Raw genomic sequence first — 55,914 nt, forward strand, 5'->3', positions numbered from 1 at the left:
GATTGGCATACGGTTACGGTACCAGATGATGTATTTAGTAAGGTATCTCCATCTTTAAATGATATGAGGATTTACGGAATATCTACAGCGCTAGATACTATCGAGGTTCCTTATATTTTAAAGATTAATAAGGAAAAGACTATTTCTCAAAAACATCCTTTTGAGATTATAAATACTTCAAAAACTGATAAAGGCTATTACTTTACCTTTAAGTTAGACGCACCGACTAGCATTAATAACATACAGTTGTCATTTAAGGATACAAATTTTGACTGGAAAGTAGACCTAGAAGGTAGCCAGCACTTAAAACAATGGTTTACGATTCTAGAAGATTATAGAATACTAGACATTCACAACACGACCTCTGTGTATTCATTTACAGAATTGGTTTTACCAGAATCTAGTTATCGATATTTCCGTGTGCTAGTAAGAAGTGATCAACAGCCTGTGTTGGAATCTGCTTTAATATCTATGGATAAGCTTATAGATGGTGAGGTAGTAAAGCATCGTGTTAAAACTATGAAACTCAAGGAAGATAAGAGTTCAAAGTCGAGTGTATTTGAATTTGAGTTAGAAAATAAAGTTCCTGTAAGTCGTATTAAAGTTCTTGTAGATGCAAATTATGATTACTTCAGAACGATCAATATATCATACCTATCTGATAGTATTCATACAGAAAAAGGGTGGAAATATAACTACCGCAACATACGCACAGAGACTCTTAATTCATTAGAATCTAATGAGTTTAAGATTGAAAAGACGATTGCTCAAAAATTTAGAATATCTGTTTTAAATGACGATAATCAAGCACTAGACATTACATCAGTTGCAGTAGAAGGTTATAAACATGAATTAATAGCTAGATTCACCCAGCCAGCAGATTATGTACTTGCTTATGGAAACGCATCAGCTTACCGACCTAATTATGATATACAGAAATTTAAAAACACCATTCCTGCTCAGTTAACGAGTTTAGGATTAGGTAAAGAAGTGGCTATTGATAAAATCAAGCCCACTCAAGTATCACCTTTATTTGAAAACGAATGGTGGCTTTGGGTGGTTATGGGAATTGTTATTACTTTATTAGCTGGTTTTACATTTAAGATGTTGAGTAATACTAACAATAAGATAGAAAAGTAGAGTAGTGTTTGTATAAATTCCGCTTTCGCGAAAGCGGAACTAAAATTAATCTTCTTTAGGGTTTTTTATAGAGCAATACTACTTTCTACCACATCTTCTATGGTAAGTTGAAGATGTTTAGGAAGTAAATTATCTTTAGGTAATACAGCTAGATGTCTATCTTCATTAGAATCAAAGACCTGCTTTAATAAAGGAGTAGGAGTGCCCAGTCGCTCACAAATATCACTTACTAAATCTATATGGTGGATAAGATTGCGGCTACCTAAATGAAAAATACCACGACGTCTTCTATTAATAATATAATGGAGTTGTTGTACTAGTTTTTTAATATGTGTCGCGTTAATAACCACATTAGGAAAGACCTCGATAGCTTCATTTCTCTTAAGTTGATCTTTGATCTCATTAAGGCGTGGTGAGCCGGTACCGTAAATCATAGGTATTCTACAAATCACGTACTTAGAAACTGGTTTTCTAAGCAATTCATTTTCAATTCTTATTTTAAAACGGCCATAAATACTTTCTGATAGTGTTTTATCATACTCATAACTTGGGTAGTTAGTAAAACGGTCAAAAACGTTTGCACTAGATAGAAAAATCACCTTGCAATCTCGATTATCTATGTAGTTAGAAATCTCAAAATGCATTCTTAAAAGACTATTCACATTACCTCTTACGGCGGTTACTATAAATTTAGGTTTTAAATTATCTAGTAGTATGTCTAGACTTTCTAATTCATAATCAAATTGATGAAAATGCTTATTTTTTTCAAAGACTTTACTATCTGTTTTATAGGTAGCATGTACATCAAAAAAAGGCGCAAGCTCTTTATAAAGGGCATTCCCTATAAAGCCGCTTCCGCCTAGTATTAAGATTCTATTCAAAAATGTAAGATTTACTTTTTATAAAAAGGTAGTTTTACTACTGTGGCAGGTACTAACTTTTTTCTAATTTGTATGTGTATTTTACTACCAGGAGTGGCAAAAATAGGTGGTACATAACCCATTCCTATTCCTATTCCCATAGATGGAGACATGGTACCGCTGGTAACTATTCCTAGATCTTGCTGGCTGCTATCTTTAATTTCATAACCACCACGAGGTATAGCACGCTCGTCCATTTCAAAGGCGATTAATTTTCTGTCTACACCTTTTTCTTTGTGTTCTAATAACTGCTCGTGGTTTACAAAATCTTTAGTGAATTTTGTAACCCATCCTAGTCCAGCTTCATATGGAGAAGTGGTGTCGTCTATATCATTACCATAAAGACAGTAACCCATTTCTAATCTCAAGGTATCACGTGCAGCAAGACCTATAGGTTTGATACCATAATCTGCCCCAGCTTCAAAAACCTTATTCCAGATTTGTTCTACCTCAGTGTTTTTACAATAGATCTCAAAACCACCAGAACCTGTATAACCAGTTGCACTAATGATTACGTTTTCTATACCTGCAAAGTCAGATACTTCAAAGTGATAAAATTTAATAGCACTTAAATCTACAGAAGTAAGTGATTGCATTGCTTCTACAGCTTTAGGTCCTTGAATAGCAAGAAGTGAATAATCTTCAGAAAGATTTTTCATGTCTGCATTCATGGTATTATGAGAGGTAATGTGATCCCAATCTTTATCAATATTAGAAGCATTTACTACTAGTAAATATTGCTCTTCTTTGATTTTATAAACAATCATGTCATCTACTATACCGCCAGTAGCGTTAGGTAGGTAACTATATTGAGCTCTTCCTACTGTAAGTTTAGACGCGTCATTAGAAGATACTTTTTGAACTAGATTTAAAGCCTCAGGTCCAGAAATTAAAAATTCTCCCATGTGAGAAACGTCAAAAACACCCACGTTATCTCTAACAGTCTGGTGTTCTATATTAACACCTTCATATTGAACAGGCATATTATATCCAGCAAAAGGAACCATTTTTGCTCCTAATGATTCATGTATAGCGGTAAGCGCGGTATTTTTCATATTCTAATTTTTACGAGTTCAAATGTAGAGATTTCTCCTTTAAATAGCACACCTTTTTAGATTCTGAAAAAGCTAACTAATTCACAATTCTAATTAAATAGCTTTACACTCGATTTCCTTAACTTGCAGATTCATAAAATTGACACTTTGAAAATTCTAAGCGCACAACAACTGGCAGAAGCTGATCTGTCCACAATTAATAAACAACAAATTTCTAGTAACGACTTAATGGAGCGTGTGGCAACACTCGTTTTTGAAAGACTCCATCAACGATTAAATGGTTCACCAGTGCCTGTAAAAATCTTTTGTGGGATAGGAAATAACGGTGGTGATGGTCTTGCGATAGCTAGACACATGATACAACATGGTTACCATGTAAAAGTTTATGTCACTAATTGTAGTAAAAAAAGGTCTCCAGACTTTTTAGTAAACTATGACCGTATAAAAGATGTGACTAACGAGTGGCCGGTGTTATTGAGCTGTAAAGAAGATTTTCCAGAAATCACACCTCAGGACTTTATTATAGATGCCATCTTTGGTACAGGTATTAATAGACCTGTAGATGGCTGGATGGCAGATTTAATAGTCTATTTAAATAGTGTGAAAGCATTTAAAGTTGCTATCGATATGCCTAGTGGCCTGTATGCAAATACAGCACATAAAACTGATGATGCCATCTTACAAGCAGACCATACCTTTACTTTTCAAACGCCTAAACTATCTTTTTTCCTTCCAGAAACCGGTCAGTACACCGGTACTTTTGAGGTGATTAATATAGGGTTAGATCCTGAGTATTTAATGGCAGCAGCGCCAATAGCTCAATTGATTACTAGAGAGGCTGCTCAAAATATGTATCAACCTCGAGAGAAATTTTCTTATAAAGGAGATTATGGTCACGTGTTAACATTTGCTGGTAGTAAAGGTAAGATGGGTGCCGCTGTACTTTGTGCAGGAGCAGCCATAAATGCAGGAGCAGGTAAAGTGACGGCCTATATCCCAGAAGACGGTAATTTTATAATGCAATCTTCTTTACCAGAGGTAATGACGGTAGAAAGTGAAGGAGAAGAATACATAACAGATTTTAAAAACCCTATTGAGAATGCTGTTTTATGCATAGGTCCTGGAATAGGTGTGAAGAAGTATACGTGTTCCGCTTTCGCGAAAGCGGTAAAAGAACAATCTACTCCTATAGTTATTGATGCTGACGGAATTCAAATTCTAGCAAAGCATCCAGAATTAATAAAAGATATACCTAAAGATTCTATTTTAACTCCTCACGATGGCGAGCTTAAAAAGTTGATAGGTGAGTGGGATAATAGTTATACAAGGTTAGAAAAAGCACAAGAGTTTTCTAAGAAAAACAATGTAATTCTTGTATTAAAAGGAGCACATACCATTACTGTCGCAGGTTCTGGTCAGTATGTTAACAGTACAGGAAATCCTGGAATGGCAACTGCAGGTAGTGGCGATGTGTTGAGTGGTATTATAGCTTCATTCCTTGCACAAGGATATGACCCACTTACGGCAGCTGCATTCTCTGTGTATTTACATGGAGCCAGTGGCGATCTAGCATCACAAACATATGCACATGAGGGTCTTAAGGCTTCCATAATATCTAATTTTATAGGTTCTAGTATACTCCAGCTATTTAGAAATCCGGCGCAAGAGCAACAAGCGCAACCACAGAGTTAAACTTTTTGTTTAATATTGCCGCAGTCTAAACAGCCCATCATGACACACGAAATTTCTTCAAAACGTTTAAGTTTAAAAGATTTACAGCACATAGTAAATAATGTTACAGCTCTAAAATTATCAGATAACGCTGCACAAGCCGTAAAGGAGTGTAGAGATTATTTAGATAAAAACTTTGGCGATACAAATAGCAAACCTACTTATGGTATCAATACAGGATTTGGTTCTTTGTGTAATACCCAGATAGAGAGTGATCAACTAACGCAGTTGCAACATAATCTAATTATGTCACATGCATGTGGGGCAGGAGAAGAGGTTCCAGAAAAGATAGTGAGATTGATGCTTTTTCTTAAAGTTCAAAGTTTAAGCTATGGACATAGTGGAATAAGTATAGCTGTAATACAGCGATTAATTGATTTTTACAATGCAGGAGTGCATCCAGTAGTTTATCAACAAGGTTCTTTAGGAGCATCTGGAGATCTTGCACCACTAGCACATCTTGCTTTACCCTTAATAGGATTAGGAGAGGTTTCTTACCTAGGAAAACGATATACTGGTGCTGAAATCAATGATCTTATGGGATGGGATTCTCTCCAATTACAGTCTAAGGAAGGTCTAGCTCTTATTAATGGTACGCAATTCATGCTAGCTTATGGAGTTTATTTAAGTCTAGAATCTCAAAAACTATGGTACTGGTCACATGTGACTACCGCTATATCTTTAGATGGTTTTTCTTGTAATATGTCACCCTTTGACGAGCGAATTCACTTGATAAGACCACACAAAGGACAGCTTAAGAGTGCTTCCATTATCCGCGATTTATTAGAAGACAGTCAGATAGCGTCTGGTAAAAAAGAGAATGTACAAGATCCTTATAGTTTTAGATGCACACCACAAGTTCATGGTGCTACAAAGGACACACTAGATCATGTTATTAAAACAATAGTGACAGAATGTAACTCAGTTACCGATAATCCTAATGTATTTCCAGAATCTGACACCATTATATCTGGTGGTAATTTTCATGGACAACCACTAGCTCTAGCTCTAGATTTTCTTTCTATAGCAATGAGTGAAATAGCCAGCATTAGTGAGCGTAGGATATTTCAATTAATGAGCGGTACTCGTGGTTTACCACCTTTCTTATGTAATAATGCCGGTTTAAATAGTGGTTTAATGATTATTCAATATACCGCAGCAAGTATAGTAAGTCAGAATAGACATCTTGCAAATCCAGCTTCTACAGATAGTATCGTTAGTTCTAACGGGCAAGAAGATCATGTAAGTATGGGGGCAAATGCTGCAACTAAGGCTTATAAAATAATTGATAATATAAAAACAGTACTTGCCATAGAACTTATAAGTGGTACACAAGCATTAGAATTTCAAGGCAAGAAAACATCTGACTTTTTAGAATCTATAGTTATGCTACTGCGCAGTTCTGTACCTTTTTACGACACGGATAGAGTCATGTATGGAGATATTCAACTAGCTAGAGAGTTAATGGATTCCACAGCTTTGGACCTAGAAATAATAAATTAAGAAAAGAGGTGAACGTTACTATAGTTCACCTCTTTTTTTTTAATTGAGTAATTGAGAGTTGGTCCAGTTGATGGCATGTTCTTTATTGAAAAAAGATTGTAGCTTTCCAGGTTTAAAGAACTTACTCTCTAGATCTACAGAGCTTATAATTTGAGAATTGCTCTCCACTATACTTATACTTCTTAAATTTTGATGTTTTGTATTATATAAATGCACCATAGGATCTATGCTGTAACTATTCTCGCGCATACTTATATATCCTAATTTTTGCTCGGTACCATAATGAGCAATAATCTCATCGTTAAGTATGGAGTTAAGAGCCATATTAAAGTGTATACCTTCATTAATTATACCTATAATTATATCTTTATGTAATTCAAATTTTCCGAACCCTAATTCTAAAATATTCATAATTCAATTCTTAAATCGAGGTGCAAATATAAGTGCTTTTTACTATGCGTGCATAATAAAAAATGTAACCAAAGATTAATCGATCAACTACTTAATTGATAGTTTTAAGACCAAAAAAGAGTATGAATATGTCTTTTTCGCCTCATTTTCACTAAAGGATTACTTATATGTTTTTTCATATTTCATGATAAAAATAACATAAAACAACAGGTCATAAAAAAAACGAGTCTTAAGAAATACATCTTAAGACTCGTTTTAAAGAAATTATTTTGAAAATTACTCTGCAGAATGTTCTTCAGATTCTTTTTCAATTTTTATCACTAGTTTATCTTCTTCTTTATCAAAATTCATAAAAATAGAATCACCTTCACTAAGCTGACTGTTTACTATTTCTTCAGCAAGAGCGTCTTCTATATGTTTTTGAATAGCTCTTTTAAGTGGACGTGCACCGTACTCTTTGTCAAAACCTTTTTCTACAATGTAGTCTTTTGCCTCATCACTAAGAGAAAGATTGTACCCTAGACCTTTGATTCTAGTAAATAACTTAGCTAGTTCAATATCTATAATTTTATGAATATCATCTTTTTCTAAAGAGTTGAATACGATTACATCATCTATTCTGTTTAAGAATTCTGGTGCAAAGGTTTTCTTTAATGCTGCTTGTATAACTCCACGAGCGTTGTCGTCTTCGGCCATTTTGCGAGCTGCAGTACCGAATCCTACACCAGACGCACCAAAGTCTTTCAGTTTTCTAGCACCTACGTTAGAAGTCATTATGATGATAGTATTTCTAAAATCAATTTTTCTTCCTAAACTGTCTGTTAAGAAACCGTCATCAAGAACCTGCAGTAACATATTAAACACATCAGGATGCGCTTTTTCTATCTCATCTAGAAGTATAACCGCATACGGTTTACGTCTTACTTTTTCAGTAAGCTGTCCACCTTCTTCATAACCTACATATCCTGGAGGTGCTCCTACTAGTCTAGAAATAGCAAATTTCTCCATGTATTCACTCATATCAATACGTATAAGTGAATTCTCAGAATCAAATAATTCGTTTGCTAGAACCTTTGCAAGTTGTGTCTTACCTACACCAGTCTGTCCTAAGAATATGAAAGAACCTATTGGTTTATTAGGGTCTTTTAATCCAGCTCTATTACGTTGTATGGCTTTTACAACTTGTTTCACCGCTTTATCTTGACCTATAACTAGATCTGCAATAGTGCTATTAAGATTACTTAATTTCTTTAACTCTTTAGTAGCGATACGATTAACAGGTATTCCAGTCATCATGCTCACTACTTCGGCAACATTTTCTTCAGTTACCGTGTCTTTATGAAGTTTAGAAGCTTCTTCCCACGCATTTTGCGCTTCTTCCAGCTGTTGTTCTAACTTCTTCTCATCGTCTCTTAATTTTGCAGCTTGTTCATATTTCTGCTTTTTAACGACGTTATTCTTTTCTTTCTTAACATCTTCTAGTTGTTTTTCTATTTCAACTATTTGTTCAGGTACCTCTATATTAGTAATGTGAATACGAGATCCTGCTTCATCAAGCGCATCAATAGCCTTGTCTGGTAGAAAACGATCTGTCATATAGCGATTAGTTAACTTCACACAAGCTTCAATAGCCTCTGGAGTATAAATCACATTATGATGGTCTTCATATTTTGCCTTAATATTATTAAGAATAGTAATAGTTTCTTCAACCGAAGTAGGCTCTACCATTACTTTTTGAAAACGTCTTTCTAGAGCGCCATCCTTTTCAATACTATTTCTATATTCATCTAGAGTAGTGGCTCCTATACATTGCAACTCACCACGAGCAAGTGCAGGTTTAAACATGTTAGATGCGTCTAGAGACCCAGCTGCACCACCAGCGCCTACTATGGTATGAATTTCGTCTATGAAAAGAATGATATCATCATTTTTCTCTAATTCATTCATAACCGCTTTCATGCGCTCTTCAAACTGCCCTCTGTATTTAGTACCAGCAACTAGGCTAGCAAGATCTAGAGTAATAACACGTTTATCATAGAGAATACGAGATACCTTTTTTTGTACGATACGTAAGGCTAGACCTTCGGCTATGGCACTTTTACCTACACCAGGTTCTCCTATTAATAAAGGGTTGTTTTTCTTACGACGACTCAAAATTTGTGAAACACGCTGTATTTCTTCTGTACGACCTACTACAGGATCTAGTTTATCATCCTCGGCCATTCTAGTAAGATCACGACCAAAGTTATCTAGAACCGGAGTTTTAGACTTCTTATTTGTTTTCTTATCGCCAGATGGTGAGAATAAATTCTCTTTACCGCCATCGTGCATTTCTTCTCCTGCGTCATCGTCACTAAATGATTGTGCGCTTACGTCTTCTATATAACCATCTTCTTGTGATAGAATCATTTTAAATTCATCCTTCACATTATCATAGTCTACACTCAGCTTATTTAAAAGTTTTGTAGTAGGGTCATTCTCATTACGTAAAATACATAATAATAGATGAGCCGTATTAATAGATGTACTTTGAAAAAGTTTTGCTTCTAAAAATGTAGTTTTCAGTGCACGCTCTGCCTGTCGAGTAAGATGCAAATTCTTCTTCTCGTTTACTGCAGCTGTTATATTAGGGTTTGCTGGACTTAATATCTCAACTTTACGGCGCAGGTTATCAAGATCTACCGATAGATTATTTAAAATCTCAATCGCTTTTCCATCTCCATCTCGCAGTAATCCTAACATTAAATGTTCTGTACCTATAAAATCGTGACCTAATCGCAACGCCTCTTCTTTGCTATAGGCGATCACGTCCTTAACTCTTGGTGAAAAATTATCGTCCATATTGCTTCTTTCGTTTAAAAGTATTGAATTTATTCTTTCAAAAAGCATTCCGTAATATAAAAAAGGGTTAATACTTTGTTCGCTTTCGCGAAAGCGTAACATTTACAGTGCTTTACCTTAATATATAGACTGATAAAACTTATTCACAGAGAAGGCTTAAAAGTGTTAATAAAAACAGAGCTAAAACCGTATCAACACCTTATTATTACTAGCGATTTCCTTAAATTGCTAGTTGTTAAAATAACTAATTTAATATAATCTGATTTACATGGCAGATGGAGAAAAGTTAATCCCGATTAATATCGAGGATGAAATGAAGTCAGCATACATCGATTACTCGATGTCAGTCATAGTGTCACGTGCACTGCCAGATGTGCGAGATGGACTAAAACCAGTACACAGAAGGGTTCTTTACGGTATGTATGAACTGGGTGTACTTTCTAATAGAGGTTACAAAAAAAGTGCAAGAATAGTAGGTGAGGTACTAGGTAAGTATCACCCACATGGTGATACATCTGTTTACGATACTATGGTGCGTATGGCTCAAGAATGGTCATTGCGTTATATGATGGTAGATGGTCAGGGTAACTTTGGTAGTGTAGATGGTGACCCACCAGCTGCAATGCGTTATACTGAAGCAAAAATGCGCAAGATATCTGAAGAGATGCTTGCTGATATCGATAAAGAAACAGTTGATACACAACTGAATTTTGATGATACCTTATCAGAGCCTACAGTTTTACCTACAAAAATCCCTAATCTTCTTGTTAATGGTGCTAGTGGTATAGCCGTAGGTATGGCGACTAATATGCCTCCTCACAACTTAACTGAAGTGGTGGATGGTACAATTGCCTATATCGAAAATAATGATATTGAGATAGAAGAGTTGATAACGCACATCAAAGCACCAGACTTTCCTACTGGTGGTATCATTTATGGTTATGATGGTGTTAAAGACGCATTTCATACCGGTCGTGGACGTATTAAAATACGTGGTCGTGTAAGAATAGAAGAAGTAAAAGGTCGTGAATGTATAATCGTTGATGAATTACCATACCAGGTAAACAAGGCAGATATGATTAAGAAAACTGCCGACCTTATTAATGATAAAAAGCTAGAAGGTATTGCCTCTATTAGAGATGAGTCTGATAGAAAAGGTATGCGTATCGTTTATGTATTAAAGCGCGATGCTATACCTAATATTGTTATTAATAAACTTTATAAGCATACTGCGCTTCAGTCTAGTTTTAGTGTAAATAATATTGCTCTTGTTAATGGTCGTCCTCAATTACTTAATGTAAAAGAGATGATTCATTACTTTGTAGAACATAGGCATGAAGTAGTAACACGTAGAACAGAATATGAACTGCGCAAGGCTGAAGAAAGAGCTCATATTTTAGAAGGATTAATTATTGCTAGTGATAACATCGATGAGGTTATTGCTTTAATAAGATCTAGTAAAAATGGTGAAGAGGCTCGTGGGAAGTTAATCGAGAGATTTGAACTTTCAGAAATTCAGGCACGTGCTATTGTTGAAATGCGTCTTAGACAATTAACTGGTCTAGAACAGGATAAGTTGCGTAACGAGTACAGTGAGTTAATGGAAACTATTGCTGACTTAAAAGATATTCTTGCAAAGAAAGAACGTCGTATGCAAATTATCAAAGATGAACTTATTGAAGTTCAAGAGAAATTTGGTGATGAGCGTCGTTCAAAAATTGAATATGCTGGAGGTGATCTAAGTATAGAAGACATGATCCCAGATGAGCAGGTAGTTATAACTATATCTCATGCTGGTTACATTAAAAGAACAAGCCTTACAGAATATAAAACACAAAACCGTGGTGGAGTAGGTCAAAAAGCAAGTACTACTAGAGATGAAGATTTCTTAGTAGATCTATTTGTGGGGACTAATCACCAGTACATGTTATTCTTTACAGAAAAAGGTAAGTGTTTCTGGATGCGAGTTTATGAAATTCCTGAAGGTAGTAAAACCTCTAAAGGTCGTGCTATTCAAAACCTTATTAATATTGAACAAGATGATAATGTTAAGGCAGTAATTTGTACTCAGGATATTAAAGATAAAGAATACATTAATAGTCATTTTGTGATTATGTGTACAAAGAAAGGTGTGGTTAAGAAAACATCTTTAGAACAATATTCTAGACCTAGATCAAACGGTATTAATGCCATTACCGTTAGAGATGGAGATACACTTTTAGAAGCAAAACTAACCACTGGAGACAGTCATGTTATGTTAGGTTTAAAGAGTGGTAAAGCTATACGTTTTGACGAGTCTAAAACAAGACCTATGGGTAGAAATGCCAGTGGTGTAAGAGGTATTAGATTATCTGACGACGAGGACGAGGTAATAGGAATGGTTGCTGTAAACGATATGGATTCTAATATTCTTGTTGTTTCAGAAAAAGGATATGGAAAACGTTCTAGCCTAGATGATTATCGTGAGACTAATCGTGGTGGTAAAGGTGTTAAAACGATATCGGTTACTGAAAAAACTGGTGGTCTAGTAGCGCTTAAAAATGTGAATGATAAAGATGGTCTTATGATTATCAATAAATCAGGAGTAGCTATACGTATGAATGTCGCAGATTTAAGAGTAATGGGACGTGCGACACAAGGTGTCCGTCTTATTAATCTTAAAGGAAATGATTCTATTGCGGCCGTTGCAAAGGTGGTAAAGGATGAAGATGAAGAAGAGATAGAGTCTGATGAAAGCGTAATTGCCGCTCAAGAAGATGGAACAGATCTTGAAGTAGATGATAGCGAAGAATAAATTCAAAATATTATTATGAAATTTAAATTAACAATAACTTTTCTAGCAATAGCCTCTATGGCTGTTGCTCAGAAAAAAGAGATTAAGAAAATTACTAAGGCAGTAGAAAAAGGAGAATTCAGCAAAGCACAGGAATTATTTAATTCTATAGATGAGAATTCTGTAGAAGTAGAATACGCAGGAGCTTATCAATTTTTCAAAGGTGCAAATTATATGGACCTTTCAGGTGGGCAGCCTGTAAGTCTTGATAATTTACGTAAAGCAGAGTCTGCTATCGCAAAGTCTAGAGAATTGGGTTATTCAAACTTGAAGTTTGAGCCAATGTTGGAAAACTTGATTTTTAATCGCAAACTTCAAATTGCAAATGATAAAGTAGCGAGTGGAGATACAGATATGGCGTTGAAACTGGTAGATGAATTGTATGAAAGTAATCCGGAAAATTTAGATATGCTTTATAATGCAGGTAATCTTGCTTATAGTAGTTCTAAATTTGATGTGGCTTTAGAAAAATATTCATCACTTTTAGAAAAAGGTTATACAGGAGTAAAAACTACTTATGTAGCGACTAACTTAAATGGTGTAGTGGAGCAGTTTGCTAGTGCTCAGGTAAGAGATTATTCTGTAAAAGCAAAAACTCATACAAATCCTGCTTCAGAAAAAAGCAATTCTAATTTAGGAGATATTGTTCTTAAGACGGTATGGTTACATGTGAATAAAGAGGATAAGGTTAAGGCAAAAGAGGTTTATGAAACAGCTCTTAATACTTATCCAAATGATCAGTCTCTTAAGTTAGTTAAGCCAGATGTATTATTAACTTTAGGAATGATGGAGGAGTACAAAGAAGCTATAGAGAATATGGACTCTGATATAACTGATCCTAAGGTTTTTGATAATCTAGGAGCTGCAGCAATAGAGAAAAAGAATTATGAAAGTGCAATACGTTACTTTAAATCTAGCCTTAAGTTAGAGTCTAAAAACTATTATGCTTTAGTAAATTTATCGAATGCTTATCTAGAAACAGGTAATTTAGAGACGACAACTGCTGCAGAGCAAAAGGAGTTTTATACTCAAGCGGTTTCTTATTTAGAAAAGGCACATGATTTAAAGCCAGAGGATAAAGGTGTGATGGCAACCTTAGTTAGTCTGTATGACTTTTTAGGTATGACAGATAAGTCTGCACAAATTAAATCTAAGATGTAAGTATTTATAACGCTTTCGCGAAAGCGGAATAGAAAAAAAAGCTCTTGATTTATTCAAGAGCTTTTTTATTTATATTATTTTCTTAATAACTCTCAACTTGTGAGTATGAATGTTTTCTTCAACATTAAAAATACCACTCTGGTCTAAGCGATCTATTCTTACTTTACCATGAGCATGTATGATATAATTATCACTCATTATTATTCCAACGTGTGTAATTTTACCTTCATTATTATCAAAAAAAGCAAGGTCGCCTGGTTCAGCTTCTTCTATAAAGCTCAACACTTCACCTTGTGTAGCTTGCTGGCTAGCATCTCTTAATAGGTCAAAACCACTTAGTCTATATATTAATTGAGTAAAACCACTACAGTCTATGCCTAGTGGTGTCCTGCCGCCCCATAAATAAGGAGTGTTAAGAAATAATAAAGCGTTATTGATAAGGTTAGAACTACCAAGTATAACTGTGTTTATGTCGTTTTGAAAAGTGTCTTTTAATAAGGATGTGGAGCTTACTTGAGCACCTATGGTTAGTGTGCTCAATGTTTTGTCCTCATGTGTTAAATGAGATATTAAATCTTTAGAATAAAATTTTGAGTGCTTTACAAAGTGTTGGTATTGTTCAGATTCAATTTCTTTGAACTGTTTGTTATCAATCCAGCCTTCATAATTATCATGAGCAAGTCTAATTTTAGACCATTTCTTTCTTTTTTCTAATACCTTAAATAATTCTCCATAGAGAACTTGTGATACCATCTCGCTGGCATCACTAGTTTCTAACCTTAAAGGAGCAATAGAAATCGGACAGACACCGTATCTCATAGATTCTTAACTTACGATTGTATCACGATTGCACTTGCGCCACCGCCACCATTACAGATAGCTGCAGCACCTATCTTTCCTTTCTCTTGTCTTAAGACACTCATGAGTGTCGTTACTATTCGAGCGCCACTACAACCTAGAGGATGTCCTAAAGAAACAGCACCACCGTATACATTTACATTACTGTCATTAAGACCTAATATTTTCATGTTAGCTAAGCCTACTACAGCAAATGCTTCATTAAATTCAAAGTAATCTACGTCACTTATAGCTACACCTGCTTTATTAAGAGCTTTAGGAAGCGCTTTGGCAGGAGCTGTTGTAAAATATTTAGGCTCTTGTGCAGCATCAGCATAACCTATTATAGTTGCTAGTGCAGTTAATCCTAATTCATTTGCTTTTTCTTCACTCATTAAAACTAGTGCTGCGGCACCATCGTTAATAGTAGAGGCGTTTGCTGCAGTTACAGTACCGTCTTTAGAAAAAGCAGGTCGCAATGCAGGTATTTTTTCCATTTTCACATTAGAAAACTCCTCGTCTGTATCGACTATTACATCGTCTCCTCTTCTTTGTGGAACAGCTACTGGTACAACTTCGTCGTTAAACTTACCAGATTCCCATGCAGCTTTAGAACGTTCATAAGATTGTACGGCAAATTCATCTTGGTCTTCACGAGTAAAACTGTGGTCTGTTGCGCATAGATCTGCACAAGTTCCCATAGCTTCTTGACTGTATGCGTCAACTAGTCCGTCTTTTTGCATACCGTCTACTAGAGTAGTTGGTCCAAATTTTTGACCATTTCTCATATGTACATAATGTGGTATCATGCTCATATTTTCCATTCCTCCGGCAATAACGATATCGTTATCTCCTAAGGCAATAGATTGAGCAGCCATCATAATAGTCTTCATTCCACTTGCACAAACCTTATTGATAGTAGATGCTGGTGTGTCTATAGATATTCCTGCTCCTAATGCAGCCTGTCTAGCTGGAGCTTGTCCAGTACCTGCTTGCACTACGTTACCCATTAATACCTCGTCTACAAGGTTGGGTTCCAAAGAAATTTTATCTAGGGCACCTTTAATAGCTACAGATCCTAGTTTTGTGGCTGGAACTGATGATAATTTCCCCATAAAACTTCCTATAGGAGTTCTTGCATAAGATACTATAACTACTTTTTTCATGTCTTGATTTTTATACTGCAAAAATAATGAATTTAATAAGTAATTTAGGTCTAACTGGTCTACCAAACACTCATTTGTGTGACTATATTAATGGTTTATTAAAACTATAGTCGTTAATTTGTCTTCTTTGCATCACGTAATGAATAGATTGTACAATTATCAAAGTCTTGTTTATAAAATCATTTTACTATGTTTTTGTACAGCATTGACTGTTTATGTGTTTCCTAATAATAATCGTTTTAAATATGATTATAACCAGGGTGAACCATGGGATTATGAAACTCTATACGCTCCCTTTTCCTTTCCTATAGAAAAAGGAGAACAAGCTTTATTGTTAGAACAACAAGCAGTTTCTGCTAAGACGCCACGTTATTTTAAAGTAGACAATAATATTAAAGATAAGGTTTATAATAAGTGGTTATCAAAATATAATCCTAGTACCGATTCTTTAAATAGCGATGAGTATAAGCTTCTTTTAAAGGATGTGAAATCTATATTAAATAGGTTGTACAAAGTCGGTTATCTTGAAGTTCCATTAGATCTTGATGATAATCAGCCTGTTGTTTTAACTGCAAATAATGAAGTAATATCTTCCAGTTATGGTAATATTTATTTACCAAACGAACTAAGTGGCTTAATAAGTAAAAACAATGTTCTTCCTAATAATTCTAATCTAAATAAAACAGTTTTATTATCTAGCCTACTTAGTTCTATTGAGTCTAATGTTGTTTTTGATAAAGAATTAACTGATATAGCTATAAAGGAAGAATTAAGCAAGATTTTAACTACCAGAGGCTTAGTTAGTCAAGGTGCTCGTATTATCGCTCAGGGCGAAATAGTAGAAGGGCAAAAGCTGTTAATATTAAATACATTAAATAATACCTATAAATCACAAACTTGGACAGATTCCCAGTATAATTGGAAGCTTACCGGTTATATTATTTTAGTAGGTATGGCATATGCAATGCTATTATTGTTCTTATGGAGGTATCGTCAAGATATTTTTTCCAATTTCAGGAAGTTGTTTTTTATATTTTTTAATGTTGGATTAATTGTAGTATTAACAGCGACAGTAGTCAATATTAATGTAGAGTACATATATGTAGTTCCTGTGTGTATTCTTCCTCTAGTACTTAAAGCTTTTTTTGATGCTAGATTAGGTTTGTTTACTCATGTGGTAACTATTTTTATCTTAAGTTTTATAGTACCTAATAGTGATGAGTATCTTTTTCTTCAAATGATGTCAGGTATAGTGACAATTCTCTCAGGTAAGGAAATATATAAAAGAGCAAATCTATTTCTGACTGTTGCACAGATAATTGGAGTGTATTTTGTATCTTATTTTGCTTTTTATGCAATAAATCAAGGAGGTATTGTAGGATGGGAATGGGGGCGTTTAGGTTACTTTGTTCTGTGTGGTTTGGCAATGCTGTTTGTTTGGCCTCTTATTTACATATTTGAGAAAATATTTGGATTGGTAAGTGATGTTTCTTTGTTAGAGCTTAGTGATACTAATTCACGACTTCTTAAAGAACTATCTAATAAAGCTCCTGGAACTTTTCACCATTCTTTAAATGTGGCAAATATTGCCGAAACCATAGCTAATGAAATAGGAGCAAATGCAATGCTAGTTAGGGTAGGAGCGCTTTATCACGATATAGGTAAAATGAAGAATCCAACCTATTTCACCGAAAATCAAGGAAGCGGTATTAATCCACACAATGATTTAGATCCAGAAGATAGCGCTAGAATTATTATAGATCATACCATTAATGGTATAGAAATCGCTCGTAAATACAACTTGCCAGATAGAATTATAGATTTTATTAGAACACACCACGGAGATAGTTTGGTGTATTATTTCTATTCCAAAGCAAAAGAGGATAATCCCGACGTAGATAAAGATAGCTTTAGATATCCAGGTCCTAGACCATTTAGTCAAGAAACTGCTATACTTATGATTTCAGATAGTGTAGAGGCAGCTTCAAAAAGTTTAAAGAATCCTACTTCTATTAAGATAGACAATTTAGTAGATAAGATTATAGAGGGACAAGTGGATAGCGGTCAGTTCTTAAATGCAAATATTACTTTTAAACAGATTGAATTGATTAAAGCAGTGATTAAAAAGAAGTTAGCTAGTATTTATCATGTTAGAATAGAATATCCAGAATAATTTTTGAAAAAAAAGTTCTTTTTATTTGTGAGAAACAGAAAGTAGACTTAAATTTGCAACCGCTTACGGAAACGAAGCGAGTTCATTAACATATTAGGAGAGGTGCCAGAGTGGTAATGGAGCAGATTGCTAATCTGTCGACGGGCAACCGTCGCCAGGGTTCGAGTCCCTGTCTCTCCGCAAAATTAACCTCTTTAATATTTGAATTTAGGTATTAATATACAAGGTTAGTACATCAGAACCGAAACTGATATAAATAAAAATCGGGGTGTAGCGTAGCCCGGTCATCGCGCCTCGTTTGGGACGAGGAGGTCGCAGGTTCGAATCCTGCCACCCCGACTAAAAGTCGTAAGGCTTTTGTAATTACCGTTTTCATCTTACGATGAAAACGGTTTTTTTTGTTTTATAGGGTAGGACTTCTCTTTTTATCTTAGATAATTTACACTTTTATCGATGCTTTTTTTCTTCCAGTTTATTTAATTTTCATCATTCTAGTTTGTTTTAAATAAGTTGGTTCTACGGAATTCTTATTTAATTAGGAACATCTTTTTTTTTACATATGTATCGTGAGCCTTACTTGATGCTTTAGGTGCATCTGTATTTGTGGTGATTGTATTGAAGAATTTATTAAATTAATAATGATATTTAATAATTGTTTCATATTACAAAAGTTGCAATTAATGTAAATTGCATAAAACAATAAATTACATGCAAAGAGACCTTCAAAACCTGCGTAAATCATACGACAAAGATGCTTTGCTAGAGACTATACTGCCTGCTAGCCCTTATGAATTATTTGACTCTTGGTTTCAAGATGCAAAAGATAATATTCAAGTGGATGAAGCAAATGCAATGAGTCTTTGTACATTAGGTGTAGACGGCTTTCCTAAATCTCGTATTGTTCTGCTTAAAGAAATAGTCGATAAGAAGTTCCTTTTTTATTCTAACTATTCTTCAGAAAAAGGAATGGCAATGGATGCTTATAATAAAGTTAGTTTACATTTCTTCTGGCCTTCATTAGAAAGACAAATTGTAATAAAAGCAAAGGTTACAAAAGTTTCTAGAGAAAAATCGTTGTCTTATTTTAGATCTAGACCTAGAGGAAGCCAGATAGGAGCATGGGCAAGCAGTCAAAGTAATTCAATTTCATCTAGAGAAGAGTTAGAAAAACAATTATTGCATTTTGAACAAAAATTTGATGGAGTTGATGTTCCATTGCCAGATTTTTGGGGTGGCTATTCTTGTGACGCTTTAACTTTTGAGTTTTGGCAAGGAAGACCCAATAGACTTCATGACCGTATTTTATATGAAAAGTTAGAAGAGAAATGGTCGTTTAAAAGATTACAGCCTTAATGAAAAAACTAATTGTAATACGTCATGGCAAGTCCTCATGGGAGCTGCAAGTAAGAGATCACGATAGGGTACTCACTCAACGTGGTATAGAAGATGCACACCTTATAGGTAAAGCGTTGAAAACAGCTCAAATAAATCCAGATGTGGTCTGGACCAGCACAGCGGCTAGAGCTTTGCAAACGGCTACATTAGTTACTGAGTATATAGATTATCAATTAAGTACTCTTAAATTGAAACGAGATTTGTATACTTTTAATGCGCAAGAATTGTTAGAAGTAATATCCACTTGTGACGATAGTGTAGAGACTTTAGTTATATTTAGTCATAATAATGGAATAACTGATTTAGTAAATTTACTGGGTACTACTAGATTTGATAATGTTCCTACCGCTGGAGTAGTTGCTATAGATTTTGAGACTAATTCATGGAAATCTTTAGAAAAAGGAAGTACTAAGTTTCACATATTCCCGAAATTAATAAGATGAACCAATACTATAATAGAGAATTAAGCTGGCTGCGATTTAATGCTAGAGTTTTACAAGAGGCTAGTGATAAAAAAGTACCACTTATTGAACGTTTAAGGTTCTTAGGTATATTCTCAAATAATCTAGATGAATTCTTTAAGGTGCGTTATGCGACTATACAGCGCATTCAAAGAGCAGGTAAAAATGCTACAAAATCACTAGGTGGGATTACAGCTGAAGAGTTATTACAGAAGATTAACGAGATGGTTATTGTTGACCAGGCACGTAGTTTTAATGTCCTTGCAGAGCTTGAAGAAGAACTAAAACATGAGAGTATTATTATAGTGGATGAAACTGAGGTGCTTACCGAGCACGAGAGTTTTATTAGGAATTATTTTAATGATAAAATTAGTCCGGCTATAAGTACGATAATGATTAACGATCATGTAGATTTCCCTCATTTAAGAGATGGATTCGGATATCTCGCTGTGCGTATGGTTATGACAGATGAAAGTATAAGGTATGCCCTAATAGAAAAGCCTAAGTACCTAAATAGATTTGTCGTACTACCTCAAATAGAAGGTGATGATAAGCAATATATCATATTAATTGATGACTTGATAAGGCATCGTATGCATTACATCTTTAATATTTTTGATTATAAAGAGATAGAAGCTCATATGATTAAGGTAACACTAGATGCAGAGTTAGATATGGAGTTAGACCTTAAAAAGAGTCTATTAGAAAAAATACGTCGCAGTGTTCACGATCGTAAAGACGGTGATCCTGTGCGCTTTGTATATGATAGGAATATACATGAAGATACACTGACTCTTATCAAAGATAAATTACAAATTGATAATAATGATAGCATTATACCAGGCGGTCGTTATCACAATAGAAGAGATTATCTTAAATTTCCAAGTCTAGGAAGAACAGATTTACTCTATGAGAAATTGCCGGCATTGCCTATTAAAGATGTTAAGATTCGAGGTTCTTTATTAGAAAGAATTGCTCAAAAAGATATTCTTCAATATACGCCTTACCATACATTTTCAAATACAACTAAATTTTTAAGAGAAGCAGCGCTAGATCCTAAAGTGAGAACCATAAAGATAACGATCTATAGACTGGCTGAAGTTTCTCAAATTGCTGGTTCACTTATCAACGCTGTTAAAAACGGTAAAAAAGTAACCGTTTCTATTGAGCTACAAGCCAGGTTTGATGAGCAAGCAAATATTAATTATGCAGAGTTGATGCAGGAAGAAGGTGTGCGTATGATATTCGGTGTACCTGGTTTAAAAGTACACTGTAAAGCATGTTGTATAACGAGAGAAGAAGAAGGTAAAATTTCTAGATATGGATTCATTTCCACAGGTAATTTTAATGAATCTACAGCAGGAATTTATACCGATTACACTTTGTTTACTGCAAATCGTAAGATTTTAAAAGAAGTAGAACGTGTTTTTGATTTCTTTGAAGTTAATTATAAACAACATAGGTATAAACATCTACTAGTTTCTCCTAACTATCTTAGAAATGGAATTGAACGTTTAGTACGTCGTGAGATCGCTTTCGCGAAAGCGGGAAAAGCAGCAAAAATACGTGCCAAAGTAAATTCTTTCTCAGATTTAAAAATGATAGACTTGTTCTATGAAGCTTCTAATGCAGGAGTGAAAATAGAATTAATAATACGCGGTATATGTTGTTTAATTCCTGGTGTTAAAGGAATGAGCGAAAATATTAAAGTAATCAGTGTTGTGGATAGGTTCTTAGAACACCCACGTGTTTATAGATTTTATAATCAAGGCGAAAACGACCTATATATCTCTAGTGCAGATTTTATGGCGCGTAATTTAGATAGTAGGGTAGAGATAGCTTGCCCTATTTATGACGAAGATATCAAGAAGGAGATTATAGAAACCATGGATATATGCTGGAGTGATAATGTAAAAGCGAGAGAGATTTGTGCTGACCAGCTTAATAATTATGTCACTAACGACGATAAGCCTGTTCGATCACAATATGCAACATATCAATATTATAAAAATCAAATTACAGATTAATGGCGTTTGAAATTAAAAAATATGGAGCGATAGATATAGGTTCTAATGCAATAAGGTTATTAATAGCTACAGTAACTCTCTATAATGACGAGCCGCCTGTATTCAAGAAAACGAGTCTAGTTAGGGTACCTATAAGATTGGGACAAGATGTTTTTGTTAACGGAAAGATATCTCAAGAGAACATTGATAGAATGGTAGATTCTATGAAGTCATATCAATTATTAATGGGTGTCCACAAGGTAAAAACGTATAAAGCATATGCCACTAGTGCAATGAGGGAAGCGCTAAATGGTACAGATGTCGTTGCAAAAATTAAGGCAGAATCAGGTATCAATATAGAGATTATAGATGGCTCTCATGAGGCTGCAATTATAGCTATGACCGATTTACATGCTGTTATTGATCAAGAAAAGGTGTATTTATATGTAGATGTGGGTGGAGGTAGTACAGAATTTACTCTATTTGCCTATGGTAAAGAGATTGTTTCAAAATCTTTTAAAATAGGTACGGTCAGATTGATTAATGATATGGTAAGTAAATCTTTGTGGGACGAGGCAGAGGCCTGGATTAAAAAAATTACTAATGCATATGATCATATAGATCTTATAGGGTCTGGTGGGAACATAAATAATATATTTAAAAGTAGTGGTAAAAGAGTGGGCAAGCCTATTTCTTATTTTTATCTAGTAAATTATTATGAGCAATTGCAAAATTATAATTATGAAGAGCGCGTTTATCATCTTAATTTAAATCATGATAGAGCTGATGTAATAATACCTGCCTGTCGCATATATTTACGTGCTATGAAGTGGAGTAAGGCAAAAAATATTTATGTTCCTAAAATAGGATTAACAGATGGTATTATTAAATCGATTTTTAATGCAGATAAGCGATAATCTCAAACGTTTACATGTTTAATTTATTACTTTAGAATATAGTTAGATTAACTTTGACAATTAAATATTTAAAAATGAAAAAATTTTTACTATTAGTTAGCATTATTTTTTGTGGAGCTACGGCTACTGCTCAAAGATCTCAAGACGTTTTTTATGGATTTCGTTTAGGTGCAAATTATTCAACCCTTTCAGGAGGTAATGAAAAGTGGGATGATATAGATAGTAGAGTAGGGCTTCATGCAAGTTTTTTTGCACAAGTAGCTTTAAGTGATAGCTTTTCTTTACAACCAGAATTAGGTGTGTCTGCCTTGGGTGTAAATGAAAAAGAGTTAAGACTTGAAAATGGAGATAATGTACAGTTAAAAACAAACTGGTTACAAGTGTCGGTTCTAGCTAGATTAGACTTAGGACGTCGTTTATTCATTTTGTTAGGACCTCAAGCAGGTGTTAATGTAACAGAAAGAGATAATAACGATTATTATAACTATGACTTTGCTGCAGTAGGTGGTATAGGTTATAAGATGGATGAAAACTGGGCAGTAGATGTACGTTATGGTTATGGGCTTTCTAATATCTTTGATAGAGAATTTGCAGAATTAGAAGATGCAAACAACAGATGGTTTCAACTAGGGGTTTCTTATAAATTATAAGTTACACTTCTGTAGATATACTATATAAAAAAAAGCCTCTTAATTTTTAAGAGGCTTTTTTTTGTGCGTAAAATTTTAATTTTAAAAATCTAGGTCAAATGTTCTTCTCAATAGGTCTACTGCAGGGTTTTTCTCTACTAGTTTAGAAAATTTATCTTGGTCTGTATAAACGTATTTTTTAGTAACGCTTTTATCGACGGCTATTTTAAAATCTATAAGGTAATTATTGAGTTCTCGTTTTAAATATTCTAATATCTGACCTTGTGACTTTTCAAGATCTTCTTTCATAGATTGATTAGGGAATCTTAGTTTTATAGTAGTACCTTCTAAAACAGGTCTGTCAGCATTTATTATACTGGCTAGAATAAGCTGCCCTCTTTCTGTTAAATGCTCTACATATTTTATCCAGACATTGGTTAATTGTTCTTGAGTAAAATCTTCTTCTGGTAGTTTATCATGAACGACTTGCTTACCTTGAATACTTGCAATGTGAACCTTTTTAGCCTCTATTCCTTGTATGGATAGGCCGCTCACCTTTTTCTTGCTCTTGGCAAACAAAGCTTTTCTTGCTTCTTCTAGTGATCCAGACACTGCAGGTGATGGTGCGCTAGTAATAGTGGTGTTAGTTGATTTTTCTACAGGAGGTTCATTAACTACAGCAGTTTGCTGTGTTGTAGATTGGGTCTGTTTATAATTTCCTGAATTCTCAGTAGGTGGAGAATTAGGAGAGGTTACTTCTGGTGTATTGTGGCTCTCTTTGCTAGATACAGTTTTTGCTGTACTAGTCTGTTGAATTGCTGTATCATTAAAGTGTGTTGCAGGAATGATGTAGTTTACATCATTTTTTTTTTTGCTTCATCAGAGGTGATGGAGGCAAGCTGCATGAGAGTTAATTCAACTAAAAGGCGCTGGTTGCGACTGGCTCGATAATTAAAATCGGCCTGGTTTGCTATTTCTATTGCCTTCCTTAAAAAGTTAAGATCAACGTTTCTAGCTTGTTCTAAGTATTTATTTTTAGTTTGATCTCCTACTTCTAACAATTCGATAGTACGCTCATCTTTGCAGACCATTAAGTCTCTGAAATGTGAGGCAAGACCACTTACAAAATGCTGTCCATCAAAACCCTTAGTCATGATAACATCATAATCTACCAGTAATTGCGGGATGTTGTTTTCTAGTAATAAATCTGTGACTTTAAAGTAAGTCTCTCTATCGAGTACGTTTAGATTTTCAGTAACTGCCTTAACGGTAAGTTCTTTACCAGAAAAGCTAACTACGCGATCAAATATAGAAAGGGAATCTCTTAGCGCTCCATCTGCTTTTTGAGCTATAATTTGTAGCGCATCTTCTTCGGCAGTGATACCTTCTTTAATAGAAATACGCTTTAAATGTTCACGCATGGCGCTTACAGTAATGCGTTTAAAATCAAAAATTTGACATCTAGATAAAATCGTAGGTATGATCTTATGCTTCTCTGTAGTTGCTAGAATGAAGATAGCGTGTGCTGGCGGCTCTTCTAGTGTTTTAAGAAACGCATTAAAAGCTGCATTTGATAACATGTGTACCTCATCAATAATATAGATTTTGTACTTACCTACTTGTGGTGGTATACGTACTTGATCTACTATACTTCTTATCTGGTCTACACCATTGTTAGAGGCAGCATCCAGTTCAAATATGTTAAAGGCAAAATCTTCATCGGGATCATATTCTCCACTTTCATGGTTGATCTTTTTTGCTAGAATACGTGCGCAGGTAGTTTTTCCTACACCTCTAGGACCAGTAAATAACAATGCTTGTGCTAGGTGATTGCTTTTAATTGCATTCTCTAGTGTCTGTGTAATAGCGCCTTGACCTACGACATCTTCAAATGTCTCAGGGCGGTATTTTCTAGCTGATACTATAAATGGTTCCATAGGTCAAAGATACTTTGCTATGATCGTATAGCCTTACTTTCTAAGAGTATAATTTCTGTAAATTATCAACATTTATTAACTAGTTTTGCAGCATAGCAGGTCGCCTTATCGATCTTGTGTAAACAAGGTAGGAAAGTCCGGACACCGTAGGATAACATAGCGGCTAACGGCCGTCGTTTTGTTTTCACTTTTGTGTAAACGAGATAGGACAAGTGCAACAGAAAGTATGTACAGGTAATGCTGTAGTGAAACCAGGTAAACTCTATGTGGTGAAATGTCGCGTAAATCAGAGCTCGAGCGCTATCCGCGCGATTCTGAAGGGTAGGCAGTTTGAGATAATAAGTAATTGTTATTCTAGATAAATGATGAGGTATTCAAGCAATTGAAGAACAGAATCCGGCTTATAGACCTGCTATTTTTATATTTTAGAATTACGTTCTTTAATTCCAGCTATGATATCACTTACTTGATCCATAGTAAAATCACCACTTATTTGAAGTCGCCCTCCAGAAATAGGGCCACTATTTACCATCGGTGCGCTTACTACTTTACCGTTAACTATAACGAATAAAGGGCTTTTATTTTGAAATGCTTTTTTTGTAGCTTCATACCATTTATCGTGAGCACTTTCGTGTAACTCTACAGTAATTACAGGATCACCTATTGGACTTACTTCTCTTGATAGGTGTTTAAAGTCTCTTGCAACTATAACAGGTGTATAGTTTATAAAGTAAAAATTTTCAGGAGAATATTCTAAAGTATGCGATAAACTAGTCTCATTAACGCTTTCTGTATATATTCCATCTACAAATTTTCCTGTGGTTTTATTTATATTTTCAGCTTGTTCAACAGTATGCCCGTTAAGGTGCAGCTCTTTTTTGTTGAAAATACTGCAGCCGTTTAATGTTATAAATAGCAAAATTAAAAAAGTAGACTTTATCATATGAGGGTATTTAAAACTTTTACTGTATTATCTATCCCAACCATGTATTAGGTATTCTTTTTCAATGATTTTTACAGCTGGAAGTATTTCATTGTTAGATTGAAACCATAATTCAAATCTTGCAGGATAAAACTTATCAAATGTACCTTCGTGAATGGCTGTTTCTTCAGAACGCAATTGATATAAATTATTAGTTGCGTCTATAATTATAGAAGTTCGATCCTTAAGTAATTCAGGCATTAATTCTATGTTACGTTCTGTTTCATAGCCTTTTATAAATAGGGTTCCTTTAGAACTAGGTTGGTACCAACTATAAAACGTGTAGCCATTATAACCATCACCTATAACTAATAGGTCGTTACTTTCTTTATGAATATGGTGTAATGAATCTTTCTGTGCATAATTTAAATAGGGTATTGGTTTCTTTAAATACTCATATTTTTCAGGGATTTCATAAGTTCCAAATCGGTGGTCCTGATAAGTATAATAGAAAAATATGCCAATGAAAATCAAGAATATTATAATTATCAAGCCTACTAAAGAGCCTATTATAATTAAAAATACTTTCAATATTTCACTACTCTTCTTCCTCACTACTAGGTCCATTAAAGAAACTGAAAACGGTACCGCCATAACGGCGCTCGTTATCAAAATGCTCGCTACTAGATAGAGAGGTATGCTTAGAATGCTCAATAATTAGTATGCCATCTTCTGCGAGAAGTTCATTTTTAAATACATATTCTGGTAATTTAAGAAAGTCTTCTTCTTCTAGCGCATAAGGAGGATCGGCAAAGATGATGTCGTACTTTCCTTTATGTTTTTCTATAAACTTAAAAACATCTGCCTTGATAGTGTCTATCGGGAAATCTAGTTCTTCGGCAGTTTTTTTAATAAATGCAATACATGGATAGTGTTGATCTACTGCTAGAACGCTACCAGCGCCGCGACTACAAAATTCATAAGCCATATTACCACTACCAGCAAATAGCTCTAACATTTTTATATCATGAATATGAATCTTATGACGCAATATATTAAATAAAGCCTCCTTTGACATATCTGTAGTAGGTCTTACAGGTAAATTTTTAGGTGCCGATATACGACGTCCTTTATGTGTTCCAGATATTATACGCATATGATTTGTTCTAGGTAATTTGGGTAATTTTCTTCTTGAGTTACGTATCGCACATAGGTGTATAATAGCTCTAAGAGTGCCTCGTTTTTCTCTTCATTACATACCACCATTTTCATGGTCTCTGGATCGAGGTCATTGTGGTGTGTGGTAAACATAGTGTAGTATAAAATGTCTTCTATCGCATCATGAGGGAAAAGATTATGTGCGACTAGTTTTCCTTTGTTAAAAATAGAAAGGTAAAAATGACTGTCTTTTATATCTAGATAAACTTGTGGTTGTAATTCTATGGTAGATTTACTTCTTGCCTCTAGAATACGAGAACTGTAATGATAGTACTCATAACTTCCATAACGTTCAAAGAAGTAATTATTTATGTTAGAATAAGCTATGTAAACGGTATTTACACCTGTTTCACCCAGGTTTTCATCTACACTTAATACATCTGTCTCAAGAATTCTAGCATTGTATTTAAGATAATCTGCTGCATGGTCTTCATTGTATAAAAGTGCAGGGACGCTTGTAAAAATGTTGTGGTGGTAGAGTAGGGTAGCTTTCGCGAAAGCGGAATCCAAAAAAGACTCTTCTCTAAAACAAGTCTCAATAATTTGTAAAATCTCAATAGGATTTGCACTGTGCTTAAATTCTTTATGTAAAGAATCTATAATTCCTGTTGAGTTATAGGTATAAAAAGAAAGTCCATCCTGATGAATCAGGACGGACAGTTTCTTTATGGTGTCGTTAGGACTAGTTGTTGTTAGGTGCATACTGTCTCGGCCAGTTACCACTAGTAGTAATCTCATCTAGGCTACCTACAAAAATAGTAGGACCATCGATCGCTTCTACACTCTTAATCTCTAATTCGTCTTTTACTAGTCTTTCTGGTTGATCAAAAAGAATGTCTTTCTTATCTGCTACCGCACGGAAAACAGGAACTCTATTCTCTTTGTCTATTACTACATCAGTTTTAAGCTCTATAGAACCAGGTGTTCCAGCTACTTGATACTTTAATAATTGAGAAACATCTACATCTCTGAAAAGAGAATCTTTTACAGATGTAAATCCTAATGTGTCTGTTATTGTAATTTCTTTCTTATAACCATTAGGGTCATTTGCACGTAGTCTAAATTTAAGGTTACGCTCTTCATCAATTACAGTACTATCACGTTTTTGAGTAAGTGCAAATTTTGCGGTGTCTACAAAACGAGCTAGTTTGTTAATGTCATTTGAATACGTACCAGTAATTGATTTGTGAGCATTTTGTGCTTCACGTAATTTTACTAGTTGACTAACTATTTGCATGTAGCGTTCTTCTTTTGCTTCGGCAAATTTTACTGGCTCTTCGATAGATTTGTAAAGTTTGTACCCAAAGAATCCACTTACCGCTAATAAGGCGATGATAATGATAGGGTGAAACTTTTTAGGAATCTTGTTTATGAATACGGCTAGTAGGATTAGTACTATTAGACCTAAAACAACTGATATAATTAAATTGAACATACTATTAATGGTTTAATGCTATTTTTCAAAGCAAACAAATCTACAATTTTTTTTCACTCATCCTAGCTTGAGATATGAAATTTGAGTTAAGTTTATACTCAGTTTTCCACAATTTGCAATGACACCACAAGAATTTTACAAAGTATTACTATTAGATTTTCCGTTTAAACCTACAAATGAGCAAGATAGAGCGCTAGAGTATCTGGCCGATTTTATTTTAGATAAAAATAAAGATCGGTTATTTATGTTGCGTGGTTATGCCGGTACAGGTAAAACTACCTTAACAAGTACGATTGTTAAGAGTATTTGGAAGCTCAAAATGAATTGTGTTCTTCTAGCACCGACTGGTAGAGCTGCAAAAGTGATAAGTAATTATGCAAATAAACAAGCAGCAACCATTCACAGAGAAATTTACTATCCTAAGGGACAAGGAAGCGGTGGAGTACAGTTTACTTTAAAACAAAATAAGCATCGCAACGCATTATTTGTTGTTGATGAAGCATCGATGATTCCTGATGTTGCTGCAGAGAATAAAATGTTCGGTGGTAATGGTTCTTTATTAGACGACCTTATAGAATATGTATATAGTGGTGTGAACTGTAAATTAATGATTATAGGAGATACGGCTCAATTACCGCCTGTTAAACTAGATGTCTCTCCTGCGCTAGACAGCCAGCTTATAGAACAGCGTTATTTAAAAGAAGTCACAGAAATAGAATTAGACGAGGTAAAACGACAAAGTGAGAACTCTGGTATTTTACTCAATGCGACTACTATACGTAATCATATTCTAGAGGAGAACTTTGACTTTAAATTTGACGTAGAAAGATTTACAGACATTAACAGGCTTATAGATGGTCATGAAATTATGGATGCTATCAATAGTGCTTATGATTTTCATGGACATGAAGAGACGGCTATAATCGTACGTTCTAATAAAAGAGCAAATCTTTATAATGAACAAATAAGGTCTCGCATTCTATTTAATGAAAACGAGCTATCGCCTGGGGACTATTTAATGGTAGTAAAGAATAACTATCACTGGTTGCAACCATCTAGCGATGCCGGTTTTATTGCAAATGGTGATATTGTAGAGGTTTTAGAAATTTTTGCTTTTAAAAACATTTATGGCTTTCATTTTGCAGAGGTAAAGGTGAGAATGGTAGATTACCCTAATATGAAAGAATTTGAAACCGTACTTTTACTAGACACATTAACATCAGAAACTCCATCGCTTACTTATGAAGAGAGCAATAAACTCTATCAAGAAGTGCGTATGGATTATTTAAAGTTGCCTAAATATAAACAGTACAAAGAGATAAAAGAAAATCCTTTCTTTAATGCCTTACAGGTTAAATTTTCATATGCGATAACCTGTCATAAGTCGCAAGGTGGACAGTGGGAAAACGTGATTATAGAACAACCCTATTTACCAGACGGACCAGATAAAGGATATTTAAGATGGTTGTACACGGCAGTGACACGTGCCAAAACAAATTTGTATCTTATAGGTTTTAAAAACGATCATTTTATAGAGGATTAATATGTTTGAAATTATTTTTAGCATTTGTTTAGGTATAGGACTAGCCGCTAGTGCTGGTTTTAGAGTTTTTATACCATTACTATGTGCAAGTCTCGCAGCTTACTTTGACGTCATACCACTTAATGAGAGCTGGCAGTGGGCAGGTAGTCTTACCGCTGTGATCGTACTAGGAGTAGCCGCAATAGTGGAGATACTTGCATATTACATACCTTATATAGATAATTTGCTAGACACTATTTCTGTGCCGCTAGCCGCCATAGCAGGTACTGCGGTAATGGTAAGTGTCATGGGAGATATGAATCCAGTTTTTACATGGACTATGGCTATTATCGCAGGTGGTGGTACTGCAGCCGCTATTTCTACCACCACATCTGGAGCTAGAGCAATGAGTACTTCTACAACAGGAGGTTTTGCAAATCCCATAGTAAGCACTGCCGAGGCTGGTTTTAGTGGCATGCTATCCTTAGTCTCTATAATATTTGCACCACTAGCTGTCGTAATTGTGTTCTTCCTATTGATAGGTATTAGAAAGTTGTATAAGAGAATTTTTAATAAGAAAAAGCAAGAAGTCGTTATTAATAGATAGTGTTTTATGATAATTCCGCTTTCGCGAAAGCGAGTTAAAACTAACAAATAGATATGTTTAAATTCTTGAGACCTAAAAATGCTGTTTATCGATTTAGTGAAGATAAAAAAGCACTTTTAATAAATGATAATGTAAAAAATAGATTTTGGTTGAGCATTTGCTTAATGTTTTTCGGAAGTCTTAATCTATTACTGACAGTGAATAACTGGGGTATGTATTTTAAAATATTCAGTTATGCGTTATTGTTATTTTCAACCATAGTAATAGTGGTTATGTTTCAAACTCATACATTAAAGAATGAAATACAAAGGGTAGAGGTAGATTATCTTTTATTTAGAAATAATAAAAGAGTAAAACAAACTATGATTAGACTAAAAAACGGCAAGTATCGTAACGTCATTTTTAATCATGAAGCACATCGTTTAAATTTTGTGCAATTCATGGAAGAGAACGATTTTGAGGTCAAGAGAGTAGAAAGTATATTGCCACTAGTACCGCTCAATTATTAAAAGTGATAATAAAAAAAATGTTTAAAAGCGTCAAAAAACTATTTACAGATAAGAATTCTACAATAGCCTTTGATCTAGACAGGCAATGTTTTGAAATAGATGATCATGCAAAGGGGCAAGTCTGGATGTTGAGAATACTGTCTATAAGTATGCTGTTTTTCTCGCTTTTAGGATATTTTAAATCTGATAATCTCAATTTATTTTATTTAGTACTTGCTATATTTTTTACATCTATGTTGATTTTAGGTTTTGTAAATCATAACACGTCTGCAACCATACCTCTAGACCAGATTAAATCGGTAAGCTATCGCAAGTCTACAACCAGTGCTACAGGAAGTATCAGGTTAAATAATAAAAGGCGTAGAGTATTATATCACTATAATTTATCGCAATTTGATGAACAAGTAGAGCTTTTTAAAAGTCATGGTATAGAGATTAAAGAGAAATCATCTTGGTTTTAAAATGAAAAGAAATATTTATAAAATTCAATTGTCAAATGTTATCTAAACTTAAAGATTTATTCAGTTATCAAATTTCTCAAATCAATTATGATAAAGATTTACAGCTTTTTGAAATAGAAGATAATGTTAAGAAGCAACTAGTTATCTTTCAGGTAATTAATTTATTAATGATATTTTTAGCTGTTATAAATTATTTAAATTTTGATGAATTAAATTGGTTAACTGTTACTCCATTAATCATATTTCCTATTCTAGCTATTTTTAATTTTTTTCTTTTAACAGGAAAGTCTAAAATAGCTTTATCTGAAATTAAATACCTCATTTATAGTAAAGGCAATAATTCTATAGGACTAGCAATAAAATTAAAAAACAGAGCACGTAGGACTCTTTACGTTTTAGAGCGAGATAAGACAGAAGAAATAGTAACTTTGTTTCGTAATGAAGGAGTTCTTATTAAAAATAAGTAATTTCTATTGTTTTAAATTTTAAAATATCTTTTGAAAAAAATAGCCGTAATTCCAGCACGTTTTGAAGCCAGTAGATTTCCTGGTAAATTAATGAAAGACCTTTGTGGTAAAACAGTTATCATGCGCACGTATGAGGCTGCATTGCATACTGGATTATTTGATCAGGTTCTTGTTGCGACAGATAGTGATGTGATTTATAACGAGATTATTAGTAACGGTGGAGAAGCAGTAATGTCTCAAAAAAACCATGAAACTGGTAGTGACCGCATTGCAGAGGCTGTAGAGAGCTATGAGGCAGATATAGTGATTAACGTACAAGGCGATGAGCCGTTTACAAATCAAACAGATCTTAAAAAACTGATTGCGGTTTTTGAAAACGATAAGGATCAGGAGATCTCACTAGCATCATTAATGCATGAAATTACTGAAATAGAGGATATTGAAAACCCTAATAATGTAAAGGTAATAACAGATTTGAATAGTAATGCTCTTTATTTTTCACGTTCTGTGATTCCTTTTCCTAGAGACAAAGCTGTTAAAGAGCCTGTTTATAAACACATAGGTATTTATGCTTTTAGAAAAAGTGCTTTATTAGATTTTTATAATCAGTCGCCTACACCGCTAGAATTATCTGAAAAGATAGAATGTATAAGATATCTAGAACACGGTAAAAAAATTAAGATGATTCCTACTAGTCACTTGAGTATAGGCATCGATGTGCCAGAAGATCTAGAAAAAGCTAGATTAGAATGGCAACGTCTTCATTAGAATAAGAATGTACTAATAAAGGCTCTTACCTAAGTAAAAGCCTTTAAATTCTAAATAATTATTGGGGTAAAATCTTTAGATAGCTATTCCTACCGGTAGCATATCTTTATATTTGTTTCTAAATTTACGAACAAAACCTGCAATTTTAGGATGTGTAGGAACAACTTTTAGTTCTTTTTCATCTCTTATGTTATCAAAAACGCCGGTTAAGAATTCGTTTCTAAAATCTAAATCATCCTCCAGATCTTCTGGTACAATGTATTTAGTTAAGAATATTTTTCTCTCTTGTTGAGAATATTCAATTTTTGCAAAAATATCGCCTTTGCGACATTCATACTGACGCAAAAAAGCATTGTCAGTAATTTCTAGAGTAGTAGAAGGTTCCATATTCTTTTTTTTAACTCATTTAATATCTAAAAAATAGATAAGCACTAATATTTTAAAGTTAACTTTATGGCTGATTAGTGTCGTGAGTAAAAATTTTTACTTAATATCTTGTAAAGATACCTTAAAATTTGTGTCATAAAACCATTAAAAATGTTAAAGCGCTGAAATGATAGCGTTTCCTTAAATTATGAAGCATGTTTATTTAATGCCAGGTATGGCAGCTTCTCCATTAATTTTTGAAAATTTAAAATTACCAGAGAAAGATTTTACCGTCCATAAACTAGAATGGATTATCCCTAAAGTGAAAGAACCTCTGAGGGATTATGTTACGAGGTTGTTAACGCATGTTAAGCATGAAAGTCCAGTGTTGATAGGGGTTTCCTTTGGTGGTGTTATAGTTCAAGAAATGGCCAAACAGATAGATGTAGAAAAAGTTATTTTAATATCTACTGTTAAATCAAAGAAAGAATTTCCAAGAAGAATGCGTTTTTCTAAAGCGACTGGACTTCATAAAATATTACCTACTAGACTAGTAGAAAATTTTGATTTACTCGTTAAATATAATCCTGGTTTTGCACCTAAAAAGATAGAACTTTATAAAAAATACCTGTCAGTTAATAATAGAATATACCTTAATTGGGCCCTAGATACTATCTTAAATTGGGAACAAGAAGAGCCACTTTTAAATTCCATACACATTCATGGTGATGAAGATCCCATTTTTCCTATTAAATATATAAAGGACTGTATTATCGTGCCCGGTGGTACACACATTATGATTATTAATAGATTTAGGTGGTTCAATGAACATTTACCAGATATCATACTTTCTTAAAATATTATAAAGCTTAACTGTTTGTAATGCTTTAATACTCGCATGTTTTATATCTTTAACCCATAATTATAGTTAGATATGAAAAAGATATTTTTAGGAGCAGGAATCGCAGTTGTTTTTTTATTCACCATAGGTGCCATACAACAGGATGGTGATTCTAGCAGTGCATCTAGCACCACAAATTCACAAAGTACAACAACAGCTGCCACCAGTTATAAAAGTAATGATAACGATAAAAGAGTAGAAGATTATAACGTGTACAGTGTACAATTGCCTAAGAGTCTAGACTTTGCAGGAGAGGCTGTGCCATTGCACCAGCCAGATATAAGAGAACGAGTAGATAGAGAGTTTTTAGTAAATACTTACTGGCAATCTAACGGTATTTTACTTATAAAAAGAGCTCAAAAATACTTTCCTATTATAGAACCTATTCTAGCAGAAAATGGTGTGCCAGATGATTTTAAATATCTAGCAGTTATAGAAAGTGGATTACAAAACGTTACATCTCCAGCAGGAGCAAAAGGTTTCTGGCAAATCATGAGAGGTACAGGAAAAGAACTAGGTCTAGAGGTTAATGATAACGTGGATGAGCGTTACCACCTAGAAATGGCTACTAAGGCGGCTTGTGATTATCTTAAACAAAGCAAAGAAAAATTTGGCAGTTGGACACTTGCAGGTGCCGCTTATAACGCAGGTAATGGAGGTATTAATAAACAATTAAATGCCCAAGATGTTTCTAGTTACTATGACCTACTTTTAGGTCAAGAAACAGGTAGATATGTTTTCAGAATATTAGCTATTAAAGAGATCTTGAAAAATCCTAAAATCTTTGGTTTTAATGTAGATCCTAGTCATGGTTATGACACCATACCTACTAAGAATGTTTTAGTAGATTATCAGGTAGATGACCTTTCCGCTTTCGCGAAAGCTAACAACATCAACTATAAAATTCTTAAAATTCACAATCCGTGGTTAAGAGAGCCTAAACTGAATAACAAATCAGGTAAAGAATACTTAATCCAAATTCCTGAAGAGGGATATTATAACTAAATTATGTTAGACTGGTTTCTCTCTAACTGGTTCATGGAGCTACTAATTATAAATTATGTGGTTGCATTAGGTGCAGCTTTTTTTCTAATACGTAGCAATCAAAACCCTAGAAAGACGCTATCTTCTTTACTATTCCTTATCACATTTCCATTTGTAGGTCTTGCGATCTATTACTTTTTTGGAATGGAATATAGAAAGTCTAAAATTTTTAAGCGCAAAGATCTAGCAGGACATCACCTAATTAAATCATGGGAGAAACGTTTACATCTATCAGATCAAAAATTATCAGAGTACGAAGATGATTTTTTAGATAATCGTGTAAAGCTAGTCAGGTTATTAAATCAAAATCAATCGTCTTCATTAACTCTTAAAAATGACCTTAAAGTTCTTATTAACGGAGAGAACACCTTTAAATACATTTTTGAAGACTTAGATAAGGCTACAAATCATATACACCTCGAGTACTTTATTATTAAAGACGACCTTATAGGTAATGCATTTATAAATAAATTGATAGATGCTAGAAAAAGAGGCGTAGAAGTAAAGCTTATCTACGACTCGGTAGGTAGCGATTTATCCCGTAAGGCAAAAGCTGAAATGCGAGCAGCCGGAATTGATTTTCATGCATTTATGCCTGTTATATTTTCTAACTTTACTCGTAAGGCTAACTATCGAGACCATCGCAAAATATGTATCGTAGATGGACACATAGGCTATTTAGGTGGTGTAAATGTAAGTGATGATTATGTAAATACAGTAGATGACTCTAGTGAGGATTACTGGAGAGATACTCATTTAAGAATAGAAGGACACGCTGTAAAAACCATGCAAGCGCAGTGGTTGCTTAACTGGTATTTTGTTAGCGATCATATAAATGAAAAAACCATCATTGAGTTGCCAGACAGCTATTTTCCAGAGATAGATGAAAAAGTAAATAAAGCAGTTCAAATAGCGGCTAGCGGTCCAGATACCGATTGGGCTAATATTATGGAAGCTATTTTTATAGCCATTACTACGGCTAGTCATAATATTAAAATTACCACACCTTACTTTATTCCTAATGAGGCTATTTTAACAGCATTAAAAAGTGCTGCGAGAGCAGGAATAGAAGTAGAGATTATGGTGCCTAAAAAAGGAGATAGTTGGGCAGCAAGATTTGCCAGTCGTTCTTATTTTAGAGAAATATTAGAAAGTGGTGCAAAAATTTACTGGTACCATAAAGGTATGTTGCACGCAAAAACCATGGTGGTAGATGAGGAATTCTCAACAATAGGGACTTCAAATATGGATTATCGCAGTTTTGACATCAATTTTGAGATTAATGCACTTATTTTTGACAAAGAAATATCTCATGAATTGAACAATCAGTTTAAGTTAGATCTAGAACACTGTGAAGAAGTGGTCATAGATAAATGGCTTAAAAGAAATAAATGGAATAAAATCAAAGAGTCTTTTTGTCGATTGTGGGCTCCTTTATTATAAATATGAAAAGAAAAAAAATGACGTTAGAAATTATATTGCTCTTATTGTTATTAGGTTTACTAGCAGGATTTTTAAGTGGAAGTGTAGGAGTAGGTGGTGGTGTTATTATGGTACCACTCGCTATTTGGTTTTTAGGATATAGCCAGCACCAGGCGCAGGGAATGAGTCTAGCAGTTCTAGCAGTCCCAGTTACATTACTTGCTGCTTATACATACCATAAAAATGGATTACAAGTTAATGAAGGTCTAGACTGGCGTTATGTCCCTTTTATCGCAGTTACCTTTGTAATAGGTGGTTACTTTGGGTCTAAGTTAGCTCTTAACATTGATCAACAATTATTGAAAAAGATATTTGGAGTTATACTAATTATAGTGGCTATAAAAATGATCTTTTTCTCTAGTGCAAAAGGTGTTAGTTAAGAAAACTCTAACATTTCTAAAAGACTAAATCATCGAAATTTACAGACTTAAATATTAAAAATTATCACAATGAAAAAATTATTATTTGTTTTGAGCTTAATGCTTGTGGCTACAACAGTTAACGCTCAGATCGAAGCTCCACAACCTAGCCCTAGTGCAAAAACAGTACAAACTGTAGGACTTACAGAGGTTACTTTAGATTATTCTAGACCAGCTAAAAGAGGTAGAGATATCTTTGGTGATTTAGTACCATTTGAGACATTATGGAGAACCGGCGCAAACGCTAACTCTAAAATAACTTTTTCAGACGATGTTAATTTTGCAGGAACTGATGTAAAGGCAGGAACTTATGCTGTTTTTACAAAGCCAGGTAAAAAAGAATGGACAGTAATGTTATATAGCGACACATCTAACTGGGGTACACCAGGAAAATGGGATGATTCTAAAGTTGTTGCTACCACTACAGTAGAGGTTTCTAAACTTAAAAATGCTCAAGAAAGCTGGACTATGGCAATTAACGAGCTTACTATGGATGGTGCTCACTTACAAATGATGTGGGATGAGACTATGGTTGCTGTTCCATTTACAGTACCTACAGCTGCAAAAACGCAAGCTAGTATTGATAAAGTAATGGCAGGACCAGCTGCAAACGATTATTATAGCGCTGCTACATTTTACTTAGATGCAAATAAAGACCTTCCACAAGCTCACCAGTGGATTACAAAAGCAGTAGAAGCAAATCCAGACGCATTCTGGATGCACAGAAGAAAATCTCTTATCGAGGCAAAGATGGGTAACAAATCTGCAGCAATTGCGAGTGCAAAGACATCATTAGAATTAGCAAAAAAAGCTAAGAATGCTGACTATGTAAAACTAAATGAAGACAGCCTTAAAGAATGGGGCGCAAAGATGTAATTATCTTTTATTACATACCGCTTTCGCGAAAGCGAAACATACATCAAACCGTCCAGAATATTTCTGGGCGGTTTTTTATTTTTAAACGCAACCTTTTTAACTGTTCCATACTTATAAGTATAATTACATTTATAATCTATTTGAATAACCAATCTTGAAATTAAACGAACTTCTCAAATTATGTAAAAAGGATGATATTAGAGCTCAAAAAGAGCTCTATAATATCTATAAAGACCGACTCTTTGTTCTTAGCTTAAAGTACAGCAGAAATAGAGAAGAGGCAGAGGATAACCTGCACGATTCTTTCATGGTTATTTTTACTACTATTAAAAAGTACAAAGGTAAAGGCAGTTTTGAAGGATGGATGAAACGTATAGTCATTAATAAAGCGATTACTTCATTTAAAAAGCAATCTAAATTTAACGTGCTTATCAATGAAGAAATAACTGAAGACGTGATGGTGGAGGAGACAACTCTAGATCAAACTTCTTTACAAGTAATACTTAATGCAGTGCAAAATCTTCCAGATAGATATAGAATGGTCTTTAATCTATACCAAATGGATAATTATACACATAAAGAAATTTCTGAAATGCTTGATATAACAATAGGTACGTCAAAGTCTAATTTACATAGAGCAAAGGTTATCCTTAAAGAAAATCTTCAGAAATTAAATGTTAACTCAAAAAATGGATCTTATGGGAACTAAGAAAGAAATAGGCTCTGTAATAAAAAACCAGTTGGACTCATTGAATGTTACTCCTAGCGAGCAGTTATGGGATAGACTGGAAGAAAGTTTACAAGAAAAAAAGAAAAGAAGAATATTACCTTTTTGGTTTTGGTACGGGACTGTAGGTACATTACTTATAGGTATTTTATTGGGTGGTAGTTTTTATCACTTCTCATCAATATATAATTCTAGACAGGAAGTAACTAGTAAGGAGACTAATGTAGAAAGTTCTATTTCAGAAAAACAAACGCTTGAAAATGAAGATCCTGACTACCTGTTAAAAGAAACTACTGATAATTCTTTAAATAGTAGTAATCACCTATCAGGTGTGTCTGATTCTTATAACCATGCAGTTGCCGTTGTTATGGATCATGATGCAAATACAAATACTGAAGCAGCTTCTTATTCTCAAAATAATTCCAACTCATATTCAAGATCTAGTGCTCCTATAGCAACTAATTCTAGCATAGCTATGTCCATTCATGAGGATCAAAATGAATATAATCAACCTAATTTGGGTGATGAGGATTCTAGTGTTATAAAAGAGGATTTGAATACTAAACGAAGTTTTTCAGATATAGAAAACGCGTTGATTTTAAAAAATACTACAAATACAGATGCAGCTGTAGAAGATTCTTTATCGGTTAATCAAAAGGAGAAACAAAAGAAGAAAAGAAAGCGAAATAAAAAAGAAAGAAAGAAAGACACTATAACTAAACCGTATGTAAGCCCATGGAGTGTAAGTGTTTCTGGGATAGTTAACTCTTATGATAATTTCGGTAAATCATCTTTAATAGATAATAGACTAGACGGGAATCAAGTAGATAGAGATTACAACTTAAATTATGGTATAGCTTTGCATCATAGTATACAGGATACTAAGTATACCTTAAGAGTAGGTGTCAATTATATTAAGTATGGACAGACGACACAGTTAGAAAACTCAGCGATAAATCTAGAACGTCTGCAATATGTTAGTTATAAAGCAAATCCAATAGATGTAAGCGATTACTTAAGTACTGCTACAGATATAGACATTTTTCAAGAGTTTACCTATATCGAGTTTCCTTTTCAATTACGTTATTCGTTGTATAAGGAAAAGCTAGACTTAGGATTAATGGTAGGTGTTCAGTCTAGAGTATTATTAGAAGATAGTATTACATTTAAATCAAACGTGGGAGATCTAGAGGTAGGAGAGTCTAATACGTTATTTGATTTTGGAGTATCTGCACACCTTTCCTTGCCAGCTCGATTTAAGCTATATAAAAAGTTTTACTTTAATGTAGAGCCATCAATTTATTATCATGTAAAGCCTTATGAGGCTGACAATATAAGTACACCGTCAGAATTTAGGCTAACTACTAGCTTAGAATATAAATTTTAATTTGGAATAGCCACCGCTTTCGCGAAAGCGAAACGCACACGAAACCGTCTAGAATATTTCTAGGCGGTTTTTTTATGTCTTACAGGATTATTTTTATTCATCTATTCAAAGTAGGAGTAAGAACTATCTGATAGCTAGATCTAAATGTTATCAATAGGAGAGATGGGTTTTATGATAGACTTCTACTGTTACATACACAAAGGTTGTGAAATATAAAAGCCGTTTGATAATACTATCAAACGGCTTTTATAAGTTATAAATGAATCAGTTAATTAATTAACTAACCAGTATACCTGGCGTACTAACTGGCTGATGACGATGATTACAGCAAATACTATAGCTATAATACGCAAGCTAGATTTTTTGATACATATAGCTAATAGTAAAGGTATAAAAGCAAAAAGAATGTTTATAAAAATACGAATAGCCTGTCCTGGACCATGCCAAAATTCTATCGATAATGATGTAAATAACCAATCCAATAAGTTATCGAACAACCAGAAAGAAATAATCGCTAGTAACAGTTTAGGTCGCCATCCTACAGATTGTGGTGCTGCAGTATAGTTAATTTGATTACTAGAATTATTTTGAGTTCCTTGATAACTTTGTTGCTCAAAACTTAAGTCACGCTCAAATGTTTGTGGTGCCGCTTGTTGATTATTACTTACAGAATTAGGCTGTTGGGGTATGTGAGTAGTATTTTGATACGGTTGCTGTTGGGTGTTTTGTTTTTGCTTAAATAAATTAGCAACCTCTATAACCTCTCTAGCAGGCTTTAATTCTGACGTTCCATCTAGTCTTAACTTATAATCAGGACGTATATTTTTATCGAGTAATTCTTGTGGTGTAAAAGGACCGAATTCTCTAAAACCATCGTGGTAGAAATACTTGTTCATGCTTTAATTCTTTTGAAACTCAAAAATACTATTATCTTCTTTATTCACCGAGCTTATAATTAAGGCTAGGGTAATAGTAAGAATAGCACCTAACGGATTCAACCATAAGAAAGGCAATATCTCTATTCCTTCTACAAATTCATGAAGTATAGCACAAGTGGCAACAATTACTTGAGAAATGCATGCAGCAATAAAAATAGCTTGACCTTTGATTTTTTTAAAGTAAAAAGCAACCAAGAATATCCCTAAAATAGTACCGTAAAATATAGAACCTATAAAATTAACTAACTGTATGAGGTTATCAAATAACGATACAAAACTAGCAAACCCTATGGCTATAACTCCCCACATAAGCGTGAACCATTTACTCATGTTTACATAATGGTCGTCATCTTTTTCTTTTGTGCTATATCTTTTATAAATATCTACAGCAGTAGTAGAGCTTAATGCATTTAATTCTGACGCGGTAGAACTCATAGCAGCACTCAGGATAACAGCTAGTAAAAGCCCTATTAAGCCTTTAGGTAAATGATTTAATATAAAATGAATAAAGACAAAGTCCTTGTCATTAGTCTCAATACCTTCGTCTGCTTTATTAATTAATTCTCTTGCTTTTTGTCTATTGGTTTCTTCTTGTGTTCTTAGATAATCTAAAGCAATTTCATAATTACCTACATCTTCAGAAGAGGTGCTCAAAGCTGCTGCATAATTTTTTTGAACTTCCTGTTTTTCATTCAGGATTTCTTCATGACTCGATTCTAGTCTGCTGTATTCTCCTGCATATAGACTTTCTTTAACAGTTTTTTCTGCCGCAGGATTAAAGTTAAGAGGTGTAGAATTAAATTGATAAAATACAAATACCATCACACCTACCATGAGTATAAAGAACTGCATAGGTACTTTAAGTAATCCATTAAAAAGTAGTCCTATACGCATTTGCTTTATAGATTTACCAGAGAGATAACGTTGTACTTGTGACTGGTCGGTACCAAAATAACTAAGCATTAAAAATGTAGCACCAAATAAAGCACTCCATACGTTATACCTATCGTTAAGAGAAAAGTCAAAGTCAAGGACTTTCATTTTATCAGCACTACCAGCCATAGTAAGCGCGTTATCAAAACTTACATTATCTGGTAGTTGTGTTACTATAAGTACAAATGCGGTAACCATACCAGCCATGATAATTATCATTTGCTGTTTTTGAGTCACATTAACGGCCTTTGTACCACCAGAAACAGTATAAATAATAACCAGAATACCTATAATTATATTTAAGTATTTTAATTCCCAATCCAGTACAGCGCTTAGTATTATGGCAGGTGCATAAATCGTAATTCCTGCTGCAAGACCACGTTGTATTAAGAATAATATAGAAGCTAACGATCTTGTTTTTAAATCAAATCGCTTTTCTAGAAACTCATAAGCGGTATAAACTTTAAGCCTGTGATAAATAGGTATAAAGGTGACGCATATGATAATAATAGCTATAGGTAAACCAAAATAGAACTGCACAAACTCTAAACCGTCTGTATAAGCCTGTCCAGGCGTACTCAAAAATGTAATAGCGCTAGCCTGTGTGGCCATTACCGATAGACCTACAGTCCACCAGCGGGCATCTCCACCTTTTATATACTCTTCGCTGGTTTGTCTTCCTCTTGTTTTATAAACACCATAAAGGACTATAAACGCTAGAGTACTTACTAGTATGAACCAATCAATTACCTCCATAAACTGAGCTTAAAATGTAAAACAAAATTGCAAAAACTAGGTTTGCTATAATCACCAGTGCATACACACGGTTCCATTTTTTAGAGTTTTCTTTGGCCATCTTTGTTTTCAATAGGTTGATTTTCTACTCCTAGACTTATCATATTTGCCAGTAATTTATAAGCTCCAGAAACACCAGCAGGTAATTCTCTAAAGAGACTTAATCCGGTGTAGATAATATGTCCATCACCATATTCTGCAACAATAAGACTTCCCGTAGTCATTTCTTCTTGCTTATCGTGCATTCCTAAAATAGGTGTGAAGGCAGCATCCCATTTTGTAGGGAAATAAAGACCTCGTTCTTGTACCCAATCTTCAAAATCTTTAGAAGTTATCGCATTAGGTGCAGACATGATTTTATGTTGAGGTTTTAATATGGTTACTGTTGCATTTTCATCGGTCACTCGCTTTCGCGAAAGCGTAATAGGTAAAGGCCCCAATGCATCTGGACTAATTCTTCTATTAGTATTGTACTGCATCATTAAGGTACCACCATTTTTTACATAGGTATCGAGTCTAGGTTGTAAAGCTGCCATGTCTTCTTTTGCAACATTAAAAGCTCTAATACCTACTACTACCGCGTCATATTTAGAAAGGTCGTTAGGTACTTCATTAGGTTCAAATTTAAACACCTTGCTACCTATAGCTTCTATAGCTTGTGCAACGTCGTCACCAGCACCATTAATATAAGCAACGGTGCGCGCGCTATTTACTAGACCTGGTTTTACTACTTGAGATTCATTGTTTCTTACTAATTGCTGGTCAGGAATATGATCATAATCTATTTTAATTACTTCTTGAGAGTAGGTTTTTGCCCCTATTTTAACTAGTCCAGATACAACACCTCTAGACGCATTTTTAGGTGGCTGTACATTAAAAATAAATGTTCTTTCTTCTCCTTTTTTAAGTTCAGTTAGATTAAAATCTCTAGGTGTAATATTCCATCCATCAGGGTGACATAATTCTAAGGTACCTGTTGATAATGCTTTATTAGCTTTTACGCTAACTTGAATAGGTTGGGTAGAATTTCCAGAAAAGACATAAACAGGATTCTCGATACTTACGGCAACTTCTGGAACGATGTGAAAAGGTTCATTAACCTCGCCGCGTACAGGGTCAGTGCGTTTATGTATGATAGGGATTTCTCTATATAACTCTGTGTTGTTTATTTTAAGAATAGTGCGTATTACAAATTCAGCACCAGTTTCTGGTTTACCAGTTAAGGTTCTATCCTTAAATTGATACATACCTAAGGTAGATTTTTCTTTCAAGTAATAAGGAGAACTAGCCTCATAAACTGCTGGTATCTTTAAAGTAGCATCTAGGGTAAAACTTTTTGCTGCATTTAGCGATACTTGACTTTTATCTACCTCCATTAACTTATTAGGTAAAAGAGTTACCTCATAATTTTGATTAGAACGATTAGTCATTTCCACTTTTACCTTCAGATTTTCTCCTGCAGTAGCTGTAGCTGTATTAATGCTCGCCTCTAGATATACACCTGTAATATCTAGAATGACCTGATCTAATTCTGCTAGTTTGATGTTTTTCCAGTGATCTTCTTTTAATTTTTCAATTTTACTTCTCAACTCAAACAGGGCAGGAATACTCTCTGTAGGTTTTTTAAAGTTATAATTTGCGATAATAGAATTAAGCAAAGTCTGTACACGACTACCACCTTTTACTCTGGTCCAAGTCGTATTTATACCAGAAAACAAATCTGATTTGTCACTCGGGAAAGAGCCTTTTAAAAATTCTAAATATTCTGTTTGTGAACCACGAGATCCCGTACTACCAAAACCTTGTGATTTATGCTGACTTCTACTTAGAGCTGCGATCTCGCTGTTAGATAAACCTTTATAAGGATAATAAGTTCCTGCTTCTATTTCTAATAAGTTGGTTTTATCTGCAGCGTCAAATGCCTCTTGACTACCATAAAACCACCAGCTGGTATTAAAAAATACACGTTGCGCCTGCCAGGTATCTAGACCTTCTAACTGATTAGGATAACTGTTTTTATTTGCTGCGAGATCAAAAACTTTCATACTTAACATGGCGCTGGTTGTATGATGTCCATGAGTAGTTCCAGGAGTACGGTGGTTAAATCTATTGATTATTACATCTGGTTTAAAATCTCTGATAATGCGTACCATGTCTTCCATAACGGCTTGCTCATCCCATATCTCTAAGGTCTCATCAGGATGTTTAGAATAACCAAAATCATTGGCACGTGTAAAAAACTGTTGCCCACCATCGATGTTTCTAGCTTCTAACAATTCTTGAGTACGTATCATACCTAATTGTTCACGCAGTTGTGGACCTATTAAATTTTGCCCACCATCTCCACGAGTTAATGATAAATAGGCAGTGCGTGCCATTTTATCATTTGCTAGCCAGGAGATAAGCCGCGTGTTCTCGTCATCTGGGTGAGCTGCTATAAATAAAGCAGTACCTAGAAAACCTAGTTTTTCAATGTTGTGATAAATTTCAGCAGTATTGGGCTGTTTGTGAGCGAGTCTATTTTCTTGTGCAACCGCAGTTGATAGGAATAATAGCGCAATGATAGAGGTGATAAAGTTCTTTTTCATACAGTGTGTGAAGATAGAAGTTTCAAATCTTAATTTTTTGTGAAGATTTATAACGTTTCCTAACACTTTCTCTTGATTCCACTGTGATTTCAGTAAGAAAAACCTTTCACATGAGTTGTTTAGTTATAAAATGATATAGGGTAGGATGGTTGTGTTAAAATTCCGCTTTCGCGAAAGCGAGATTATAAAAACTAAAATGAATCTATTCTAGTATTAGGGTAGCAATGAGCCATGTGCTTTTCAAATGCCTCGATATTTGAGTTTGCTGTACTAACCATAAAAGAATAAGAGTTTAGATTATTTCTATCGCCGTTATAATAAATGGTATAACTGTACAGTAAAAATCCCATAATTTTAATACCAGAAGGTGTTGTGGTAATACTGCTTATATTGGCAAGATTTATTTTATGAGTTCCCCTTTTATCAATTAGATATAGAAAACTAGTATCATAGAACGCATTTGAATTTTGATTAAACGATCGTAGCGCGATGAAATAACCTATAATTATGGTGATAAGCACGACAGGACCGACTACTAATAAATAATCCTGCAGTAACGTGATAAGAATGAGGCATACTATAAAGGTAAGTACTGCCGGTAAGATGGTCTTGTGAATTTTATTATAAGGAGCAAGATTTTCCATATGAGTTATCTTATAGGTATGTTTCTATATTTAGAACTAAGGATTAAGAATAAACCGTAAAAAAGAACGCCGGTAGAGGTGAGTCCCATTATTATAGCGCCATATTCCACATGCATAAATGCAAATGCTGCGTCGGCTCCTTTGGGTAAGTTTGCCATATTGTAAATAGCAGATCTCCCTAAGATGTAGGCAAATACAGCAAAGACAACACCACGACTAAATCTACCTATACGTCCTAATAGCATTAAATACTTGTACTGGCTGTCAGTTAAATTTTCTTTGTGAGTCATCTTATCCATCATGGTAGAGAAAGATATCCACCATTCATTAATTGCACTAACGGCTAGTCCTATAGAAATGATAAAGACTATTATTTTACCCCAAATAGACTGTAGTAGCATAATTTTCCAGCCCGAGTTACCATCATCATCTGGCATACCGAATAGTAATTTGAGACAAGTAAAAAAGAGTAGACAATAACCTATACCATTAATAAAATAAGCCACCCTGCGGAAAGCAGGCTTACCATCATCTCCATCATAATCACCCTTATTAAAAGTGAGGTAAAAACGAGAGAATATATAACCGGCCAGCCCTATACTCATAAGTAATAATAAAAACCAACCAAAACTTAAATGAGATATCCATTTAAGAACATCGTCACCACTTTTAAGTGCATAGGTAAGTTGAAATGCTGTTATTAATGCCATGATACCCATTAATAAAAACACTGCACCTTTAGTTGCTATACCTATTCTGGCAAATCTTCTGTAGTTTTTCAAAGTCTGTTTCTAATCAAATCAAAAATAGTATCCAGACCTTTGAGTTAGGTAGTATGTAACAAAACTTTAGTTGTTTTATTAATCTATCACTTCCATAATTTTTTCCCACATTTCATCATGAAAAATTACTGGAACTAAATTTCCAGAAGGTTCATTTCCCATGCGTATTACAACCATCTTTAAACTAGGGACAACATCTATAAACTGACCGTTTTTACCTAACGCACTAATCATATCTACCGGTGCAGATGGTGTTACAGAAGAATTAAATGATGTAGTTGACCCTGGGAAAACAACAGAGCTTTTACCATTTAACCACCATAAATAACCATAAGAAGGATTTATGGATTGAGAAGTACTAGTCATAGCATTTACATAATTAGTATCGCCTAAAACAGTTGTTCCATCCCAATTTCCCTCATTTAAAGTTAATAGTCCGAAACGTGCTGCACTTCTAGCTGTACTTACAAATAGATTGTCAAATAAAGCAGTATCTGTCCACTGACCGTCCATTCCTATTTTATTATTTATGGCTGTGGTAGTATATTCATTATTAGTCATTCCTGTAGCAGACTCTAATACGTTGTGTAGTATTTGATAGGTGCCGTTGTGATAATACCACTGACCGTCTGCATCTGTTAAATAATCAAAACATGCTGGTGCTGTACAGTCAGGGTTTGTTACATTGTAATCAATACCAGTGGTTTGTGTTAAACTGTTTTTAATAGTAATTAAGTCTTCTTTATTCTGTGGCATGTTAGTCCATCCATTACCTAAATAGTCAGACGTTTTATCATTTATATTTAAATACCCTTCTTCTTGTGCGATACCGACCACAGTTGCTGCAAGAGATTTACCAGCACTTGCCCAGTACCAGCTACTATCCTTATCAAACGGCTGTCCAGTTAAATCGGTATTCCAGTATTCTTCAACAATTATTTTACCATTTACTAGAACTATAAAGGCTCGCGTTTCATTAGTTTCTAGAAATGTATTGAGATCGGTAAGTTTCTGACTATCCCATTGTAAATTTGTAGAAGAAGTAGATTCCCATATATCTCCCGTTAATGGAGGGAAGTAACTGGTTTCTATAGGGTCTATAATTATCTGGTCATCGCTGGATTCATCGGTAGAACTGCATGAGACTGTAATTAAAAATGTAAGAATTATGAAAGTAAAAAGATTTTTCATTTGTAATGGTTTGGTAGCTAGTGTTTAAGACTTGGGAAAAGATAAAAAGTTTAATATAAGTTATCCTGTACCGCCACCATGACCTAAACCGCTTTCATAAAAGCCGCCACTTTGCTTTCTTATCAGTCGGTCTCTACGTTTTTTAGTCATGGTGCGTCTATCTATTCTTATAAAATCCTTCATAAGATAATACCAGACAAAGGGAATAGTCCATATAAGAATAGAATTGAGTATTTTCTGACGTTTGCTTAAAACCAGTGCGGTAGAAACTACTTTCTGTGCTTTTATGGTATACCTCAAGTACAAGAATAGAAAAATTATAGAAAAGATAACGAGGTACCACATGAACATTAAAACTACAAACAATAAACGATTTATTAGATAGAATTTAGGAAGTATTTAGTTGATAAGGTATGTAGATACATTGTAGATTTGATGATTTAAGAATCTATAGAATATGAAAATTAGAATGCAAGATCAGACTTAATGTTATTTCTTACGCAACAACGTCAGAATCTCTTTTTGTCCTAAATTACTCATCTCAAATTGTAAAGTATCTTGAGTAGATATACTAATGTCTACGGCTATTTCCATTTTACCTTCCGCTGTAGAGAATAGTTTTCTTTCGGCAAGTTGATAAACTCCAGTTTCATTTATATTACCTAATTTAGAAGAATATGTCTTATCTGCTTTGAAATCAAAGAATACGTTGTCATTACATTTATCTTGGCCTGTAGCTACAACAACCCATGAAGTACATTCCCATTCTCCTGCAATTTTCTGATACTTTTCAGAAGTATCACAAGAAATAAATAAAAATACAGAGAGTAAAAAAAGTAGTTTTTTCATAATAGTCAGTTGGTTTAGAGTTGATCTCTAAACGTAAAATTTCATCATTAATTGTTTATATCCAGTTTGGATTTGTTGTTGTATAAATGAAAAGTAATAAATTTTGTTAATACTATTTAAAAATGAATCATATCTAGAGAAACTCCGCTATCGATTTCGTAAATTTGTAGCACATAAAATGAGATAATCATAATGCAAGATCAGACTCCATATATTCCAGTAAACAAAGTACGTATAGTAACGGCTGCCAGCCTTTTTGATGGTCACGACGCAGCTATTAATATAATGCGACGTATCATTCAATCTACTGGTTGTGAAGTGATTCACCTAGGTCACGATAGAAGTGTAGAAGAAGTGGTAAATACTGCTATTCAAGAAGATGCAAGTGGTATAGCGATGACTTCTTATCAAGGTGGTCATAACGAGTACTTTAAGTACATGCGTGATTTATTAGTAGAAAAAGGAGCAGAGCACATCAAGATTTTTGGTGGTGGTGGTGGTGTAATTCTACCGTCAGAGATAAAGGATTTGATGGATTATGGAATCACTCGTATTTATGCTCCAGATGACGGTCGTGCGATGGGTTTGCAGGGTATGATTAATGATCTTGTGCAGCGATGTGATGTTGCTGTTCCCGCTTTCGCGAAAGCGAAACAAGGAAAAAACCTTTCCACAAAAGAATTATTAGAAGAGAAACATGTACCTACTATCGCAAGATTGATATCACTTGCAGAAAACAGACATGAAGAATTCCAAGCAGAATTTAAATTCGATGCAGAAGAACTAGCAGGAACTCCAGTTTTAGGAATTACAGGAACAGGTGGATCTGGTAAATCATCTCTAGTAGATGAATTGATACGCAGATTCCTAATCGATTTCCCTGAAAAAAATATAGGTGTTATCTCTGTAGATCCATCAAAACGTAAAACAGGTGGTGCTTTATTAGGTGATAGAATACGTATGAATGCGATCAATAACGACCGTGTTTATATGAGATCTCTTGCAACGAGACAGTCTAATTTAGCTCTTTCTAAGCATGTGCAAGAAGCGGTAGATGTTTTAAAAGCTGCAAAATATGACCTGATCATTCTTGAAACAAGTGGAATAGGGCAGAGTGATACAGAGATTTTAGAACACAGTGATGTGTCTTTATATGTAATGACTCCAGAGTTTGGTGCAGCCACACAACTAGAGAAAATCGACATGCTAGATTTTGCAAATGTGGTAGCCATCAACAAATTTGACAAACGTGGTTCACTAGACGCACTGCGTGATGTAAAAAAACAATTCCAGCGCAATCATAATCTTTGGGAAACAGATCCAGCAACTCTTCCAGTGCATGGAACTATAGCAAGCCAATTTAACGATCCAGGAATGAATGCGTTATATGAAGCGTTAATGGCTGAGGTAACTGAGAAAACAGGTGTGGATTTAAGTTCTAAAAATGAGCTTAACAAAGCACAAAGTGAAAAGATATTTGTTATTCCACCGTCTAGAACACGTTACCTAAGCGAGATAGCCGAAAGTAATAGAGCTTATGATAATACTGCTGCTACACAGTCTACCGTGGCACAAAAATTATATGGTGTTTTTCAAACTGTACAAACTTTAATAGATCAAAACGAAAACGCACCTGCTGCAGAAAACAGAGAGCGTTTAATTACCGATAAAGGATTAAATGAAGAGTACATTTTATCTCTCGTTTTAGTAGACGATGCAGATTTTATGAATCTTCTTATTGCACAATTCAACAAATCATTAAAAGACCTTGATCCATATAACTGGGAAGTAATTACCGGTTGGGATGCAAAGGTGAATAAATACAAGCAACCTATATATGAATTTCAAGTACGTGACAAGGTCATTAAAATTGAAACACATACAGAGTCGCTTTCTCATAAAATGATTCCTAAAGTGGCACTACCTAAGTACAGTGCTTGGGGTGATATTTTAAAATGGTGTTTACAAGAAAATGTGCCAGGAGAATTTCCTTACACAGCAGGATTGTATCCGTTTAAACGTACTGGAGAAGATCCTACCAGAATGTTTGCCGGTGAAGGTGGACCAGAACGTACAAACAAGCGTTTTCACTATGTGAGTTTAGGCATGCCAGCAAAACGTTTGAGTACTGCATTTGATAGTGTAACCTTATATGGTAACGATCCAGGATTACGACCAGATATTTATGGTAAAATCGGTAATGCAGGAGTAAGTATTTGCTGTCTAGATGACGCAAAGAAATTGTATTCTGGTTTTGATTTATCACACGCCATGACTTCGGTTTCTATGACTATTAATGGTCCAGCACCTATGTTATTAGGGTTCTTTATGAATGCTGCGATAGACCAGAACTGTGAACGATTCATTACAGAAAACGGACTAGGCGATAAAGTAGAGGCAAAGCTTAAAGAAGTATATGACGATAACAACGTAGAACGTCCTTCTTATTTAAACGCTCAAGGCGAAAAAGTATATTCTAAAAACGGTGCGGTAGACACTAGTAAACTACCAGAAGGAAATGATGGTCTTGGTTTAATGCTTTTAGGTCTTACAGGAGATCAAATTCTAGATCCTGCAGACTATAATCGCATTAAGATAGAAACTCTTGCACAAGTGCGTGGAACCGTTCAAGCAGATATTTTAAAAGAAGATCAGGCTCAAAACACTTGTATTTTCTCTACAGAATTTGCTTTGCGTTTAATGGGTGATGTACAACAGTATTTCATTGAAGAAAAAGTACGTAACTTCTACAGTGTTTCGATTTCTGGTTATCACATTGCCGAGGCTGGAGCAAATCCTATCACGCAATTGGCATTTACACTTGCAAACGGATTCACTTATGTAGAATATTACTTGAGTCGCGGAATGGATATCAATAAATTCGGTCCTAACCTAAGTTTCTTCTTCTCAAACGGTATCGATCCTGAATACTCTGTAATAGGTCGTGTGGCTAGAAAGATTTGGTCCAAAGCAATGAAGAACAAATACGGAGCTAACTCTCGTGCACAAATGTTGAAATATCACATTCAGACTAGTGGTCGTTCTTTACATGCACAAGAGATAGATTTTAACGATATCCGTACGACATTGCAAGCACTGTATGCGATTAATGATAACTGTAACTCGTTGCATACTAATGCTTATGACGAGGCGATTACCACACCGACAGAAGAATCTGTAAGACGTGCGATGGCCATTCAACTGATCATCAATAAGGAATTAGGTCTTGCTAAAAATGAGAACCCTATTCAAGGAGCGTTTATCATTGAAGAGTTGACTGATCTTGTAGAAGCTGCTGTATTAGAAGAATTTGATAGAATTACAGAACGTGGTGGCGTACTAGGAGCGATGGAAACCATGTACCAGCGCAGTAAGATTCAAGAAGAATCCATGCATTACGAGATGTTGAAACACACTGGCGAGTTCCCAATTATAGGAGTAAATACTTTCTTAAGTTCAAAAGGTAGCCCAACGGTTTTACCAGCTGAGGTAATACGTGCAACTGAAGAAGAGAAGCAAGCTCAAATAACTACTAAAGATAATTTGCATTCCGCTTTCGCGAAAGCGCAACAAGAACAATTATCTAAGATTCAAAAAGCAGCTATAGAACAAGGTAACATCTTTGAACATTTAATGGAAGCGACAAAGATTTGTACACTAGGACAAATTACCGATGCATTGTTTGAAGTAGGTGGACAGTATAGACGTAATATGTAAGCAGTGAACGGCTATCTTTGCTAGTGTGTGAGAATATCGGTATCTGTACCTTTCTCAAAGCTTGATAAAGAGCAACCATACAAATTACAAATTTTTAAAAGCGCAAATCGAAAGATTTGCGCTTTTTTAAAATTCCAATGTCAGTTCGAGCGCAGTCGAGAACGGTTATGGAAGAAAGAATCATTAATTACTCTTATAATCCTATAATAATATTTCAACGTCAATCAGCTGTAGAGCGGATGCGCTACCTACCTTTCTCAAAACCCAATTAATAGCACGATCAAAAAGCCTTTCCTTTCAGCTGAAGGGAAAAAAGTAAAGGAGCGACAGCGATGAACGCAAAGGGTTTGGCGCGGTGTTGGAAGTAATCGATAAGTTTCCGTTCCCCAACCCTAAAAGGAGCGGAAACAAAAGCTTTTTACCGATATCTGAGAAACCTACCCTTTAGGGTTAGCGCAAGATTTCGGTGTTTAAATAAATCGAGAAGCCTGTTACTAACTTACTGTTTGCAATTAAAATCTGTCAGTTTGCCACCTCTTTTCCCTTGCTAAACCTTACAGGTTAGAGTTGAGGTTTTGATTTAAAACAGATACCGGTTTGAACTCAGTCGAGAACGGTTTATGTGCAAAAAAAAATCTATAAACCCACAAGTTCTTAAAACTTTCACCTCTTTATTAGTTAGTTCTATTTTTTTTCTTTTTTTTGTAGGAAATAATTGATTATGAGAAAATTAATATTACTGGGATTTGTCATGTCCTGTTTACTAAGCTATTCACAAGAAGAAGGTAATTTTTGGTATTTTGGGCAAAATGCTGGATTAGACTTTTCTACAACACCACCTACTCCACTTAGTAACGGTCAAATTAATACGCTTGAAGGGTGCACAGCCATAAGTGATAATCTCGGAAATTTATTATTTTATTCAGATGGAGTTACTGTTTGGAATCGAAATCATAGTATAATGTTGAACGGAACGGGCCTAGCGGGAAGTCCAACTTCTGTACATTCTTCAATCGCAGTAAAGGATTTATCATCTACAAGTAAATGGTATTTGTTTACAATAGGAGATGATTTTACTACCAATACTGGTTTATCTTATTCTGTAATAGATATGAGTCTAGACTCTGGTTTGGGAGGAATAATGCCTTCTCAAAAAAATATTCTTATCAACGCAAATTTTCATGAAAAGTTAGCCATTACTAAAAATGCAACTAATGATGGATACTGGTTATTAACTTTTGACCAACCTAATTATTATGCCTATCGAGTTGGTCAAGGTTCGGTAGATTCAACTACTCCAGTGATCTCTAACGTACCAATTTCTTCAGTTTTGCAAACTATAAGAGGCGTACTTAAATTTTCACCAGATGGTACAAAAGTGATTAATACCTCTGTTAGAGATTCGTTTGGTGCTATTCTCTCAGTTTTTGATACACAAACAGGAATTGTTTCTACCTCTTATTCATTAACACACAATGACAACGCGTATTCACTTTTTCATGGTGCTGAGTTTAGTCCTGATTCAAATCTCGTTTATTTAAATGCTAATTCGCAGAACTTTGGTAATGCTTGTTTATCCTACAATCGTAGAATTTATCAATACGATGTGTCCGGCGGTTCTACATGGAATTCTACTCCATTTCTTTTAGCAAACAGTCTTGGTACTAGAGGAGCCTTGCAGCTAGGTAGAGATGGAAAAATATATATTTCTAGAAATTGTCAACCTTGGTTAGCAGTTATTAATAACCCAACTATTCCTGGTTCAGGAGCTAACTATGTATTTGATGGTATAGCTCTTACTCCTAATACAGAATCTAAAGAAGGTTTACCCTATACTGGAAGTACTTATTATTATAATTCTTTCAATGAAATTTCCGGACATTTAACTATTGACACAGACCAAAATGGTTGCAATAATACAGATCCTAAATATCCGAGTATATTTTTAAATCTCAATTCAACAAATTACAACTCATTTACTTTTTCTGATAATAACGGAAAGTTTCGATTTGTGTCACCAAATGGACAATTTACGGTAACACCAAACCCAGAAAATCCAACCTACTGGAATTTCTCACCACCAAACGTAATTGTAGATTTCCCAACTCAAACCAGTCCATTCACTCAAGATTTTTGTGTCACGGCAAATGGTTCCATAGAAGATCTAGAAGTAATAGTTGTACCACTTGAACAAGCAAGACCAGGTTTTGATACCGATTATAAAGTGGTAGTTAAAAATAAAGGAAACGTTACAACAAGTGGAACAGTGACATTAGATTTTGAAGAAGACTTTATGAATTTACTTTCTTCAACGCCTATTGCTACAACTCCTGCAACTAATCAGTTGAGTTGGTCTGTGAGTAATTTACAGCCTTTCCAGATGGAAGAGTATGAATTTACCATGACCTTGAATACACCTACACAAACAACCAATCCATTAAACGGTAATGATATCCTAACTTTTACAGGAACCGTTACAGGAACAGGAACAGACGCCATGCCAGCAGATAACACAATGGTTTTTGATCAAACGGTTGTGAATTCTTATGATCCTAATGATAAAACCTGTCTAGAAGGTAAAACTATGGACCCTAGCGATGTTGGTGAATATGTTCATTATATGATTCGTTTTGAGAATACAGGTACGGCTAGTGCGGTAAATATCGTGGTGAAAGATGAAATTGATTTGGCTCAATTCGATATTACTACTTTGATTCCGCTAGGTGGTAGTCACGATTATTATACTCGTGTACGAGATAACAATGTGGTTGAGTTTATTCACGAAGACATCAATCTAGATTTTAACGATGCGACTAACGATGGTTATGTATTGTTTAAAATTAAAACTTTAAATACTCTTGTTGCAGGAGATACTTTTGATAATACTGCTGATATTTTCTTTGATTTTAATGCTCCAATTGTAACCAATACAGAGACAGTAAGTATCATGAGTACAGCAAGCGTAGGAGAAGCTACAGATAGTAGTATCTCCATTTATCCTAATCCTGCAAACAACTTTATTAACGCGACTGCAAACAATGCCATAGAAAGCATCAGTATTACCGATATGAATGGTAGAATGATCACAGCAACTCAATTTACAGGTGCATCAAACGAGCAACGTGTAGAAATAGGAGAGTTGTCTTCAGGTATTTACTTTGTAACTATAAAAAGCAATGCAGGCCAGAAAATAGAGAAGTTACTAGTGGAGTAAATTTCTCATATATTCCAAAATGAAAAGCCTTTTCTT

46 protein-coding genes, 2 tRNA genes, 1 other RNA gene and 1 pseudogene (1 of these 50 running past the window's edge) are annotated in these 55,914 nt (G+C 34.5%); 29 read left to right on the top strand and 21 right to left on the bottom strand.

The window, feature by feature from the left end:
- A protein-coding gene (locus tag LY01_RS12900) for a DUF3999 family protein (RefSeq protein WP_104516283.1) crosses the window boundary here: on the top strand, nucleotides 1-1,140 show its 3' portion. Its footprint begins 111 nt before the window's first position; 1,140 of the gene's 1,251 nt are visible here — the last part of the coding sequence; its start codon lies beyond the left edge, outside the window; the stop codon is at nucleotides 1,138-1,140.
- Between the two features lie 65 nt (nucleotides 1,141-1,205).
- Here LY01_RS12900 and LY01_RS12905 read toward each other — a convergent pair whose 3' ends face one another.
- Nucleotides 1,206-2,021, bottom strand: a complete 816-nt coding sequence (locus tag LY01_RS12905) for a sugar nucleotide-binding protein (RefSeq protein WP_104516285.1) — start codon at nucleotides 2,019-2,021, stop codon at nucleotides 1,206-1,208.
- A gap of 11 nt (nucleotides 2,022-2,032) precedes the next feature.
- The gene (gene gcvT / locus LY01_RS12910; protein ID WP_104516287.1) at nucleotides 2,033-3,115 is read right to left on the bottom strand and encodes a glycine cleavage system aminomethyltransferase GcvT; all 1,083 of its coding nucleotides are present in this window, start codon (nucleotides 3,113-3,115) and stop codon (nucleotides 2,033-2,035) included.
- Nucleotides 3,116-3,262: 147 nt separating this feature from the next.
- On the opposite strand from gcvT, the gene LY01_RS12915 reads away from it, so the two are divergent.
- Both LY01_RS12915 and hutH read left to right on the top strand, forming a co-directional pair.
- The gene (locus LY01_RS12915; RefSeq protein WP_104516363.1) at nucleotides 3,263-4,807 is read left to right on the top strand and encodes an NAD(P)H-hydrate dehydratase; all 1,545 of its coding nucleotides are present in this window, start codon (nucleotides 3,263-3,265) and stop codon (nucleotides 4,805-4,807) included.
- Nucleotides 4,808-4,846: 39 nt separating this feature from the next.
- On the top strand, nucleotides 4,847-6,349 hold the full coding sequence (gene hutH, locus LY01_RS12920) for a histidine ammonia-lyase (RefSeq protein WP_104516289.1): 1,503 nt from the start codon (nucleotides 4,847-4,849) through the stop codon (nucleotides 6,347-6,349).
- A gap of 39 nt (nucleotides 6,350-6,388) precedes the next feature.
- Here the strand turns inward: hutH and LY01_RS12925 are convergent, their stop codons facing one another.
- Both LY01_RS12925 and LY01_RS12930 read right to left on the bottom strand, forming a co-directional pair.
- The gene (locus LY01_RS12925) at nucleotides 6,389-6,760 is read right to left on the bottom strand and encodes a hypothetical protein (RefSeq protein WP_104516291.1); all 372 of its coding nucleotides are present in this window, start codon (nucleotides 6,758-6,760) and stop codon (nucleotides 6,389-6,391) included.
- Nucleotides 6,761-7,036: 276 nt separating this feature from the next.
- The gene (locus LY01_RS12930; protein WP_104516365.1) at nucleotides 7,037-9,601 is read right to left on the bottom strand and encodes an ATP-dependent Clp protease ATP-binding subunit; all 2,565 of its coding nucleotides are present in this window, start codon (nucleotides 9,599-9,601) and stop codon (nucleotides 7,037-7,039) included.
- A gap of 268 nt (nucleotides 9,602-9,869) precedes the next feature.
- On the opposite strand from LY01_RS12930, the gene gyrA reads away from it, so the two are divergent.
- Both gyrA and LY01_RS12940 read left to right on the top strand, forming a co-directional pair.
- On the top strand, nucleotides 9,870-12,395 hold the full coding sequence (gene gyrA / locus LY01_RS12935; RefSeq protein WP_104516292.1) for a DNA gyrase subunit A: 2,526 nt from the start codon (nucleotides 9,870-9,872) through the stop codon (nucleotides 12,393-12,395).
- A gap of 15 nt (nucleotides 12,396-12,410) precedes the next feature.
- Entirely contained in the window at nucleotides 12,411-13,595 is a 1,185-nt protein-coding gene (locus LY01_RS12940; RefSeq protein WP_104516294.1) for a tetratricopeptide repeat protein, read from the top strand.
- A gap of 69 nt (nucleotides 13,596-13,664) precedes the next feature.
- Here the strand turns inward: LY01_RS12940 and LY01_RS12945 are convergent, their stop codons facing one another.
- Nucleotides 13,665-14,414 carry a C40 family peptidase gene (locus tag LY01_RS12945; protein ID WP_104516296.1) on the bottom strand — a complete coding sequence of 250 codons (750 nt, stop codon included), beginning with the start codon at nucleotides 14,412-14,414 and terminating at the stop codon, nucleotides 13,665-13,667.
- A gap of 11 nt (nucleotides 14,415-14,425) precedes the next feature.
- Complete coding sequence (locus LY01_RS12950; protein ID WP_104516298.1) at nucleotides 14,426-15,598, bottom strand: acetyl-CoA C-acyltransferase; 1,173 nt, start codon at nucleotides 15,596-15,598, stop codon at nucleotides 14,426-14,428.
- A gap of 139 nt (nucleotides 15,599-15,737) precedes the next feature.
- Between LY01_RS12950 and LY01_RS12955 the strand changes: the two genes are divergently transcribed.
- The 8 genes from LY01_RS12955 to LY01_RS12990 all read left to right on the top strand — a co-directional run bounded on the left by LY01_RS12955 (nucleotide 15,738) and on the right by LY01_RS12990 (nucleotide 23,200).
- Nucleotides 15,738-17,771: an HD family phosphohydrolase gene (locus tag LY01_RS12955; RefSeq protein WP_104516299.1), complete on the top strand. Its 2,034-nt coding sequence runs from the start codon at nucleotides 15,738-15,740 to the stop codon at nucleotides 17,769-17,771.
- A 96-nt stretch (nucleotides 17,772-17,867) separates the two neighbouring features.
- Nucleotides 17,868-17,951: transfer RNA gene (locus tag LY01_RS12960), tRNA-Ser, on the top strand.
- A gap of 84 nt (nucleotides 17,952-18,035) precedes the next feature.
- A tRNA-Pro gene (locus LY01_RS12965) sits at nucleotides 18,036-18,110 on the top strand.
- A 369-nt stretch (nucleotides 18,111-18,479) separates the two neighbouring features.
- Nucleotides 18,480-19,124, top strand: coding sequence for a pyridoxamine 5'-phosphate oxidase (gene pdxH, locus LY01_RS12970; RefSeq protein WP_104516301.1), 645 nt, complete (start codon nucleotides 18,480-18,482; stop codon nucleotides 19,122-19,124).
- The gene (locus LY01_RS12975) at nucleotides 19,124-19,609 is read left to right on the top strand and encodes a SixA phosphatase family protein (protein ID WP_104516303.1); all 486 of its coding nucleotides are present in this window, start codon (nucleotides 19,124-19,126) and stop codon (nucleotides 19,607-19,609) included. The genes pdxH and LY01_RS12975 overlap by 1 nt, the downstream gene beginning before the upstream one ends.
- The gene (gene ppk1 / locus LY01_RS12980; protein ID WP_104516305.1) at nucleotides 19,606-21,654 is read left to right on the top strand and encodes a polyphosphate kinase 1; all 2,049 of its coding nucleotides are present in this window, start codon (nucleotides 19,606-19,608) and stop codon (nucleotides 21,652-21,654) included. The genes LY01_RS12975 and ppk1 overlap by 4 nt, the downstream gene beginning before the upstream one ends.
- Nucleotides 21,654-22,550: a Ppx/GppA phosphatase family protein gene (locus LY01_RS12985; RefSeq protein ID WP_104516306.1), complete on the top strand. Its 897-nt coding sequence runs from the start codon at nucleotides 21,654-21,656 to the stop codon at nucleotides 22,548-22,550. The genes ppk1 and LY01_RS12985 overlap by 1 nt, the downstream gene beginning before the upstream one ends.
- A 74-nt stretch (nucleotides 22,551-22,624) precedes the next feature.
- On the top strand, nucleotides 22,625-23,200 hold the full coding sequence (locus LY01_RS12990) for a porin family protein (protein WP_104516308.1): 576 nt from the start codon (nucleotides 22,625-22,627) through the stop codon (nucleotides 23,198-23,200).
- An 81-nt stretch (nucleotides 23,201-23,281) separates the two neighbouring features.
- Here LY01_RS12990 and LY01_RS15400 read toward each other — a convergent pair.
- Nucleotides 23,282-25,116, bottom strand: a pseudogene (locus tag LY01_RS15400) (DNA polymerase III subunit gamma/tau).
- A gap of 92 nt (nucleotides 25,117-25,208) precedes the next feature.
- On the opposite strand from LY01_RS15400, the gene rnpB reads away from it, so the two are divergent.
- Nucleotides 25,209-25,536: RNase P RNA component class A (gene rnpB / locus LY01_RS13000), an RNA gene on the top strand.
- On the opposite strand, the gene LY01_RS13005 is transcribed toward rnpB, so the two are convergent.
- The 5 genes from LY01_RS13005 to LY01_RS13025 form a co-directional block, all read right to left on the bottom strand.
- A complete protein-coding gene (locus LY01_RS13005) occupies nucleotides 25,535-26,059 on the bottom strand; it encodes a SecDF P1 head subdomain-containing protein (protein ID WP_104516310.1) in 525 nt (174 codons plus the stop codon). The genes rnpB and LY01_RS13005 overlap by 2 nt on opposite strands.
- Before the next feature lie 27 nt (nucleotides 26,060-26,086).
- Nucleotides 26,087-26,572 (bottom strand): hypothetical protein, encoded by a 486-nt coding sequence (locus LY01_RS13010; RefSeq protein WP_104516311.1) that lies wholly within the window; start codon nucleotides 26,570-26,572, stop codon nucleotides 26,087-26,089.
- A gap of 64 nt (nucleotides 26,573-26,636) precedes the next feature.
- The gene (rsmD, locus tag LY01_RS13015; RefSeq protein WP_104516313.1) at nucleotides 26,637-27,194 is read right to left on the bottom strand and encodes a 16S rRNA (guanine(966)-N(2))-methyltransferase RsmD; all 558 of its coding nucleotides are present in this window, start codon (nucleotides 27,192-27,194) and stop codon (nucleotides 26,637-26,639) included.
- On the bottom strand, nucleotides 27,185-27,994 hold the full coding sequence (locus LY01_RS13020) for a DUF3822 family protein (protein WP_245890734.1): 810 nt from the start codon (nucleotides 27,992-27,994) through the stop codon (nucleotides 27,185-27,187). The genes rsmD and LY01_RS13020 overlap by 10 nt, the downstream gene beginning before the upstream one ends.
- Complete coding sequence (locus LY01_RS13025; RefSeq protein WP_245890735.1) at nucleotides 27,939-28,691, bottom strand: hypothetical protein; 753 nt, start codon at nucleotides 28,689-28,691, stop codon at nucleotides 27,939-27,941. Before LY01_RS13025 ends, LY01_RS13020 begins: the two co-directional genes overlap by 56 nt.
- A 118-nt stretch (nucleotides 28,692-28,809) precedes the next feature.
- Here LY01_RS13025 and LY01_RS13030 point away from each other — a divergent pair, with 118 nt between their 5' ends.
- Genes LY01_RS13030 through kdsB form a run of 6 tightly spaced genes read left to right on the top strand, consistent with a single transcriptional unit; the run spans nucleotide 28,810 to nucleotide 33,025 of the window.
- Nucleotides 28,810-30,234, top strand: a complete 1,425-nt coding sequence (locus LY01_RS13030; RefSeq protein ID WP_104516316.1) for an ATP-dependent DNA helicase — start codon at nucleotides 28,810-28,812, stop codon at nucleotides 30,232-30,234.
- A gap of 1 nt (nucleotide 30,235) precedes the next feature.
- Nucleotides 30,236-30,820, top strand: a complete 585-nt coding sequence (locus tag LY01_RS13035) for a DUF4126 domain-containing protein (RefSeq protein ID WP_104516318.1) — start codon at nucleotides 30,236-30,238, stop codon at nucleotides 30,818-30,820.
- A gap of 53 nt (nucleotides 30,821-30,873) precedes the next feature.
- A complete protein-coding gene (locus tag LY01_RS13040) occupies nucleotides 30,874-31,329 on the top strand; it encodes a hypothetical protein (protein WP_104516320.1) in 456 nt (151 codons plus the stop codon).
- A 17-nt stretch (nucleotides 31,330-31,346) separates the two neighbouring features.
- On the top strand, nucleotides 31,347-31,790 hold the full coding sequence (locus LY01_RS13045; protein WP_146080434.1) for a hypothetical protein: 444 nt from the start codon (nucleotides 31,347-31,349) through the stop codon (nucleotides 31,788-31,790).
- A 35-nt stretch (nucleotides 31,791-31,825) separates the two neighbouring features.
- Nucleotides 31,826-32,257, top strand: a complete 432-nt coding sequence (locus tag LY01_RS13050) for a hypothetical protein (RefSeq protein ID WP_104516324.1) — start codon at nucleotides 31,826-31,828, stop codon at nucleotides 32,255-32,257.
- 30 nt (nucleotides 32,258-32,287) lie between these two features.
- Nucleotides 32,288-33,025 (top strand): 3-deoxy-manno-octulosonate cytidylyltransferase, encoded by a 738-nt coding sequence (gene kdsB, locus LY01_RS13055; protein ID WP_104516326.1) that lies wholly within the window; start codon nucleotides 32,288-32,290, stop codon nucleotides 33,023-33,025.
- 75 nt (nucleotides 33,026-33,100) lie between these two features.
- On the opposite strand, the gene LY01_RS13060 is transcribed toward kdsB, so the two are convergent.
- Complete coding sequence (locus LY01_RS13060) at nucleotides 33,101-33,412, bottom strand: GNAT family protein (RefSeq protein WP_104516328.1); 312 nt, start codon at nucleotides 33,410-33,412, stop codon at nucleotides 33,101-33,103.
- A gap of 187 nt (nucleotides 33,413-33,599) precedes the next feature.
- On the opposite strand from LY01_RS13060, the gene LY01_RS13065 reads away from it, so the two are divergent.
- The 7 genes from LY01_RS13065 (at nucleotide 33,600) to LY01_RS13095 (ending at nucleotide 40,227) form a co-directional block, all read left to right on the top strand.
- Nucleotides 33,600-34,247: an alpha/beta hydrolase gene (locus LY01_RS13065; RefSeq protein WP_170034646.1), complete on the top strand. Its 648-nt coding sequence runs from the start codon at nucleotides 33,600-33,602 to the stop codon at nucleotides 34,245-34,247.
- Between the two features lie 78 nt (nucleotides 34,248-34,325).
- Nucleotides 34,326-35,297: a lytic transglycosylase domain-containing protein gene (locus tag LY01_RS13070; protein WP_104516330.1), complete on the top strand. Its 972-nt coding sequence runs from the start codon at nucleotides 34,326-34,328 to the stop codon at nucleotides 35,295-35,297.
- Nucleotides 35,298-35,300: 3 nt separating this feature from the next.
- Nucleotides 35,301-36,779, top strand: a complete 1,479-nt coding sequence (gene cls / locus LY01_RS13075; RefSeq protein WP_104516332.1) for a cardiolipin synthase — start codon at nucleotides 35,301-35,303, stop codon at nucleotides 36,777-36,779.
- A 17-nt stretch (nucleotides 36,780-36,796) separates the two neighbouring features.
- Entirely contained in the window at nucleotides 36,797-37,198 is a 402-nt protein-coding gene (locus LY01_RS13080) for a sulfite exporter TauE/SafE family protein (RefSeq protein ID WP_245890736.1), read from the top strand.
- A 69-nt stretch (nucleotides 37,199-37,267) separates the two neighbouring features.
- Nucleotides 37,268-38,113 (top strand): DUF2911 domain-containing protein, encoded by an 846-nt coding sequence (locus tag LY01_RS13085; RefSeq protein WP_104516335.1) that lies wholly within the window; start codon nucleotides 37,268-37,270, stop codon nucleotides 38,111-38,113.
- A 154-nt stretch (nucleotides 38,114-38,267) separates the two neighbouring features.
- Nucleotides 38,268-38,822 carry an RNA polymerase sigma factor gene (locus LY01_RS13090; protein WP_104516337.1) on the top strand — a complete coding sequence of 185 codons (555 nt, stop codon included), beginning with the start codon at nucleotides 38,268-38,270 and terminating at the stop codon, nucleotides 38,820-38,822.
- Nucleotides 38,812-40,227 (top strand): PorT family protein, encoded by a 1,416-nt coding sequence (locus tag LY01_RS13095; protein WP_146080435.1) that lies wholly within the window; start codon nucleotides 38,812-38,814, stop codon nucleotides 40,225-40,227. The genes LY01_RS13090 and LY01_RS13095 overlap by 11 nt, the downstream gene beginning before the upstream one ends.
- Before the next feature lie 272 nt (nucleotides 40,228-40,499).
- Here the strand turns inward: LY01_RS13095 and LY01_RS13100 are convergent, their stop codons facing one another.
- The 8 genes from LY01_RS13100 to LY01_RS13130 all read right to left on the bottom strand — a co-directional run bounded on the left by LY01_RS13100 (nucleotide 40,500) and on the right by LY01_RS13130 (nucleotide 48,947).
- A complete protein-coding gene (locus tag LY01_RS13100; RefSeq protein ID WP_104516340.1) occupies nucleotides 40,500-41,123 on the bottom strand; it encodes a hypothetical protein in 624 nt (207 codons plus the stop codon).
- A 3-nt stretch (nucleotides 41,124-41,126) separates the two neighbouring features.
- The gene (locus LY01_RS13105; protein ID WP_104516342.1) at nucleotides 41,127-42,854 is read right to left on the bottom strand and encodes a sodium:solute symporter; all 1,728 of its coding nucleotides are present in this window, start codon (nucleotides 42,852-42,854) and stop codon (nucleotides 41,127-41,129) included.
- Nucleotides 42,855-42,934: 80 nt separating this feature from the next.
- Complete coding sequence (locus LY01_RS13110) at nucleotides 42,935-45,481, bottom strand: PIG-L family deacetylase (RefSeq protein ID WP_104516344.1); 2,547 nt, start codon at nucleotides 45,479-45,481, stop codon at nucleotides 42,935-42,937.
- Nucleotides 45,482-45,672: 191 nt separating this feature from the next.
- Nucleotides 45,673-46,125, bottom strand: a complete 453-nt coding sequence (locus tag LY01_RS13115; RefSeq protein ID WP_104516346.1) for a hypothetical protein — start codon at nucleotides 46,123-46,125, stop codon at nucleotides 45,673-45,675.
- Between the two features lie 5 nt (nucleotides 46,126-46,130).
- Complete coding sequence (locus LY01_RS13120; protein WP_104516347.1) at nucleotides 46,131-46,907, bottom strand: DUF1206 domain-containing protein; 777 nt, start codon at nucleotides 46,905-46,907, stop codon at nucleotides 46,131-46,133.
- A gap of 78 nt (nucleotides 46,908-46,985) precedes the next feature.
- Entirely contained in the window at nucleotides 46,986-48,098 is a 1,113-nt protein-coding gene (locus LY01_RS13125) for a serine hydrolase domain-containing protein (RefSeq protein WP_211289298.1), read from the bottom strand.
- A 60-nt stretch (nucleotides 48,099-48,158) separates the two neighbouring features.
- Nucleotides 48,159-48,443 (bottom strand): hypothetical protein, encoded by a 285-nt coding sequence (locus LY01_RS15040; RefSeq protein WP_105022990.1) that lies wholly within the window; start codon nucleotides 48,441-48,443, stop codon nucleotides 48,159-48,161.
- A gap of 144 nt (nucleotides 48,444-48,587) precedes the next feature.
- Nucleotides 48,588-48,947 (bottom strand): lipocalin family protein, encoded by a 360-nt coding sequence (locus LY01_RS13130; protein WP_104516349.1) that lies wholly within the window; start codon nucleotides 48,945-48,947, stop codon nucleotides 48,588-48,590.
- 192 nt (nucleotides 48,948-49,139) lie between these two features.
- Between LY01_RS13130 and LY01_RS13135 the strand changes: the two genes are divergently transcribed.
- Complete coding sequence (locus tag LY01_RS13135; protein ID WP_104516351.1) at nucleotides 49,140-52,664, top strand: methylmalonyl-CoA mutase family protein; 3,525 nt, start codon at nucleotides 49,140-49,142, stop codon at nucleotides 52,662-52,664.
- A gap of 721 nt (nucleotides 52,665-53,385) precedes the next feature.
- Complete coding sequence (locus tag LY01_RS13140; RefSeq protein WP_104516353.1) at nucleotides 53,386-55,878, top strand: T9SS type A sorting domain-containing protein; 2,493 nt, start codon at nucleotides 53,386-53,388, stop codon at nucleotides 55,876-55,878.
- The last annotated feature ends 36 nt before the right edge of the window (nucleotides 55,879-55,914 follow it).

Origin of the sequence: Nonlabens xylanidelens (assembly GCF_002934445.1) — a bacterium.
Lineage (GTDB): Bacteria > Bacteroidota > Bacteroidia > Flavobacteriales > Flavobacteriaceae > Nonlabens > Nonlabens xylanidelens.

Bases quoted from the DNA above. Each gene is read 5' to 3' on its own strand.
- gcvT (WP_104516287.1), bottom strand. From the start codon at position 3,115: ATGAAAAATACCGCGCTTACCGCTATACATGAATCATTAGGAGCAAAA.
- hutH (WP_104516289.1), top strand. From the start codon at position 4,847: ATGACACACGAAATTTCTTCAAAACGTTTAAGTTTAAAAGATTTACAG.
- LY01_RS12925 (WP_104516291.1), bottom strand. From the start codon at position 6,760: ATGAATATTTTAGAATTAGGGTTCGGAAAATTTGAATTACATAAAGAT.
- LY01_RS12930 (WP_104516365.1), bottom strand. From the start codon at position 9,601: ATGGACGATAATTTTTCACCAAGAGTTAAGGACGTGATCGCCTATAGC.
- gyrA (WP_104516292.1), top strand. From the start codon at position 9,870: ATGGCAGATGGAGAAAAGTTAATCCCGATTAATATCGAGGATGAAATG.
- LY01_RS12940 (WP_104516294.1), top strand. From the start codon at position 12,411: ATGAAATTTAAATTAACAATAACTTTTCTAGCAATAGCCTCTATGGCT.
- LY01_RS12945 (WP_104516296.1), bottom strand. From the start codon at position 14,414: ATGAGATACGGTGTCTGTCCGATTTCTATTGCTCCTTTAAGGTTAGAA.
- LY01_RS12950 (WP_104516298.1), bottom strand. From the start codon at position 15,598: ATGAAAAAAGTAGTTATAGTATCTTATGCAAGAACTCCTATAGGAAGT.
- LY01_RS12955 (WP_104516299.1), top strand. From the start codon at position 15,738: ATGAATAGATTGTACAATTATCAAAGTCTTGTTTATAAAATCATTTTA.
- pdxH (WP_104516301.1), top strand. From the start codon at position 18,480: ATGCAAAGAGACCTTCAAAACCTGCGTAAATCATACGACAAAGATGCT.
- LY01_RS12975 (WP_104516303.1), top strand. From the start codon at position 19,124: ATGAAAAAACTAATTGTAATACGTCATGGCAAGTCCTCATGGGAGCTG.
- ppk1 (WP_104516305.1), top strand. From the start codon at position 19,606: ATGAACCAATACTATAATAGAGAATTAAGCTGGCTGCGATTTAATGCT.
- LY01_RS12985 (WP_104516306.1), top strand. From the start codon at position 21,654: ATGGCGTTTGAAATTAAAAAATATGGAGCGATAGATATAGGTTCTAAT.
- LY01_RS12990 (WP_104516308.1), top strand. From the start codon at position 22,625: ATGAAAAAATTTTTACTATTAGTTAGCATTATTTTTTGTGGAGCTACG.
- LY01_RS13005 (WP_104516310.1), bottom strand. From the start codon at position 26,059: ATGATAAAGTCTACTTTTTTAATTTTGCTATTTATAACATTAAACGGC.
- rsmD (WP_104516313.1), bottom strand. From the start codon at position 27,194: ATGCGTATAATATCTGGAACACATAAAGGACGTCGTATATCGGCACCT.
- LY01_RS13020 (WP_245890734.1), bottom strand. From the start codon at position 27,994: ATGAGATTACTACTAGTGGTAACTGGCCGAGACAGTATGCACCTAACA.
- LY01_RS13025 (WP_245890735.1), bottom strand. From the start codon at position 28,691: ATGTTCAATTTAATTATATCAGTTGTTTTAGGTCTAATAGTACTAATC.
- LY01_RS13030 (WP_104516316.1), top strand. From the start codon at position 28,810: ATGACACCACAAGAATTTTACAAAGTATTACTATTAGATTTTCCGTTT.
- LY01_RS13035 (WP_104516318.1), top strand. From the start codon at position 30,236: ATGTTTGAAATTATTTTTAGCATTTGTTTAGGTATAGGACTAGCCGCT.
- LY01_RS13040 (WP_104516320.1), top strand. From the start codon at position 30,874: ATGTTTAAATTCTTGAGACCTAAAAATGCTGTTTATCGATTTAGTGAA.
- LY01_RS13045 (WP_146080434.1), top strand. From the start codon at position 31,347: ATGTTTAAAAGCGTCAAAAAACTATTTACAGATAAGAATTCTACAATA.
- LY01_RS13050 (WP_104516324.1), top strand. From the start codon at position 31,826: ATGTTATCTAAACTTAAAGATTTATTCAGTTATCAAATTTCTCAAATC.
- LY01_RS13060 (WP_104516328.1), bottom strand. From the start codon at position 33,412: ATGGAACCTTCTACTACTCTAGAAATTACTGACAATGCTTTTTTGCGT.
- LY01_RS13065 (WP_170034646.1), top strand. From the start codon at position 33,600: ATGAAGCATGTTTATTTAATGCCAGGTATGGCAGCTTCTCCATTAATT.
- LY01_RS13070 (WP_104516330.1), top strand. From the start codon at position 34,326: ATGAAAAAGATATTTTTAGGAGCAGGAATCGCAGTTGTTTTTTTATTC.
- cls (WP_104516332.1), top strand. From the start codon at position 35,301: ATGTTAGACTGGTTTCTCTCTAACTGGTTCATGGAGCTACTAATTATA.
- LY01_RS13080 (WP_245890736.1), top strand. From the start codon at position 36,797: ATGACGTTAGAAATTATATTGCTCTTATTGTTATTAGGTTTACTAGCA.
- LY01_RS13085 (WP_104516335.1), top strand. From the start codon at position 37,268: ATGAAAAAATTATTATTTGTTTTGAGCTTAATGCTTGTGGCTACAACA.
- LY01_RS13095 (WP_146080435.1), top strand. From the start codon at position 38,812: ATGGGAACTAAGAAAGAAATAGGCTCTGTAATAAAAAACCAGTTGGAC.
- LY01_RS13100 (WP_104516340.1), bottom strand. From the start codon at position 41,123: ATGAACAAGTATTTCTACCACGATGGTTTTAGAGAATTCGGTCCTTTT.
- LY01_RS13105 (WP_104516342.1), bottom strand. From the start codon at position 42,854: ATGGAGGTAATTGATTGGTTCATACTAGTAAGTACTCTAGCGTTTATA.
- LY01_RS13110 (WP_104516344.1), bottom strand. From the start codon at position 45,481: ATGAAAAAGAACTTTATCACCTCTATCATTGCGCTATTATTCCTATCA.
- LY01_RS13115 (WP_104516346.1), bottom strand. From the start codon at position 46,125: ATGGAAAATCTTGCTCCTTATAATAAAATTCACAAGACCATCTTACCG.
- LY01_RS13125 (WP_211289298.1), bottom strand. From the start codon at position 48,098: ATGAAAAATCTTTTTACTTTCATAATTCTTACATTTTTAATTACAGTC.
- LY01_RS15040 (WP_105022990.1), bottom strand. From the start codon at position 48,443: ATGTGGTACCTCGTTATCTTTTCTATAATTTTTCTATTCTTGTACTTG.
- LY01_RS13130 (WP_104516349.1), bottom strand. From the start codon at position 48,947: ATGAAAAAACTACTTTTTTTACTCTCTGTATTTTTATTTATTTCTTGT.
- LY01_RS13135 (WP_104516351.1), top strand. From the start codon at position 49,140: ATGCAAGATCAGACTCCATATATTCCAGTAAACAAAGTACGTATAGTA.
- LY01_RS13140 (WP_104516353.1), top strand. From the start codon at position 53,386: ATGAGAAAATTAATATTACTGGGATTTGTCATGTCCTGTTTACTAAGC.